This is a genomic window from Streptomyces sp. SudanB182_2057 (genome assembly GCF_964272715.1).
GTDB lineage: Bacteria > Actinomycetota > Actinomycetes > Streptomycetales > Streptomycetaceae > Streptomyces > Streptomyces rubradiris.
The window spans coordinates 57,199-114,869 of record NZ_OZ186798.1 but is presented as its reverse complement, the minus strand read 5'-3'; the positions used below and the strand labels follow the sequence as shown (position 1 = coordinate 114,869).

Below are 57,671 nucleotides of genomic sequence, written 5' to 3'. Positions count from 1 at the left end.
CACCGAAGGCGATGCGAGGAGAAGCCGCCACGGCAGTCAGGCGAACATCGACGCGATCCGTCGAGGCCGTCCGCTGGCCGGTGACCAGGACAGCCCGTTTGTCATTCCGCAGTCGGAACGGCGCTGGTTCGAGAGACCACGGATCACCAGGTGACCGGCAACGCCTGCAGGCTGCGGAAGACCAGTTCCGGCACGTAGGTGAGCTCGGACTCGTCGACGGCGAGGCGGAGTCCCGGATACCGTTTCACCACGGACCCGATCGCCACCCGCATCTCCCGGCGGGCCAGTATCGCGCCGAGGCAGAAGTGCGGCCCGTGTCCGAAGGCGAGGTGTGCTGCCGGTCCTTCGCGCGTGATGTCGAAGCGGCCGGGGTCCGGGTACACACCGGGGTCGCGGTTGGCCGCGACGATGACCGGCAACACCGCCTCGCCCGCCCCGAGTTCGACGCCCTCCAGCGCGACGGGCTCGGTAGTGACCCGGACCTCGGCCGAGGTGAAGAGCCTGCTGTAGCGCAGCAGTTCGTCGACCGCCGGTCCGATCAGGTCCGGCGACGACCGGAGCAGCGCGAGTTGGTCCGGGTGGCGCAACAGGGTCAGCAACGAGTTGCCCAACTGGTTGACGGTCGTCTCGTGGCCGGCGATCAGCAGACCCTCGAGGTTGGCCAGCAGCTCGGGTTCGGTGAGGTGGTCGCCCTCGTCGTTGGCGGCGACCATCGCCGAGATCAACCCGTTGTCCGGCCGCGCCCGCTTCTGTCGCACCAGGTCGGCGAGCCAGTCCTGCATCTCGCTCTGCGCGGCCCGTAGTTCCTCCGGAGTGATGTCCGTGACGAACAGCCGTCTGGTCCACCTGCGGATGGCCGGCGCCTCGGAGTAGGGCACGCCGAGCAGCTCGCAGATGACCATCAACGGCAGTGGAGCGCACAGCCCTGCCACAAGGTCCGCGGTGGGTGCGAGGCCGTCGAGCAAGGAGTCCACGATGGACTGCACGCGTGGCTCGAGCTGATCGACCATGCGTGGGCTGAACGCCTGCGACATCAGCTTGCGCAGGCGGGCGTGGCGCTCGCCGTCCTGGCTGGAGACCAGCAGCGGGTCGGCGGCGACGGACAGTTTCAGCGAGCCGCCCGGATGTGTGGCCGCCTCCCGGCTGAACCGGCTGTCGCTCAGAACCTGGCGCACCGCCTTGTAGGAGAGGGCGAGCCAGACGTCTGCCGTACCCATCGTCGCGAGGACGGCCGGAGCCTGTGCCAGCAGAGCCTCGGCTTCGGGCTCGTTGTCGAGGTGGTGTGGTGTGGTGAAGGGGAACGTGGCTTGCATCGCTGCCTCCTGATCCATGTCACCGGGGCCGGGCATCGAGTGCCGGGCGCGAACGGCCGGACCAGACGCACGGACCGGTGACAGCTGGGTTTCGTGCCGCCGGGGGCGGTGGCGCTTCGCGATCGTCTCGAAGTCGAGGGGGTCGAACGGTGTCGATGAGGTCGAACGGTTCAGTCGGAGCTGTGAACGGCACCGGTGGCCGGTTCGCTCGATCCGCGTGGTGATCGCCGTGCGGGGTTTCCGCGGGTGGCCGGATGACGGTCGAGGACGTTCTTGCGCGTGAGTGCGATGGGGGATTCTAGGGCGTTGTCACCGGCGGCGTCGACGGTGCCCATGAATCCGGCCCGGCCACGGCGGTGCAGGGCGTGCACGATCTCCCGCTGCCCCAGGGGCGGTTCACCGGCGGATTCACCGGAGGTCACCGCGACGGGACGGCCGTACGAATCGACGCGCCTCACGGGGGGGGATAAATCTCGCCACGATGCCTTTGTCAGGCTGGCATATGACATTGCGATGTGCTGCGTTTCAGACAGCCTTCCCTCGGCCTATGGCAATGGCGTGATGTTGCTGCCATGCTCGTCTGCGCAGCGAGGCGATCATCGCCTCGACCCCCCTACGCTCAGCGCACCAGTGCATCTTCCTCGAAGATCGCCAATGCTGTCGCTTTCGAGGTCCGCTCCACTGTTCCAGGCGCCCGAAGCGCTGTCGAGTCCGGGTTCGGGATACGACCGGGTCGCCGGGCTGCCCGCGCGTTCCATCATCCGGTCGCTCGCGCGGCCGGAGCCGCACCGTGGGGACTGCTACGGAAGCAGCCCGCCTTCCTTCATTCCCCGGCTCACGAGGTGTCGATGTGATGCGCTTCCCCTTGGATTCGGACGCTGATCGTGTCGCTGTCGTCGGCATGGCGGGCAGGTTGCCGAAAGCCCCGGACCCGGAGGCGTTCTGGCGGCTGCTGTGCGATGGGGCCGACGCGATCACCGCGCCGCCCGTGGGCCGGCAGGGCCTACGGCACGGTGGCTACCTGGACCGGGTGGACGGCTTCGACGCGGCGTTCTTCGGTGTGTCCCCCCGTGAGGCCGCAGGCATGGACCCGCAGCAGCGGCTCATGCTCGAACTCGCCTGGGAGGCACTGGAGGACGCCCGGATCGTGCCGGGCACGCTGACGGGCGGCCCGACGGGGGTGTTCGTCGGCTCCATGTGGGAGGACTACACGTCCCTGGCCTACCCCGGTCACATCACGCCGCACACGCTGACCGGCACCAACCGGGGCGTCATCGCGGGCCGCGTCTCGCACTTCCTCGGTGTGCGCGGACCGAGCATGACGGTCGACACGGCCCAGTCGTCGGCGCTGGTCGCGGTGCACCTGGCGGTCGAGAGCCTGCGCCGCGGCGAGTCGGTGCTCGCCCTGGCCGGAGGGGTGAACCTCAATCTGACCGCCGCCCGCGAGGAGGGAGCGGCGGAGTTCGGCGGCCTGTCCCCGGACGACCGCTGCTTCACCTTCGACGCCCGGGCCAACGGCTTCGTCCGCGGCGAGGGCGGCGCCTTCATCGTCCTGAAACCGCTGGACCGGGCCCTGGCCGACGGGGACCGCGTCTACGGTGTCATCCGGGGCAGCGCGGTCAACCACGACGGCGCGACCCAGAGCCTGACCGTGCCCAGCGCGCAGGCCCAGGAACAGGTCATCCGCGAGGCACTGGCCCGCGCCGGCGTCCGTCCCGCGGATGTGCAGTACGTGGAGCTGCACGGCACCGGCACCGCTGTCGGCGACCCCGTCGAGGCCGCCGCCCTCGCGGCGGCCTACCGCGATCCGGCCGGGTCAACAGACACGGAGGGCGACGCCGACAGCGCCCTGCGGGTCGGATCCGCCAAGACGAACGTCGGCCACCTGGAAGGCGCCGCGGGCATCGTCGGGCTCCTCAAGACCGTCCTCAGCGTGTACCACCGCGCACTGCCGCCGAGCCTGAACTACAAGACCCCCAACCCGGGCATCCCGCTCGACGCACTGGCGCTGCGGGTCCAAACCGCCCTGACCCCTTGGCCGCGGCCGGACGCGCCCCTGCTCGCCGGAGTGTCGTCGTTCGGCATGGGCGGCGCCAACGCGCACGTGATCGTCGAGCAGCCGCCCGCACCGGTCGCGCCGCCGGTCCGGCGGCCCGCCCCCGGGGGGCCGGCGCCGTGGATCGTCACAGCGCGAACCAAGCAGGCGCTGGGAGCGCAGGTCGAGCGTCTTCGCGAACACGTGCGTAGCCGCCCGGACCTGACCGGCGCCGAGGTCGCGCACGCGCTGGCCACCACCAGGACCCGCTTCGCGCACCGCGCGGTCCTGCTCGACTCCGCCCAGGTCGCCGCCGGCCGGGCCGGCACCCCGGGCCGTACCGTCTTCGTGTTCCCCGGCCAGGGCGCCCAGTGGGCCGGCATGGGCCGGGAGCTGTACGCCGCGTACCCCGTCTTCCGGGCCGCCATGGACGAGTGTGCCCAGGCCCTGGCCCCGTACACGGACTGGTCCCTGGCCGATGTCCTGGACGGCGCGCCGCTCGACCGCGTGGACGTCGTGCAGCCCGCCCTGTTCGCGGTGATGGTGTCCCTGGCGGCACTGTGGCGCTCCTTCGGTGTCGAGCCCGACGCGGTGGTTGGGCACTCGCAGGGCGAGATCGCCGCGGCCTGCGTCGCGGGCGCGCTGCCGCTGTCCGACGCGGCCCGGATCGTGGCACTGCGCAGCCGCGCGCTGGCGGCGCTGACCGGCCGGGGCGGCATGGTGTCCGTGGCCCTGTCCGCCGAGCGGGCCGAGGACTACGTGTCGCGGTGGGGCGGCGCGTTGACGGTCGCCGTGGTCAACGCCACCGGCTCGGTCGTGGTGTCCGGCGACACGCAGGCCCTGTCCGAACTGGTCGAGTCCTGCGCGGCGGACGGCGTCCGCGCACGCGTCGTCCCGGTGGACTACGCCTCCCATTCCGCGCACGTCGAGACGATCCGCGAGCGGCTGCGCACCGAACTGGGCGGTGTGCGGCCCCGGCAGGGCACCATCCCGTACTACTCCGCGGTCACCGGCGGCCTCCTCGACGACACCACGCAGCTCGACGCCGGCTACTGGTACCGCAACCTGCGCGAGCCGGTCCGCTTCGACCTGGCCACCGCCGCCCTGCTGGCGGACGGGCACGACGTCGTGGTCGAGGTCAGCCCGCACCCGGTGCTGCTGCCCGCCCTCGAACAGACCCTGGAACAGGCCCGCGAGCGGACCGGCGTGCCCGGCGTCGCCACCGGCACGCTGGGCCGTGACCGGGGCGGGCCGGACGTCTTCCTGACCGCGCTGTCCCGGCTGTTCGTGGCCGGCGTGCCGGTCGACTGGTCCCCGGCCGTCACCGAGGCCGCGCCGGTCGACCTGCCCACGTACGCCTTCCAGCGTCGCTCGTACTGGCTGCCCGACGCGACAGCCGGGCAGAGCGGCCGGACCCCGGCCGACCCGGGGACGCACGCGGCGGAGACCACCGCGCCCGGCCGGCCGGACGGCGGCCCGGAGATCCGCGGCACCGGGGCGGGCGGCACGGACACGGACGACCCCGAGCCGGGCGACACGGTCGACGCGGCCGCCCTGGTCACGGCGCAGATCGCGCTCGTGCTGGGCCACGAGGACCCCGCGGACATCGATCCCGCGCTCACCTTCAAGGACCTCGGCTTCGACTCGGTCACCGGGCTCGAACTGCGCAACCGCCTGGCCGGCGCCCTGGACCGGCACCTCCCCTCCGGTCTCGTCTACGACCACCCGACGCCCGCGGAGCTGATCGACTGGCTGCGCGGCCGGGGCCCCGGCGACCGGCCGGCCCCCGCCGCCCCGGCTCTCCACGACGACCCGGTCGTCATCGTGGGGATGGGCTGCCGCTTCCCCGGCGGGGTGGCCTCGCCGGACGACCTGTGGCGGCTCGTCGCTCAGGGCGTGGACGCGATCGGCGACTTCCCGGACGATCGCGGCTGGGACCTGGGCGGCCTGTACGACCCCGAACTGCGCGGCGCCGGCACCACGTACACCACCCGGGGCGGGTTCCTGGAGGCGGTGGCCGGCTTCGACGCTCCGTTCTTCGGCATCTCGCCCCGCGAGGCGCTCGCCATGGACCCGCAGCAGCGGCTCGTGCTGGAGACGGCCTGGGAGACCTTCGAGCACGCCGGGATCGACCCGGCCTCGCTGCGCGGCAGCCACACCGGCGTGTTCACCGGCGTCTGGTCGTCCGGCTACGCGACCGGGCCGGGCCTGCCGGAGGACCTGGAGGGCTACCTGTTCACCGGCGTCGCGACCAGCGTCACGTCCGGCCGGGTCGCCTACCACCTCGGGCTGCGCGGTCCGGCGCTGTCCGTGGACACCGCCTGCTCGTCGTCCCTGGTCGCCGTCCACCTGGCCGCCCAGGCCCTGCGCGCGGGCGAGTGCTCGCTGGCGCTCGCCGGCGGTGTCACGATCATGGCGACACCGCTGGGCTTCACCGAGTTCTCCCGCCAGCACGGCCTCGCGGTGGACGGCCGCAGCAAGCCCTTCGCCGCCGCGGCCGACGGCACCAGCTGGGCCGAGGGCACCGGCCTGGTGCTGCTGGAACGCCTGTCGGACGCCCGCCGCAACGGCCACCGGGTGCTGGCGGTCGTCGCGGGAAGCGCGGTCAACCAGGACGGCGCGTCCAACGGCCTGACCGCGCCCAACGGCCCCTCCCAGGAACGCGTCATCCGTCAGGCACTGGCGAACGCCGGACTGGAGCCGTCCGACGTGGACGCCGTCGAGGCCCACGGCACCGGCACCACCCTCGGCGACCCCATCGAGGCCCACGCCCTGCTGGCCGCCTACGGCCGGGACCGGGCGGAGCCGTTGTGGCTGGGGTCGGTGAAGTCGAACATCGGCCACACCCAGGCCGCCGCCGGCGTGGCGGGCCTGATCAAGATGGTCATGGCGATGCGGCACGGCGAACTGCCGCGCACCCTGCACGTCGACGCCCCCACCCCGCACGTCGACTGGGCCTCCGGTGGCGTCCGGCTGCTCACCGAGGCCCGGCCGTGGCCGGAGCGCGAGCACCTGCGCCGCGCCGGCGTCTCGGCCTTCGGCATCAGCGGCACCAACGCCCACCTGATCATCGAGCAGTCCCCCGACCCGGACCCCGGCCACCTTCCCGAACCCGCCGACCTGACCGCCCCCACCGCCTGGCTGCTGTCCGCGAAGACCGACGCCGCGCTGCGCGCCCAGGCCGAGCGGCTGCACGCGTACGCCACCGCCCACCCCGACGTCCCGGCCGCCGCGATCAGCCGCGCACTGGCCGCCCGCACCCGGTTCGCGCACCGGGCCGCGGTGGTCGGCACCGACCGGGACGACCTGCTGTCCGGCCTGGCCGCGCTCCCGCCGGGACTGCCGGACCGTACCGGCGGGACTGTGTTCGTCTTCCCCGGACAGGGCTCGCAGTGGGCGGGCATGGGCCGTGACCTGTACGAGCAGTCCGAGGTCTTCCGCGCCGGCATCGACGCCTGCGCCGCCGCCCTGGCCCCGTACACCGACTGGTCGCTGGTCGACGAACTGCGCCACGGCCCACTGGACCGCGTCGACGTGGTCCAGCCGGCCCTGTTCGCCGTCATGGTGGCGCTGGCCGACCTGTGGCGGTCCTACGGTGTACGCCCGGACGCCGTGGTCGGCCACTCCCAGGCGGAGATCGCGGCCGCCTACGTCGCCGGCGCGCTGTCGCTGCGGGACGCCGCCAAGGTCGTGGCGTTACGGTCCAGGGCACTGGCCGTCATCGCCGACCGGGGCGGCATGGTGTCCCTCGCGCTGTCCGCCGAGCAGGCCGCCGGCTACCTGGCCCGCTGGGGCGAGCGGCTGACCACCGCCGTGGTGAACGGGCCCGCGGCGGTCGTGGTGTCCGGCGGCCCCGACGTGCTGGACGAACTGCTGGCCGCCTGCGAGACCGACGGCATCCGCGCCCGCCGCCTGCCCGTCAACTACGCCGCCCACTCCGTCCAGGTCGAGGCGATCCGCGAGCAACTGCTCACCGAACTGGCGGACATCACGCCCCATTCGGCGGCGATCCCGTTCTACTCCACGGTCACCGGCGAGCCGGTCGACACCTCCGCACTCGACGCGGGCTACTGGTACCGCAACCTGCGCGAGCCCGTACGGTTCGACCTGGCCACCGCCCGGCTCACCGCCGACGGCCACGACCTGTTCCTGGAGGTCAGCCCGCACCCGGTGCTGGTGCCCGCGCTGGATGTCGCCGCCACCGGGACACTGCGCCGCGATCACGGCGGCCTTACCGAGTTCCTCGCCGCCGCGGGACGCCTCCACGCCGCCGGAGCCGACGTCGACTGGACCCCGGTCCTGCCCCGCACCGCACCCGGGGCGGACCTGCCCACGTACGCCTTCCAGCGCGAGCCCTACTGGGTGACCGCGACCCCGCCGGTGCCCTGCGACGACTGGCGGTACGAGGTGGCGTGGGCGCCGACGAGCGGCACCGCGGCCCCGGTGGACCCGGCTCGCTGGCTCGTTCTGGCCACGACCGGGCACCCGTGGGCCGAAGCCCTGCGCGAACGGGGCTTCGCGGTGGCCGACACCTGGGACGCGGCCGACACCCCGGACGCCCGGCCCCGGCCGGACGGTGTGCTGTCGCTGCTGGCGCTGGACGAGGAGCCGCACCCCGATCACCCGGTGCTCCCGGCGGGCCTGGTCCGCACCCTCGATCTGGTCCGCGCCCTGGACCCGGTGCGGACACCGGCCGTCCCGCTGTGGTGCGCGACCAGCGGCGCCGTGAGCACCTCGGGCACCGACCCGGTCACCAGCCCGGCCCAGGCCCTGGCATGGGGCACCGGCGCGTCCGCGGCGCTGGAGTTCCCGCACGCCTGGGGCGGCCTGGTCGACCTTCCCGCCGTGCCCGACGAGGACAGCGTGAACGCGCTGCTCGGCGTGCTCGCCGGCCCGGGCGAGGACCAGGTGGCGATCCGCGGCACCCGGCGCTTCGCCAAGCGGCTGCGCCACAAGGCCCCGTCGGGCCCGGCCGCGCGGCCCTGGCGGCCGCGGGGCACGGTGCTGGTCACCGGCGGCACCGGTGCGCTCGGCGGACACGTGGCCCGCCGCCTCGCGCGGCAGGGCGCGGAGCACATCGTGCTGGCCGCCCGCCGAGGCCCCGACGCACCCGGAGCGGCCGCCCTGCGTGACGAACTGGAGGCAGCCGGGGCCCGGGTGACGGTGGCGGCGTGCGACGTGGCCGACCGGGACGCCCTGCGGGACCTCGTCGAGCGCGTCGGCGACATCCGCGCTGTCTTCCACACCGCCGGCGTGATCAGGGCGACCAGGCTGGCCGACACGACAGCGGCGGAGTTCGCCGAGGTCGTCGCGGCCAAGGTCGCCGGGGCGGCGAACCTGGCGGAACTCCTGCCGGACCTCGACGCCTTCGTCCTGTTCTCCTCCACCGCGGGCGTGTGGGGCGACGGCCACGGTGCGGCCTACGCCGCCGGCAACGCCTTCCTCGACGCCCTGGCCGCACAGCACCGCGCCCAGGGCCGCGCCACGACCTCCGTCGCGTGGGGCATCTGGGCCGAGGGCGGGATGGCGGCCCTGGAGTCCGTGCAGCACCAGCGCACCCTGCTCGGCCTCGGCGAACTGGACCCGGGCCGGGCACTCGACGCGCTTCAGGACGTCCTCGACCACGACGAGGCCCTGGCGGTCGTCACCGAGACCGACTGGGCACAGTTCGCCCGCGCCTACACCCACGCGCGGCCGAGCAGGCTGCTGCGGGACCTGCCCGAATCCCACAGCCGGCCGCGGGCCCCCAGGCCCGCGCCCCCCGCCGGCGGCACCGACCTGCTGGAGCTGATCACCACCCACGTCGCCGGAGTGCTGGGACACGCCACCCCCGGGCGGCTCGACCCCCGGCAGGCGTTCAAGGACCTGGGTTTCGACTCGCTGACCGCGGTGGAACTGCGCAACCGCCTGACCGCCGCGCTCGGGGTGAGACTGCCCGCCACCCTCGTCTTCGACCACCCCACCCCGGCACGGCTGGCCGCCCACCTGTCCGGCGAGACGGGCGAGCGGAACGCGCCGCAGGCCCCGGCCGCGACGGACGAGCCGATCGCCGTCATCGGCATGGGCTGCCGCTACCCCGGAGGCGTCGACACCCCCGAGGACCTGTGGCGGCTGGTCGCGGACGGCGTGGACGCGGTCGGCGACTTCCCGGCCGACCGGGGATGGGACATCGACCGCCTCTACGACCCGACGGGAAGCCGCCCCCGCACGTCGAGCACGTCCCGGGGCGGCTTCCTCGGCGCCGCCGGCGACTTCGACGCGGCGTTCTTCGGGATATCCCCCCGCGAAGCGCTCGCCATGGACCCGCAGCAGCGCATCCTGCTGGAGACCGCGTGGGAGACCGTCGAGCACGCCGGTATCGACCCGACCGCGCTGGAGGGCACACCCACCGGCGTGTTCACCGGCATCTGGTCCACCGGTTACGCCACCGGGCCGGTCCCCGACGACCTGGAGGGCTACCAGGTCACCGGCACCGCGTCGAGCGTGGGGTCCGGCCGGCTGGCGTACCAGCTGGGCCTGCTCGGCCCGGCACTGTCCCTGGACACCGGCTGCTCGTCGTCCCTGGTGGCCTTGCACCTGGCCGCCCAGGCGCTGCGCTCGGGAGAATGCTCCCTCGCCCTGGTCGGCGGCGTCACCGTCAACGCGGCACCCACACTGTTCACCGAGATGTCCCGGCAGGGAGCGAGCGCGCCCGACGGCCGCAGCAAGTCCTTCGCCGCCGCGGCCGACGGGGCGGGCTGGGCGGAGGGCGCCGGCCTGCTGCTGGTGGAACGCCTGTCCGACGCCCGCCGTAACGGCCACGAGGTACTGGCCGTCGTCCGGGGCTCCGCCACCAACCAGGACGGCGCCTCCAACGGCCTGACCGCGCCCAACGGCCCCTCCCAGGAGCGGGTGATCCGTCAGGCCCTCGCCCAGGCCGGGCTGGAGCCGTCCGAGGTGGACGCGGTGGAGGCCCACGGCACCGGCACCACCCTCGGCGACCCCATCGAGGCCCAGGCGCTCCTGGCGACCTACGGCCGGGACCGGGCGGAGCCGTTGTGGCTGGGGTCGGTGAAGTCGAACATCGGGCACACCCAGGCGGCGGCGGGTGTGGCGGGTGTCATCAAGATGGTCATGGCGATGCGGCACGGCGAACTGCCGCGGACCCTCCACGTGGACGCCCCCACCCCGCACGTCGACTGGGAGTCCGGCGCGGTCCGCCTGCTCACCGAACCGGTCGCCTGGCCCGGGAGCGGGCGGCCACGACGGGCCGCCGTCTCCGCCTTCGGTATCAGCGGCACCAACGCCCACGTGATCCTCGAACAGCCCGCCGAGGCCGTCTGCGCCGCACCCTCCCCCCGGGGCCACGCGGACGACCAGGTCCTCTGGCCGCTGTCGGCCAGATCGGATGCGGCCTTGCGGGAGCAGGCGCGCCGGCTGGTCGCCTTCACCGCCGTGCATCCCGAGGTGAGTCCGGCGGCGGTCGGGGGCGCGCTGGCCGCCCGCACCGTGTTCGAGCACCGGGCGGTGGTGGTGGGCACCGCCGAAGCGCTGGACGTCCTGGCCGAGGGTGGCACGGTGCCGGGTCTGGTCACCGGGACGGTCCGCCCGTTGGGTCGGTCGGTGTTCGTGTTTCCGGGGCAGGGTGCGCAGTGGGCGGGGATGGGTGCGGAGTTGTACGGCTCGGAGCCGGTGTTCCGCGAGGCGATCGACGCGTGTGGTGCGGCGTTGGCGCCGTACACCGATTGGTCGTTGGTGGAGGTGCTGACCGGTGGTGGTGGGCTGGAGCGGGTGGACGTGGTGCAGCCCGCCCTGTTCGCGGTGATGGTGGCGCTGGCGGAGTTGTGGCGTGCTCATGGTGTGGAGCCGGATGCGGTGGTGGGGCATTCGCAGGGGGAGATCGCGGCGGCGTACGTGGCCGGCGCGTTGTCGTTGGAGGACGCAGCGAAGGTGGTCGCCCTGCGCAGCAGGGCCCTGGTCGCCCTGGCGGGCCAGGGCGGCATGGTCTCGGTCGCGCTGTCCGCGGACGACGCCGCCGGCTACTTGAGCCCCTGGGGCGACCGGATCACCGTCGCGGTGATCAACTCCCCCTCGACCGTCGTCGTGTCCGGCGAACCCCGGGCCCTGGACGAACTGCTGGCAGCCTGCGCCAGGGACGGCGTACGCGCCCGCGCCGTCCCCGTCGACTACGCGGCACACTCGGTCCAGGTCGAGGCCGTCCGCGAGCGCCTTCTGACCGACCTCTCGGACGTCCGGCCCCATTCGGCGGCGATCCCGTTCTACTCCACGGTCACCGGCGAGCCGGTCGACACCTCCGCACTCGACGCGGGCTACTGGTACCGCAACCTGCGCGAGCCCGTACGGTTCGACCTGGCCACCGCCCGGCTCACCGCCGACGGGCACGAGGTGTTCGTGGAAGTCAGCCCGCACCCGGTGCTGGTACAGGATCTGGACGGCGTGGCGACCGGCACTCTGCGCCGCGACCACGGCACCATCGGGGAATTCCACACCGCTCTGGCCCGCCTCCACGTCCAGGGCGTCGCCGTGACCTGGCCGCACGACCGCCCGCACGGCGTCAGCCTGCCGCGCTACGCCTTCCAGCGCAGCACCTACTGGCTCACCCCCGCGGCCGGCGACCACGGCACCGGGCACCCGCTGGCGGGCACCACCGTCGAACTGCCCGACGGGAGCACCGTGCACAGTGGCCGCGTCTCCACCCGCAGCCATCCCTGGCTGGCCGACCACGCTGTTGAAGGAACGATTCTGCTGCCGGGCACCGCCTTCCTCGAACTCGCCACCCTGGCCGGCGGGACCCTTGACGATCTCGTCCTGCACCAGCCCCTCGCGCTCTCGGACACACCGACGGACATCCAGGTCTCGGTCGGCGCCCCGGACGACGCCGGCCGCAGCCCGGTCACCGTGCACTCCAAGGGCGGCGACGGCTGGGTCCGCCACGCGTCCGGAACGCTCGGCGGCCAGGTGACGGCCGGACGCCTCGACTGGCCCGCGCGGAACGCCGAACTCGTGGACCCCGAAGGGTTCTACGCCTTCCTCGCCGGACTCGGCTACCAGTACGGACCCGCGTTCCGGGGTGTGCGGGAACTGTGGCAGGGCGAGGACGAACTGTACGCCGAGGTGTCCGTCCCCGACGGCGCCGGCTTCGGCATCCACCCCGCGCTCCTGGACGCCGCACTCCAGCCGCTGATCCTGCTCGGCCCCGACACCCGGGTCCGGCTGCCGTTCTCCTTCTCCGGCGTCACCGTGCACACCACCGGGGTGTCGTCCGCCCGGGTCCACCTGGCCCGCACGGGCACCGACACCTACCGCGCGACACTGACCGACCTGTCCGGCAACCCGGTCGCGGACATCACCGCGCTGACCGTCCGCCCGGCCGCCGAGCCCCGGGCCGCGGTGCTGCACACCCAGTGGGTGCCCCTCACCGCGAACACGCCGACCGAGGTGGTGCCGAGCCCGGTACTCACCGCGGACGCCGACGCGGACTCCGTGCACGCCCTCCTCCAGCGGGCCCGCGCGCTCATCCAGGACTTCCTGGCCGAGCAGCCGGAACGGACGGCCGCGCGCCTGGCCGTCCTGACCCGCGGCGTGGCCGGCGCGGCCGTACGCGGCCTGGTCCGCAGCGCCGCCGTCGAGCACCCCGGCCGGTTCGTCCTGGTCGACATGGGCGACGCGTCCGAGGAGGACGCGGTCCGCGCCGCCATGACGGCCGGCGGCGAACCCGAACTGGCCCTGCGCCCCGAAGGCGTCCTCGTGCCGAGGCAGGCCCGGTACGCGCCGGAACTGACCGCCCCCGACGGCGCGTACCGGCTCAGCGAGTCCGGCACCGGGCAACTGGACGACCTGGCCCTGCTGCCCTGGCACGAGGCCGCGCTGGAACCCGGCCAGGTACGGGTCGCCGTACGCGCGGCCGGCCTGAACTTCCGCGACGTGCTCATCACCCTCGGCATGTACCCGGACCGGCCCCCGTTGGGCGGCGAAGGGGCCGGCACCGTCCTGGAGGTCGGTCCCGGCGTCACGGCCTGGCGGCCCGGCGACCGCGTCATGGGAATGATGCCCGGCGCCTTCGGACCGCGCGCGGTCGCCGACCACCGGCTCCTCACGGCGATCCCCGACGGCTGGAGCTTCACCGAGGCGGCGTCGGTGCCCATCGCGTTCACCACCGCCTGGTACGCGCTGTTCGACCTCGGCGAACTGCGCCCCGGCGACCGGGTCCTCGTCCACTCCGGCGCCGGCGGAGTGGGCATGGCCGCCATCCGGCTGGCCCTGGGCAGCGGCGCGGAGGTCTTCGCCACCGCGAGTCCCGCCAAGTGGGACACCCTGCGGCGCCTCGGACTGGCGGACGACCACATCGGTTCGTCCCGCGACACCCGGTTCGCCGACCGGTTCCCGGCCATGGACGTCGTCCTCAACTCGCTCGCGGGAGAACTCACCGACGCCTCCCTGCGGCTGCTCGCCGGCGGCGGACGGTTCGTCGAGCTGGGCAAGACGGACGTCCGCTCGCCCGAGGGCCGGATCTACCGGGCCTTCGACCTCAACGACGTCGATCCCGAGCGGCAGGGCGACATCCTCTCCCGGGTCGTGGCGATGGTCGCCGACGGGACGCTGGAGCCGCTGCCGGTCACCGCCGCGGACCTCCGCCAGGCCGTCGCCTCCTTCCGGCTGATGAGCCAGGCCCGCCACATCGGCAAGATCGTCCTCACCGTCCCCCGGCCGATCGATCCCGACGGCACCGTGCTGGTCACCGGCGGCACAGGCACCCTCGGCCGGGCCGTCGCCAGGCACCTGGTGTCCCGCTACGGGGTACGGCACCTGCTGCTCGTCGGCCGCGGCGGTGGCGCGGTGCCGCACCTGGAAGCGCGAGGAGACGCCGACGTGCGGGTCGTGGCCTGTGACGTCGCGGACCGGGACGCGCTGGCGGCCGTACTGGACTCGATCCCGGCCGAGCATCCGCTCACCGCCGTCGTCCACGCGGCCGGCGTGCTCGACGACACCGTCGTGGAACGGCTGACCGCGGAGCAGCTCGACCGGGTGCTGCGTCCCAAGGTCGACGGCGCCTGGCACCTGCACGAGCTGACCCGCGAGGACCCTCTCGCGGCCTTCGTACTGTTCTCCGCGGCCGCGGGCGTCCTCGGCAACGCCGGTCAGGCCGGCTACGCGGCCGCGAACTCCTACCTCGACGCGTTCGCCGCACACCGGCAGACCCTCGGACTGCCCGCCGTGTCGATGGCCTGGGGCTACTGGGAGCAGGAGAGCGGCATGACCGCCCACCTCACCGTGGCCGACCGCCAACGCCTCGCCCGCAAGGGCATCCGTCCCCTCAGCACCGAACGCGCCCTCGCCATGTTCGACACCGCGCTGGCCGCCGGACGTCCCGCGCTGACCACGGCCAACCTCTCGATACCGCGGACCCTGCCGACGCCCAAGCCCCCCGCGTCGGACCTGCTGTCCCTGGTCGCCGCGCACACCGCCACCGTCCTCGGCCACTCCGACGCCGCCGCGATCACCCCCCGACTCGCCTTCCGCGACCTCGGCTTCGATTCCCTGACCTCCGTCGAACTGCGCAACCGCCTCGCCGGCGCCACCGGCCTGCGGCTGCCCGCGACCCTCGTCTTCGACCACCCCACCCCCGCCGACCTCGCCGACCACCTCACCGCCGAACTCTCCGGTGCGGGTGGGGGTGGGGTGCCGGTGGTGTCGTCGGTGTCGGTGGGTGGGGTGGGTGGTGGGGATGATCCGGTGGTGATCGTGGGTATGGGGTGCCGGTTGCCGGGTGGGGTGGGGTCGCCGGAGGAGTTGTGGGGTGTGGTGTCGGGTGGGGTGGATGGGATCGGGGGGTTTCCGTCGGATCGTGGGTGGGATGTCGAGGGGTTGTTCCATCCGGATGCGGGTCATGCGGGGACGTCGTATACGCGGTGGGGTGGGTTTTTGGAGGATGCGGCGGGGTTCGATGCCGATTTCTTCGGGATTTCGCCGCGTGAGGCGTTGGCGATGGATCCGCAGCAGCGGGTGTTGCTGGAGACGGCGTGGGAGACGTTGGAGGACGCGGGGATCGATCCGACGTCGTTGCGGGGCAGTCAGACGGGTGTGTTCACCGGCATCTGGTCCTCCGGCTACGTAGGCAGCCCCGACCAGGCACCACCCGACACCGAGGGCTACCTCGCCACCGGCATCTCGCCGAGCATCACCTCCGGCCGGGTCTCCTACCTGCTGGGCCTCCAGGGCCAGGCCGTGTCCGTCGACTCCGCCTGCTCCTCGTCACTGATGGCGATCCACCTCGCCGCGCAGGCACTGCGCTCGGGGGAGTGCACACTCGCCCTGGCCGGCGGGGTGACCGTGAGCGTCACCCCCCTGCAGTTCACGGAGTTCTCCCGCCAGCGTGCCCTGGCCCCTGACGGCCGATGCAAGCCCTTCTCGTCAACGGCTGACGGTACGGCGTGGGGTGAGGGCGCGGGTCTGGTGCTGCTGGAGCGGTTGTCGGACGCCCGGCGCAACGGTCACCGGGTGCTGGCGGTGGTGCGGGGTTCGGCGGTGAACCAGGACGGGGCGTCCAACGGGTTGACCGCGCCCAACGGCCTTTCCCAGGAGCGCGTCATCCGCCAGGCGCTGGCGAACGCCGGGCTGGAGCCGTCCGAGGTGGACGCGGTGGAGGCCCACGGTACGGGGACGACGCTCGGCGATCCCATCGAGGCGCGGGCACTCCTGGCGACCTACGGTCAGGGACGGGACCAGCCGTTGTGGCTGGGGTCGGTGAAGTCGAACATCGGGCACACGCAGGCCGCGGCGGGTGTGGCGGGTGTCATCAAGATGGTGATGGCGATGCGGCACGGTGAACTGCCGCCGACGCTGCACGTCCAGGAGCCCACGCCGCACGTCGAGTGGGACACCGGTGACGTCCGGCTGCTGACCGAGGCCCGTCCGTGGCCGGAGACGGGGCGCCCCCGCCGCGCGGGCATCTCGGCCTTCGGGGCCAGCGGCACCAACGCCCACGTCGTCATCGAACACTTCCCGGAAGAGACCCCCGAACAACACACCGGGGACGACTCCGCGGAGCCCACCGTGTGGCTGCTGTCCGGCACGACGGACGACGCCCTCCGCGCCCAGGCCCGACGGCTCGCGGACCACATCATGGCCCACCCCGGGCTCCGGCCGGCCGCGATCGGCCGGGCCCTCGCCACCACCCGCACCATGCTCGCCCATCGGGCGGCCCTGGTGGGCAGCACCCGAACCGACCTCATGGCGGAACTGGCCGCCCTCGCCGACGCAGACCCCAGCGTCATCACGGGGGTCGCCGGTTCGGTGAGACGGTCGGTGTTCGTGTTCCCGGGGCAGGGTGCGCAGTGGGTGGGGATGGGTGCGGAGTTGTACGGCTCGGAGCCGGTGTTCCGCGAGGCGGTCGACGCGTGTGGTGCGGCGTTGGCGCCGTACACGGACTGGTCGTTGGTGGAGGTGCTGACCGGTGGTGGTTCGTTGGAGCGGGTGGACGTGGTGCAGCCCGTCCTGTTCGCGGTGATGGTGGCGCTGGCGGAGTTGTGGCGTGCTCATGGTGTGGAGCCGGATGCGGTGGTGGGGCATTCGCAGGGGGAGATCGCGGCGGCGTACGTGGCGGGCGCGTTGTCGTTGGAGGACGCAGCGAAGGTGGTCGCCCTGCGCAGCAAGGCTCTGGTCGCGTTGGCGGATCAGGGCGGGATGGTGTCGGTCGGTCTCGGGCATGAGCGGGCGGTCGGTTTCGTGGCCCGTTGGGGCGGCCGGTTGACGGTGGCGGTGGTCAATGCCCCCGGTTCGGTCGTCGTGTCGGGTGATCTGGACGCGTTGGACGAACTGGTGGCGGCCTGTGAGGCCGACGGCATCCGCGCCCGCCGTCTGCCGGTGAACTACGCGGCCCACTCCGTCCAGGTCGAGGCGATCCGCGAGCAACTGCTCACCGACCTCACCGACATCACATCGCACCCGGCGCAGATCCCGTTCTGTTCGACGGTGACCGGCGAGGCGATCGACACCTCTGCCCTCGACGCCGGCTACTGGTACCGCAACCTCCGCGAACCCGTACGCTTCGACCTCGCCGTCGAGGCCCTGACGCAGGACCAACACGACGTGTTCGTGGAGGTCAGCCCGCACCCCGTACTGGTCCCGGTGATGGACGGCGTGGTGACCGGCACACTGCGCCGCGGCAGCGGCAGACAGGAATTCCACCTCGCCCTGGCGCGCCTGCACACGCAAGGTGTGACCGTCGACTGGACCCCGGTCTTCCCCGGCGAGCCCCGGCACGTCCCGCTGCCGACATACGCCTTCCAGCACCGGCCGTACTGGTTGAACCCCGCCGCCGCGAAGGGCGACGTGTCGGCGGCCGGACTGGACTCGACCGGGCACCCGCTGCTCGGGGCCGTCGTCGAACTGGCCGGGGACCAGAGCGTCCTGCTCACGGGGCGGCTCTCGACGGCCACCCGGCCATGGCTGGCCGACCACGTCGTCCTCGGCTCCGTGCTGCTGCCCGGCACCGTGTTCGTGGAACTCGCCCTGCACGCCGGACGACAGGCCGGCTCCGACGTCCTGGACGAACTGGTACTGGAAGCCCCCATGATCCTGCCGGACGACGGTTCCGTGCCGGTCCAGGTCGTCGTCGGCGCACCGGACGGGACGGGCCGGCGCCCCGTCACCGTGCACTCCCGGACGGACGGCACCTGGCTGCGGCACGCCACCGGCGTGCTCGCATCCGGCGGTCCCCACCCGTACGACACCGGCGAGACCTGGCAGCCGTCCGGCGAGCCCGTCGACCTGACCGACTTCTACGACACCCTCGCCGCCCAGGGCTACGAGTACGGGCCGGTGTTCGCGGGCGTACGCGAGATCCGGCGGCAGGGCGACGAACTCTACGCCGAGGTGGCGCTGCCCGCCGACACCCGCGACCGCTTCGGTCTCCACCCCGCGCTGCTCGACGCCGCACTCCAGCCGCTGACCCTGCTGGCGGCCGGTCGCCTGCCGTTCTCCTTCGCCGGGGTGTCGATGCGGGAAGCCGGCTCCACGGCCCGGGTCCGCCTCACACCCACCGGCCCCGACACCTTCCGGGTCGCGCTCGCCGACGAGTCCGGCCCGCTGGCGGTGATCGACGCACTGACCGTGCGTCACCGGCCGCCGGGCCTGCCGGTCGCCGGGACCCACCAGCTCTACCGCCTCGACTGGGTGCCCGTCGAGACCACCGGCGAGCCCCCGGCCGTCCACCACGTCACACCCCCGGCGGGAGACCCCGTGGCGGCCGCGCACACCGTCGCCGCCGAGACGCTGGGAGTGCTCCAGGACTTCCTGCGCGACGGGGACGGCCGGCTGGCCGTCGTGACCCGCGGGGCGGTCGGGCCGGACCCCGTCGACCTGCCGTCCAGCGTCGTCTGGGGCCTGGTCCGCGCGGCCCAGGCGGAACACCCCGACCGGTTCGTGCTCATCGACACCGACGACCGCGTCCTCGTCGCGGGGGACGAACCGCAGCTGGTCGTCCGCGGCGGCGCCGCCCATGCCGCCCGCCTGGTACGGGCCGAAGCGGCCCCGGCACCCGGCCCGCTCGACCCGAACGGCACCGTGCTGATCACCGGGGGCACCGGAACACTGGGCCGCCTCCTCGCCCGGCACCTGCGCGACCGGCACGGCATCCGGCACCTGCTCCTGCTCGGCAGGACCGCGGCGGAGGTGGACTTCGACGCCGAGGTGGTGGCCTGCGACGTGGCCGACCGGGACGCGCTGGCCGCCGTACTGGACTCGATCCCGGCCGCGCACCCGCTGACCGCGGTCGTGCACGCGGCCGGCGTGCTCGACGACGGCGTCGTCGAGTCCCTCACGCCCGCCCGGATCGACCAGGTGCTGCGGCCCAAGGCCGACGCCGCCTGGCACCTGCACGAACTGACGAAGGACCTCGGCCTGAGCGCGTTCGTGCTCTTCTCGTCCGCCGCCGGTGTGCTGGGCGGCCCGGGCCAGGCGAACTACGCTGCCGCGAACGCCTTCCTGGACGCCCTCGCCGTGCACCGGCGTGCCCGGGGTCTGCCGGGCGTGTCGCTGGCCTGGGGGCAATGGGCCGAGTCCAGTGGGCTGACCGAACACCTCACCGACACCGACCGCAAGCGCCTCGCCCGCGCCGGCGTGCTGCCGATGCCCACGGACCAGGCGCTGGCACTGTTCGACCTTTCCCTGGGCGCCGCCGATCCCGCACTGGTCCCCGCACACCTCGACCTGTCGGCGGCGTCCACCCGGCCCCTGCTCAGCCGCCTCACCCGGACCAGGCCCGCCCGGCGCACGGACCGGCCGGACCTGGGCAGGGAACTGGCGGCCCTGCCCGAGACCGAGCAGCACAACCGCGTCCTGGAAGTGGTCACCGGCCAGACGGCCGCGGTCCTCGGCCACACCGACACCGCCGCCGTCAGCGCCGAACGGGCCTTCAAGGACCTGGGCTTCGACTCGCTCACCGCGGTGGAACTGCGCAACCGCCTGTCCGCGGTCGCCGGCGTACGGCTGCCCGCGACCCTGACCTTCGACTACCCGACCCCCGACGCGCTGGCCGGCCACCTGCGGGACCTCCTGGTCGGCGCCCGGCGCCAGGCCCCTGCCTCACCCGTGCCGGCTGCGGTTCCGGTGTCGGGTGATCCGGTGGTGGTGGTGGGGCTGGGGGCCCGGTATCCGGGTGGGGTGGGATCGGCGCGGGAGTTGTGGGGTGTGGTGTCGGGCGGGGTCGATGCGGTGGGGGAGTTCCCGTCGGATCGCGGGTGGGATGTGGGTCGTCTTTATGATCCGGCCGGCGGTCCGGGAACCTCGTACACACGGTGGGGCGGCTTCCTCGACACCGCCGGCGGCTTCGACGCGGCGTTCTTCGGTATTTCGCCGCGTGAGGCGTTGGCGATGGATCCGCAGCAGCGGGTGTTGCTGGAGACGGTGTGGGAGACGTTGGAGGACGCGGGGATCGATCCGACGTCGTTGCGGGGCAGCCAGACAGGTGTCTTCACCGGCATCTGGTCCTCGGGCTACGGCGCCGGGGCACAGCCGCCCGACCTGGAGGGCTACCTCTCGACGGGCACGGCGACGAGTGTGACCTCCGGGCGGGTGTCGTACCTGCTGGGGCTGGAGGGTCCGGCGGTGTCGGTGGACACGGCGTGCTCGTCGTCGCTGGTGGCGATCCACCTGGCGGCGCAGGCGCTGCGGGCCGGGGAGTGCTCGCTGGCCCTGGCCGGTGGCGTGACGGTCATGGCGACGCCGGCGGGGTTTGTCGAGTTCTCGCGGCAGCGGGGGCTGGCGGCCGACGGGCGGGTGAAGGCGTTCGCCGAGGCGGCTGACGGTACCGCGTGGGGTGAGGGTGCGGGGCTGGTGCTGCTGGAGCGGTTGTCGGACGCCCGTCGCCATGGTCACCGGGTACTAGCGGTCGTCCGGGGCTCGGCGGTGAACCAGGACGGGGCGTCCAACGGGTTGACCGCGCCCAACGGCCCTTCGCAGGAGCGCGTCATCCGCCAGGCGCTGGTGAACGCCGGGCTGGAGCCGTCGGAGGTGGACGCGGTTGAGGCGCACGGCACCGGGACGACGCTCGGCGATCCCATCGAGGCGCAGGCTCTCCTGGCGACCTACGGCCGGGACCGGGTGGAGCCGTTGTGGCTGGGGTCGGTGAAGTCGAACATCGGGCACACGCAGGCGGCGGCGGGTGTGGCGGGTGTCATCAAGATGGTGATGGCGATGCGGCACGGGCAGCTGCCGCCGACGCTGCATGTGGATGCGCCGACCTCGCACGTCGACTGGGAGTCCGGGAACATCCGGCTGCTCACCGAGGGCCAGCCCTGGCCCGGCAACGGCCGGCCGCGTCGCGCGGGCATCTCGGCCTTCGGCATCAGCGGTACGAACGCGCACGTCATCCTGGAGGCACCGGCCGAGTCCCCGGCCGCTTCCGATAGCGAGACCCCTGCCGTCGTGCCGGTGCCGTGGCTGCTGTCGGCGAAGTCGGACGCGGCGCTGCGCGACCAGGCCCGCAGGCTGCGCGGGTTCCTCGCCGAGCACCCCGAGGTCACACCGGCAGAGGTGGCCGCCGATCTGGCCGCGCGGGCTCGGTTTCCGCACCGTGCCGTGCTGACGGACCCGGCCGGCCTGGACGCGCTGATCGACGGAAGACCCGGAATCGTCACGGGCACCGCCTCCCCGGGCAAGTCGGCGTTTGTGTTCTCTGGCCAGGGTGGTCAGTGGGTGGGGATGGGGCGGGGTTTGTACCGGGTGTTCCCGGTGTTCGCCAGGGTGTTGGACGAGGTGTGTGGGTTGTTGGGTGCCGGTGGAGGTGTTGTTCGAGGACGGGGAGGGGGTGTTGGGGGAGACGTTGTTCACGCAGGCCGGGGTGTTCGCGTTGGAGGTGGCGTTGTTCCGGTTGGTGGAGTGGCTGGGGGTGCGGCCGGATTTCGTGGTGGGGCATTCGGTGGGTGAGGTCGCGGCGGCTCATGTGGCGGGGGTTGTGGGGCTGGAGGATGCGTGTGTGCTGGTGGGGGCGCGGGGCCGGTTGATGCAGGGGCTGGCCGGTGGTGGGGCGATGGTGTCGGTGCGGGCGTCGGCGGAGGAGGTGACGGGGTCGCTGGTGCCGGGTGCTGAGCTGGCGGCGGTCAACGGCGTGGATGCGGTGGTGGTGTCGGGGGACGAGGCGGCGGTGGCCGCGGTGGGTGAGGTGTGGCGGGGTCGTGGGCGCCGGGTGCGGCGGCTGGTGGTCAGTCACGCGTTCCATTCGGCGCGGATGGATCCGGTGCTGGAGGAGCTGGGCCGGGTCGCGGCGGGTCTGTCGTTCGCTGAGCCGGTGATTCCGGTGGTGTCGACGGTGGCCGGACATCCGGTGGACATGGGGGAGCCCGGGTATTGGGCGCGGCAGGTGCGCGAACCGGTCCGGTTCGCCGACGCCATGGAATGGCTGGTGGGCCGGGGGGTTACGGGGTTTGTGGAGGTGGGTCCGCATCCGTTGCTGGTGGGTAATGGGTTGATGCGCCGTGGCGGGGATTCTCCGGAGCAGGTGCTGGCGGGGCTGGGCCGGTTGTGGGCGGACGGCGCCGCGCACTGGATGCCACCCACCACCACGTCGGCCAGAGCGGACGCGCGGGTGCCTTCGTATCCCTTCCAGCACCAGCACTACTGGCTCCAGCCCACCACCCCGGTGACGGCCGGTGACGGCCGGATCGACCACCCGCTGCTGCGGGACGCCATGGAACTCCCCGACGACAACGGCGTGGTGCTCACGGGACGACTCGCCACCGCCGCGCAGCCGTGGCTCACCGAACACGTCGTCTCGGGCTCGCCCCTGCTGCCCGCCGCGGCGTTCGTGGACCTGGCGCTCCGGGCCGGCGAACACGTCGGCTGCCCGGCGGTCGAGGACCTGACGCTGGAGACACCGCTGGTGGTCGCGGACGGCGTGCAGGTGTCCGTGACCGTCGGCCCCGAACGCGCGGGCCGGCACAGCGTCTCGATCCACTCGCGGACAGACGGCGAGTGGGTACGGCACGCCACCGGAACCCTGGGCGCCGTACCCGTCGTACCACGGGAGCCCTGGGCACGGCAGTGGCCGCCGCACGCCGAAGCCGTCGCCCTCGACGCCTTCTACGACGACCTGGCCGACGCCGGATTCGCCTACGGCACCGCCTTCCAAGGTCTGCGCGCGGCCTGGCGCGACGGCGACACCCTCTACGCGGAGGTGTCCGTACCCTCCGGCGACCCCCGGTTCGCCCTGCACCCCGCCCTGCTCGACGCCGCGATCCAGACCGTGACCGTCTCCGACGACCGGGCGAAGATGCCGTTCTCCTTCGCCGGGATCTCCTGGTGGCGCGGGGCCGAGCACGCCAGGGTCCGGCTGACCGTGACCGGTCAGGACACCTGCGCGATCGGCCTCGCCGACCAGTCGGGCGCCCCGGTCGCCGAGATCGCCTCGCTGACCCTGCGCCCGCCGGCCGGGGCCACCACGCAGGACGTGCTGTACCAGGTCGCGTGGCCGGTCCTGGAAGCGGCGACCACCGAAGTGGACATCCCGGTCCACCACGCCACCTCGCCCGTCGAGACCCTGCGGGTGCTCCAGGACTTCCTCACCACGGACACCCCGCGCATGGTGGTCGCCACGCGCAACGCCGTGCCGGTCCGGCCGGGCGAGGACGTCGACCCGCAGGCCGCCGCCGTCTGGGGCCTGGTCCGGTCGGCCGCCACCGAGCACCCCGGCCGGTTCGTACTGGTCGACGGCGACGACGGCGAGGTCCGGCTGGCCGGTGACGAACCCCAGCTCGCGCTCCGCGCCGGCGCCGTGCACGTCCCCCGCCTCGAACGGGCGCGGACCGCACCGCAGCCCTATCGGCTCAGCCCCGAGGGCACGGTGCTCGTCACCGGCGGCACCGGCACCCTGGGCGGCACGATCGCCCGCCACCTCGCCGTACGGCACGGCGTGCGGCACCTGCTGTTGGTCAGCCGGAGCGGCCCGGACGCCCCCGGAGCGGCCGAGCTGACCTCCGACCTGGCCGTGCTGGGCGCGACCGTCGTCATCGTGGCGTGCGACGTGTCCGACCGTGAGGCGGTGGCACGGCTGCTCGCCGAACACCCGGTCACCTCGGTGATCCACGCGGCGGGCGCGCTGGCCGACACCGTCGTGGAATCCCTCACCCCGGAGCAGTTCGCGCGCGTGTGGGGGCCGAAGGCCCTCGCGGCGCGGCACCTGCACGAACTGACCTCGGACCTGGAGGCTTTCGTGCTGTTTTCGTCGGCGGCCGGTGTGCTGGGCGGCGCGGGCCAGGCGAACTACGCGGCGGCGAACGCCTACCTCGACGGCCTCGCCGCCCACCGGCACACCCAGGGCGAGCCGGCCGTGTCGCTCGCCTGGGGCTACTGGGCGGAGGCCAGCGGCATGACCGGCGGTCTGACCGCCACCGACCGGCACCGCCTGGCCAGGGCGGGCGTACGGCCGCTGCCGACGACGGAAGCGCTGGCCCTGTTCGACGCCGCGCTGACCGCGGGCACCCCGACCCTCGTCCCCGTCGGGTTCGACCTGCCGGCGCTGCGCCGCGCCGGCGACCCGCCCGCCCTGCTGCGGGAGCTGGTACGGCCCCGGCGCAGGCAGCCCGCCGACCGCGTGTGGACGCCGGCCGACGTGCTGCGACTCGTCGTGGGCCAGGTCGCCCTGGTCCTGGGGCACGCGTCACCGGAGGCGGTCAACCCCGACCGGGCGTTCACCGACATCGGGTTCGACTCGCTCACCGCCGTCGAACTGCGCAACCATCTCGACGCGGACACCGGCCTGCGCCTGCCCGCCACGCTCGTCTTCGACCACCCGACACCGGCCCGCCTCGCCGCCTTCGTGCACACACGGCTGCACGGCACCGCACCCGACCCCCTGCTCGCCGAACTCGACCGGCTCAAGACCACCCTGGACGCGGCAGCCGCCGAGGCCGACTACGAGACCGTCGCGGCCCGCCTCGAAGCGCTTCTCGCGGCCTGGACCGCCAAACGCGCCGGCTCCGCGGCCGGTGTCGACGACGCGAGCGACGACGAACTGTTCAGCCTTCTGGACGATGCGCACCGCAGGACCGAGGTCATCCGCTCGGGCGAGTCCCGAAACGCTGAGGAGTAGCGATGTCCGACGAAGAGAAGCTCCGCACCTACCTCAAGCGCGCCACGGCCGACCTGGGAGTGCTCGGCAAGCGCCTCGCCGACATGGAGGAGGCCGCGCGCGAGCCGATCGCGATCATCGGCATGGGCTGCCGCTACCCGGGCGGCGTGGAGTCTCCGGACGGCCTGTGGCGGCTCGTCTCGGACGGTGCCGACGCGATCACCGAATTCCCGCCGGACCGTGGCTGGGACGTCGTCTACGACCCCGACCCGGACCGGCCGGGCACGACCTACAGCCGGTCGGGCGGCTTCCTCGCCGACGGCGCCGGCTTCGACGCCGGGTTCTTCGGCATCTCGCCGCGCGAGGCACTGGCGATGGACCCGCAGCAGCGGGTGCTGCTGGAGACCGCCTGGGAGACCTTCGAGCACGCCGGCATCGACCCGACCACGCTCGGCGGCAGCCGCACGGCCGTGTTCACCGGCCTGTGGTCCTCCGGCTACGGCAACCAGCCGCCGCCGGACCTCGAAGGATTCATCGCCACCGGAACAGCCACCAGCGCCACGTCCGGGCGGGTGTCGTACCTGCTGGGGCTGGAGGGCGCGGCGGTGTCGGTGGACACGGCGTGCTCGTCGTCGCTGGTGGCGATCCACCTGGCGGCGCAGGCGCTGCGGGCCGGGGAGTGCTCGCTGGCCCTGGCGGGCGGTGTGACGGTGATGGCCACACCGGCGGGGTTCGTCGAGTTCTCGCGGCAGCGGGGACTTGCGGCCGACGGTCGTATCAAGGCGTTCGCCGAAGCGGCTGACGGTACGGCCTGGGGCGAGGGCGCCGGCTTGCTGCTGCTGGAACGCCTGTCCGACGCCCGCCGCAACGGCCACCGGGTGCTGGCGGTGGTGCGGGGCTCGGCGGTGAACCAGGACGGCGCGTCGAACGGCCTCGCGGCGCCGAACGGTCCGTCCCAGGAACGCGTCGTCCGGCAGGCGCTGGCGAACGCCGGACTGTCGACGGCGGACGTGGACGCGGTGGAGGCCCACGGCACCGGCACCACCCTTGGCGACCCCATCGAGGCCCAGGCGCTCCTGGCGACCTACGGCCAGGGGCGGGACGAGCCGTTGTGGCTGGGGTCGGTGAAGTCGAACATCGGGCACACGCAGGCGGCGGCCGGTGTGGCGGGTGTGATCAAGATGGTCATGGCGATGCGGCACGGGCAACTGCCGTGCACCCTCCACGTGGACGCGCCGACCTCCCACGTCGACTGGTCGGCGGGCCGTGTCTCACTGCTGACCGAGGCCCGGCCGTGGCCGGAGACGGGGCGTCCCCGCCGTGCCGCCGTGTCGGCGTTCGGCATCAGCGGCACCAACGCGCATGTGGTGATCGAGGCGGCCGCCGAAGAGCCGGTCCGCGTTTCCCCGGGACCCGCGGGCGGGGTGGTGCCGTGGGTGTTGTCGGGGAAGTCGGATGCGGCGTTGCGGGAGCAGGCGCGCCGGCTGGGGGCGTTCCTGGCCGGGCATCCGGAAGCCGGCGCGGTCGCGGTGGGCCGGGCGTTGGCGGGGCGGTCGCGTTTCGAGCACCGCGCGGTGCTGAGCGGTGCGGAGGCGCTGGAGGCACTCGCGGAGGGCCGGTCGGCGCCGGGTCTGGTCACCGGGACCGTCCGCCCGTTGGGCCGGTCGGTGTTCGTGTTTCCGGGGCAGGGTGCGCAGTGGGCCGGTATGGGCGGGGAGTTGTACGGCTCGGAGCCGGTGTTCCGGGAGGCGATCGACGCGTGTGACGCGGCGCTGGCGCCGTACACCGACTGGTCGTTGGTGGAGGTGCTGACCGGCGGCGCCCCGCTGGAGCGCGTGGATGTGGTGCAGCCGGCCCTGTTCGCGGTGATGGTGGCGCTGGCGGAGCTGTGGCGCGCTCATGGTGTGGAACCTGACGCGGTCGTCGGGCATTCGCAGGGCGAGATCGCGGCGGCCTGTGTGACGGGCGCGTTGTCCCTGGAAGACGCCGCCAGGGTGGTGGCGTTGCGGAGCAGAGCGCTGGCGGTGCTGGCCGACCAGGGCGGGATGGTGTCGGTCGGTCTCAGGCACGAGCAGGCCGCCGAGTTCGCGGCCCGCTGGACCGGCCGGCTGACCGTGGCGGTGGTCAACTCAGCGGACAGCGTGGTGGTTTCCGGTGATCTGGACGCGCTGGACGAACTGCTGACGGCCTGCGAGGCCGGCGGCATCCGCGCCCGCCGCCTGCCAGTGAACTACGCCGCCCACTCCGCCCAAGTGGAGGCAATCCGCGAGCAGTTGCTCACCGACCTGGCCGGCATCACACCGCGTCCGGCGGCGATCCCGTTCTACTCCACGGTGACCGGCGAGGAGATCGACACCTCCGCCGTCGACGCCGCCTACTGGTACCGCAATCTCCGCGAACCCGTGCTGTTCGACCAGACCACCCGGCTGCTGCTCGACCACGGCCATGCCGTCTTCGTCGAGGTCAGTCCGCACCCGGTCCTGGTCTCCGCCGTCGAGGAGACCGGTCACCACCACGGCTCCGACCTCCTCGTCACCGGCACGCTCCGGCGCGACCAGGACGACTTCCTCACCCCGCTCGGCCGCCTGCACGTGCACGGTGTCCCGGTCGACTGGCGGTTCCCGGACGACACCGAGCCCGTCAGCCTGCCGACGTACGCCTTCCAGCGCCGGCCGTACTGGCTGCGGCCCGTCCCGGCGGCGTCGGGCGACCACCCCCTGCTCGGCACGTTCGTGGAACTGCCCGACGGCGCGGTGCTCAGCGGACGGATCTCGCTCGCCACCCACCCGTGGCTGGCCGACCACGCCGTGCGGGGCTCCGTCCTCCTGCCCGGCACCGCGTTCGCGGAAATGGCGGCCTACGCGGCTGGCCGGCTCGGCCACGCGGTCGAGGAGCTGGTGCTCGAAACGCCGCTCGTCCTCGACGACACCCCGGTGCACCTCCAGGTCGTCGTGGGCCCCGAGGACGACGGCCGCCGCCCGCTCACGGTGTACTCGCGTGCCGGCGAGGAGTGGGTGCGGCACGCCACCGGCACCCTGGGCGAGGAGCCGGTGCTGAGCGCCTGGGACTGGCCGTCGGCCGGTGAGCCCCTCGACATCGACGGGCTCTACGACTCGCTGGCCGTGCTCGGCTACGAGTACGGGCCGGCGTTCCAGGGTGTCACGGCGGCCCGGCGGGTCGGCGACACCGTCTACGCCGAGGTGGAGCTTCCCGCCGAGGAATCGTTTCCCCTCCACCCCGCGCTGCTCGACGCCGCACTGCACCCCATGGCGTTCCTCACCGACCGCACCGGCCTGCCGTTCGCGTTCACCGGAGTGGCGATACGACCCGCGGGCCGCCGGACGCTGCGCGTACGCCTGTCCGCCACCGGGCCGGACACGTACACCGTGGCCGTGGCCGATCCCGACGGCACCCCGGTCGCGGTCGTCACGTCGCTGACCGTCCGGGACGCCACCGCCGTCCCGGACAGCCTGTACACACTCGACTGGATCCCCCTCGCACCGGCGCCGACCGGCGGCGGCCCCGCCGACCTGGCCGTCTACGAGGTGCCCGGACCGGAGCCCGAGGCGGACACCGTCGAGGCGGCGTACGAGAGCGCACGGAGCGTACTCGCCGTGATCCAGGACCACTTGGCGGGCGAGCGGACGCGGCTGGCGGTCGTCACCCGCGACGCCGTCGCCGCCACGCCCGGTGACGTGGTCGGCCTCCACCACTCGATGGTCTGGGGCCTGGTCCGCGGCGCGCGGGCCGAGCACCCCGGCCGGTTCATCCTGGTCGACGCCGACCCGACCTGGGATCCCGCACTGATCGCCGGCACGGACGAGCCGGAACTGGCGGTACGCCAAGGGACGCTGCGCGTCCCCCGCCTGGTCCGCGTCGGCGCCAGCCTCACCCCGCCGGACGGACCCTGGCGACTGGAGGACACGGGCACCGGCAGCATCGACGACCTGGCGCTGGTACCCCGCCCGGAGCTCATGGAGCCGCTGGGGCGTGGGCAGGTCCGGATCGCCACGCGGGCGGCCGGGCTCAACTTCCGGGACGTGCTGATCGCCCTCGGCGTATACCCCGGCGCGGCCCTGATGGGCGGCGAAGGCGCGGGCGTCGTCCTCGAAACCGGCCCGGACACCCGGTTCCGGCCCGGCGACCGCGTCATGGGCCTGGTCCCCGGCGCCTTCGGCCCGGTCGCCGTCGCCGACCAGCGGCTGCTGGTCCGGATGCCCGACGACTGGTCGTTCGCCAGGGCCGCGTCCGTACCCGTGGTGTTCCTGACCGCGTGGTACGGCCTGCGCGACCTGGGCGGCCTGAAGGCCGGCGACCGGGTCCTGATCCACGCCGGCACCGGCGGCGTCGGCATGGCGGCGATCCAGCTGGCCCGGCGGCTCGGGGCGGAGGTCTTCGCCACCGCCGGTCCGGCCAAATGGCACATCCTGCGCGCCCTGGGGCTGGACGAGGACCACATCGCCTCGTCACGCACCCTGGAGTTCGAGCGGAAGTTCCCGCCCATGGACGTGGTCCTGGACTCGCTGTCCGGCGAGTTCGTCGACGCCTCCCTGCGGCTGCTCGCACCCGGCGGCCGGTTCGTGGAGATGGGCAAGACCGACATCCGCGACGCCGCCGACCATCCCGACATCGTCTACCGGGCGTTCGACATCGCCGACGCGGGGCCGGAACGGCTCGGCGAGATCCTGGACGCCGTCGTACGGGCCTTCGCCGACGGCGAGTTCACACCGCTGCCCATCGACGTGCGTGGGGTCCGGGACGCGGTCGACGTGTTCCGGTTCATGAGCCGGGCCGCTCACATCGGGAAGGTCGTCCTGACTGTTCCCGCGGATCTCGACGCGGCCGGTACGGTGCTGATCACGGGTGGTACGGGGGTGCTGGGGGGCCGTGTGGCCCGGCATCTGGTGGCCGAGCGGGGTGTGCGGCACGTGCTGCTGGTCAGCCGGAGCGGTGGCGGGGCGGCGTTGCGCGGGGAACTGTCCGGGCTGGGCGCGGAGGTGACCGTGGCCGCCTGTGACGTGGCCGACCGGGACGCGCTGGCGGCCGTACTGGACTCGGTCCCGGCCGAGCATCCGCTGACCGCGGTCGTCCACGCCGCCGGTGTGCTCGACGACGCCCTGGTCGAGAACCTGACCCCTGAACGCCTCGCCGCGGTCTGGGAGCCCAAGGCGCGGGCGGCGTGGAACCTGCACGAACTCACCCTCGGACGGGACCTGACGGCGTTCGTCCTCTTCTCCTCGGCGGCCGGGACGCTCGGCAGCCCCGGACAGGCCAACTACGCCGCGGCCAACACCTTCCTCGACGCCCTCGCCGTGCACCGGCGCGCCCTCGGACTGCCGGCGACCTCGCTGGCCTGGGGCTACTGGGCCGAGCCGAGCGGCATGACCGGGCACCTGACCGGCGCCGACCAGGACCGGCTGACGCGAGCCGGGGTCGTGCCGCTGGCCACCGACCACGCCCTGTCGCTGTTCGACGCGGCCCTGGCAACGGACCGGGCCGCGCCGGCGCCGGTACGCCTCGACCTGTCCGTGCTGGCGGGCGCCCCGGAGGTCCCGGCGGCCCTCAAGGACCTCGTCTCCCGCAAGGCGGCCCGGCGCCCGGCGCGGCACGGCGCGATCGCCGACCGACTGCGGTCACTGCCGGAGGCCGAACGGCTGCGAGCCGCACTCGACCTGGTCACCGCCCACACCGCCGCCGTGCTCGGTCACCGCGAACCGGGGGCCGTACGGGACCGGCAGCCGTTCAAGGACCTCGGCTTCGATTCCCTGACCTCCGTCGAACTGCGCAACCGGCTCAACACCGCGACCGGCCTGCGCCTGCCCGCCACCGTCGCCTTCGACCACCCCACCCCGCGGCAACTCGCCGAACACCTGCTGAGCTCGATCCTCGGCGGGGGTGGGGTGCCGGTGGTGTCGTCGGTGTCGGTGGGTGGGGTGGGTGGTGGGGATGATCCGGTGGTGATCGTGGGTATGGGGTGCCGGTTGCCGGGTGGGGTGGGGTCGCCGGAGGAGTTGTGGGGTGTGGTGTCGGGTGGGGTGGATGGGATCGGGGGGTTTCCGTCGGATCGTGGGTGGGATGTCGAGGGGTTGTTCCATCCGGATGCGGGTCATGCGGGGACGTCGTATACGCGGTGGGGTGGGTTTTTGGAGGATGCGGCGGGGTTCGATGCCGATTTCTTCGGGATTTCGCCGCGTGAGGCGTTGGCGATGGATCCGCAGCAGCGGGTGTTGCTGGAGACGGCGTGGGAGACGTTGGAGGACGCGGGGATCGATCCGACGTCGTTGCGGGGCAGTCAGACGGGTGTGTTCACCGGCATCTGGTCCTCCGGCTACGGCGACCAGGCACCCGCCGACGCCGAGGGCTATCTCGGTACGGGCGCCGCGACCAGCGTGACCTCCGGACGGATCGCCTACCTGCTGGGACTGGAGGGCGCGGCGGTCTCGCTGGACACCGCCTGCTCGTCCTCGCTGGTGGCGATCCACCTGGCCGCGCAGGCACTGCGCTCGGGGGAGTGCTCGCTGGCCCTGGCCGGCGGGGTGACCGTGATGGCGACCCCGCTGGGGTTCACGGAGTTCTCCCGCCAGCGCGGCCTGGCTCCCGACGGCAGGGTGAAGGCGTTCGCCGAGGCGGCTGACGGTACGGCGTGGGGTGAGGGTTCGGGTCTGGTGCTGCTGGAGCGGTTGTCGGACGCCCGGCGCAACGGTCACCGGGTGCTGGCGGTCGTCCGGGGCTCGGCGGTGAACCAGGACGGCACCTCGAACGGCCTCGGGGCGCCGAATGGTCCGTCGCAGGAGCGGGTGATCCGTCAGGCGCTGGCGAACGCCGGGCTGGAGCCGTCGGAGGTGGACGCGGTTGAGGCGCACGGCACCGGGACGACGCTCGGCGATCCCATCGAGGCGCAGGCTCTCCTGGCGACCTATGGCCGGGACCGGGTGGAGCCGTTGTGGCTGGGGTCGGTGAAGTCGAACATCGGGCACACGCAGGCGGCGGCGGGTGTGGCGGGTGTGATCAAGATGGTGATGGCGATGCGGCACGGGCAGCTGCCGCCGACGCTGCATGTGGATGCGCCGACCTCGCACGTCGACTGGGAGTCCGGGAACATCCGGCTGCTCACCGAGGGCCAGCCCTGGCCCGGCAACGGCCGGCCGCGTCGCGCGGGCATCTCGGCGTTCGGCATCAGCGGTACGAACGCGCATGTGGTGATCGAGGCGGCAGCCGAGGAACCGGCCGGGGTTTCGGTGGGGCCTGCGGGCGGAGCGGTGCCGTGGGTGTTGTCGGCCAGGTCGGACGCGGCGTTGCGGGAGCAGGCGCGCCGGCTGGTCGCCTTCACCGCCGTGCATCCCGAGGTGAGTCCGGAGGCGGTCGGGGGCGCGCTGGCCGCCCGCGCCGTGTTCGAGCACCGCGCGGTGCTGAGCGGTGTGGAGGCGTTGGAGGCGCTGGCGGGGGGCCGGTCGGCGCCGGGTCTGGTCACCGGGGTCGCCCGTCCGTTGGGCCGGTCGGTGTTCGTGTTTCCGGGGCAGGGTGCGCAGTGGGTGGGGATGGGTGGGGGGTTGTACGGCTCGGAGCCGGTGTTCCGGGAGGCGGTCGACGCGTGTGGTGCGGCGTTGGCGCCGTACACGGACTGGTCGTTGGTGGAGGTGCTGACCGGTGGTGGTTCGTTGGAGCGGGTGGACGTGGTGCAGCCCGTCCTGTTCGCGGTGATGGTGGCGCTGGCGGAGTTGTGGCGTGCTCATGGTGTGGAGCCGGATGCGGTGGTGGGGCATTCGCAGGGGGAGATCGCGGCGGCGTACGTGGCGGGGGCGTTGTCGTTGGAGGACGCAGCGAAGGTGGTCGCCCTGCGCAGCAAGGCTCTGGTCGCGTTGGCGGGCCAGGGCGGGATGGTGTCGGTCGGTCTCGGGCATGAGCGGGCGGTCGGTTTCGTGGCCCGTTGGGGCGGCCGGTTGACGGTGGCGGTGGTCAATGCCCCCGGTTCGGTCGTCGTGTCGGGTGATCTGGACGCGTTGGACGAACTGGTGGCGGCCTGTGAGGCCGACGGCATCCGCGCCCGCCGTCTGCCGGTGAACTACGCGGCCCACTCCGTCCAGGTCGAGGCGATCCGCGCGCAACTACTCACCGACCTTGCCGAGATCGAGCCGAGGACCACGGACGTCCCCTTCTACTCCACCGTCACCGCCGAACCCGTCGACACCTCCGCCCTCGACGCAGGTTACTGGTACCGCAACCTTCGCGAACCCGTGCTGTTCGAGCAGGCCACCCGGCTGCTGCTGGCCTCGGGCGACGCCCCCGTCTTCGTCGAGATCAGCCCGCACCCGGTGCTCACGCCCGCGCTGGAGGAGCACGAGGCGGGTGTGGTGACCGGGACACTGCGCCGCGACCACGGCACCCCGGCCGAGTTCCTGACCGCCGTGGCGAGGCTGTTCGTCGCCGGCGTGCCGGTGCGGTGGCCGTTCCCTCAAGGGGAGCCCGTGGCGCTGCCCACCTACCCCTTCCAGCGGACGCGGTTCTGGCTCGCGGGAGGCGCGGGAGACGTGTCCGCGGCCGGGCTCGACTCGGTGGACCACCCGCTGCTCGGCGCCGCTGTCGAGGTGGGCGAGCAGCGGGTCCTGACGGGCCGGCTCTCCCTGGCCACCCACCCCTGGCTCGCGGACCACTCCGTACTGGGGACGGTGCTGCTGCCCGCGACGGCGTTCGTGGAACTGGTGGTGCACGCGGCCGGGGCGGCGGTGGAGGAACTGGTCCTGGAGGCGCCGCTGGTGCTGCCCGCGGACGGCGCGGTGGATGTGCAGGTCGTCGTGGGCGAACCGGACGAGGCCGGCCGCCGCACGGTCGATGTCCGGTCCCGCACGGACGGCTGGGTGCGGCACGCCACCGCCACGGTGAGCGGGAAACCCGTGGTCGGGCAGGAGCTGACGCAATGGCCGCCGGCCGGCGCGGAACCGGTCACCGGGCTCTACGACACGCTCGCCGCTGCGGGCTACGAGTACGGGCCGGCCTTCCAGGCCGTGCAGTCGGTGTGGCGCCGCGGCGGCGAGGTGTTCGCCGAGGTCACCGTGGCGGACGCGGCCCGGTTCTCCGTCCATCCGGCCCTGCTGGACGCCGCCCTGCAACCGCTGGCGCTGCTGGCCGGCACGGAAGGCGGCGTGCGGCTGCCGTTCTCGCTGGGCGGGATCGCGGTCCACCGCACCGGCGTGACCTCCGCGCGCGTGCGGCTGACGACGGTGCGCCCCGGCACCTACGCCGTCCAGCTGGCGGACCGGTCCGGCGAGCCCGTGGCGACCATCGAGGCGCTGACCACCCGTCCGATGGCCGAACGCGGCCCGCTGTACGCCCTCGACTGGATTCCGCTGACCCCGGGCGAAGGCGCGCTCGGCGACGCCTTCGTCTCGCCCGGCTCGGTCACCGAGGCGCTGGTGGCCGTCCAGGAGTTCCTGGCCGGCCCCGGCGAACGGCTGGTGGTGCGCACGAGGGCAGCGGTCGCCGTCGTTCCCGGTGACGGGGTGAGCGATCCGGAAGCCTCGGCCGTATGGGGCCTGGTCCGGTCCGCGCAGTCCGAGCACCCCGGCCGGTTCGTGCTCGTGGACGCCGACGAGCTGCCCGACGGTCTGTCGGTCGGCGACGAGGACCAGGTGGCGGTGCGCAAGGGGGGCGTCTACGTGCCCCGGCTCGTGCGCCGCGCACCGGAGGCGTTCGACGGACGGCTGACGCAGGCGGGCTCGGGCAGCCTGGACGACCTCGCCTTCCTGCCGTACGAGCAGTCACCGCTCGGGCCCCGGGAGGTGCGCGTCGCCGTGCGGGCGGCCGGCCTGAACTTCCGGGACGTGCTGATCGCCCTCGGCGTCTACCCGGACCCGGTGCTGCTCGGCAGCGAGGGCGCGGGCGTCGTCACCGGGGTCGGCGCCGACGTCAGCGGGCTGCGGCCGGGCGACCGGGTCGCCGGACTGCTGCCCGGCGCGTTCGGCCGGGTGGCCGTCGCCGACCACAGGGTGCTGGTGCGCATCCCCGACGAGTGGACGTTCACCCAGGCCGCCACCGTGCCGATCGCGTTCATGACCGCGTGGTACGGCCTGCGCGATCTGGGCGGGCTGAAGGCCGGTGACCGGGTGCTGATCCACGCCGGGGCCGGCGGCGTCGGCATGGCGGCGGTCCAGCTCGCACGGCTCTGGGGCGCGGACGTCCACGCGACCGCCGGCCCCAGCAAGTGGGATGCCCTGCGCACCCTCGGGCTGGACGAGGACCACATCGCCTCGTCCCGGACGCTGGAGTTCGCCGACCGGTTCGGACCCTTCGACGTGGTGCTGAACTCGCTGTCCGGCGAGTTCCTGGACGCCTCCCTGCGACTGCTCGCGCCCGGCGGGCGATTCGTGGAGATGGGCAAGGCCGACATCCGGCCCGGCGTGATGGCCTTCGACCTGGCCGACGCGGGACCGGAGCGACTGGGGCAGATCCTGGCCGAGGCCGTCCGGCTGCTCGGCGCGGGCGAGCTGCGCCTGCCGCCGCTCACCACCTGGGACGTCCGCCGCGCGCGGGACGCCTTCCGGTTCATGAGCCGGGCCGCTCACATCGGGAAGGTCGTCCTGACTGTTCCCGCGGATCTCGACGCGGCCGGTACGGTGCTGATCACGGGTGGTACGGGGGTGCTGGGGGGCCGTGTGGCCCGGCATCTGGTGGCCGAGCGGGGTGTGCGGCACGTGCTGCTGGTCAGCCGGAGCGGTGGCGGGGCGGCGTTGCGCGGGGAACTGTCCGGGCTGGGCGCGGAGGTGACCGTGGCCGCCTGCGACGTGGCCGACCGGGACGCGCTGGCGGCCGTACTGGACTCGGTCCCGGCCGAGCATCCGCTGACCGCGGTCGTCCACGCCGCCGGTGTGCTCGACGACGCCCTGGTCGAGAACCTGACCCCTGAACGCCTCGCCGCGGTCTGGGAGCCCAAGGCGCGGGCGGCGTGGAACCTGCACGAACTCACCCTCGGACGGGACCTGACGGCGTTCGTCCTCTTCTCCTCGGCGGCCGGGACGCTGGGCGCGGCGGGGCAGGCGAACTACGCGGCGGCGAACGCCTACCTCGACGGCCTGGCCGCCTACCGGCGTGCCCAGGGCCTGCCCGGGGTGTCGCTGGCCTGGGGCCAGTGGGCCGAGGTCAGCGGACTGACCGGGCGGATGTCCGAGGCCGACGGCGAACGCCTCGCCCGCGCGGGGCTGCTGCCGATGCCGACCGATCACGCACTCGGGCTGTTCGACGGGGGCCTGGACACCGCGGAACCAGCGGTGGTCGCGGCCCGGCTCAAGGTGTCCGCACTGGGCGACCGGCCGGTGCTGCGCGCACTGACACGCGCCCGCAAACCGGTGCGGACCACGGGACTGGTGGGCGAGCTGGGCTCGCTCCCCGAGGCCCGGCAACGCGAGATCCTGCTCGACCTGGTCCGCACCCACGCCTCGGCAGTGCTGGGCCGCAGCGACGAGATGGGTGGCGACCTGGCCTTCAAGGACCTGGGCTTCGATTCGCTGACCGGCGTGGAGTTGCGCAACCGGTTGTCCACGGCGGTCGGGACCAGGCTGCCGGCGACGATGATCTTCGACCATCCGACTCCGGTCCGGCTGGCCGAGTACCTGCGTGAGGTGGTTCTCGGCAAGGAGCGCCGGACGATCGCCTCCGCGTCGGCTCCGCTCGCGGTGTCGGGTGATCCGGTGGTGGTGGTGGGGTTGGGGGCCCGGTATCCGGGTGGGGTGGGATCGGCGGAGGAGTTGTGGGGTGTGGTGTCGGGTGGGGTGGACGCGGTGGGGGAGTTCCCGTCGGATCGCGGGTGGGATGTGGGTCGTCTTTATGATCCGGCTGGTGGTCCGGGGACGTCGTACACGCGGTCGGGCGGTTTCCTGGCGGATGCGGGTGGCTTCGATGCCGCGTTCTTCGGTATTTCGCCGCGTGAGGCGTTGGCGATGGATCCGCAGCAGCGGGTGTTGCTGGAGACGGTGTGGGAGACGTTGGAGGACGCGGGGATCGATCCGACGTCGTTGCGGGGCAGTCAGACGGGCGTCTTCACCGGCATCTGGTCCTCGGGCTACGCGGGCGGAGTGGACCAGATCTCGCGCGACGCCGACGGCTATGTGGCCACCGGCACGGCGACGAGCGTGACCTCCGGGCGGGTGTCGTATCTGCTGGGTTTGGAGGGTCCGGCGGTGTCGGTGGACACGGCGTGCTCGTCGTCGCTGGTCGCGATCCACCTGGCGGCGCAGGCGCTGCGGGCGGGGGAGTGCTCGCTGGCCCTGGCCGGCGGTGTGACGGTCATGGCGACACCCGCCGCCTTCATCGACTTCTCCCGCCAGCGGGGGCTCGCGGCCGATGGGCGGGTGAAGGCGTTCGCCGAGGCGGCTGACGGTACGGCGTGGGGTGAGGGCGCGGGGCTGGTGCTGCTGGAGCGGTTGTCGGACGCCCGGCGCAACGGTCACCGGGTACTAGCGGTCGTCCGGGGCTCGGCGGTCAATCAGGACGGGGCGTCCAATGGGCTGACGGCACCCAATGGCCCTTCCCAGGAACGCGTCATACGTCAGGCGTTGGCGAGTGCCGGGCTGGAGCCGTCGGAGGTGGACGCGGTGGAGGCGCACGGCACCGGCACCACTCTCGGTGACCCTATTGAGGCGCAGGCGTTGCTGGCGACGTACGGCCAGGGGCGGGTGGAGCCGTTGTGGCTGGGGTCGGTGAAGTCGAACATCGGGCACACGCAGGCGGCGGCGGGTGTGGCGGGTGTGGTCAAGATGGTGATGGCGATGCGGCACGGGCAGCTGCCGGCGACGCTGCATGTGGATGCGCCGACCTCGCACGTCGACTGGTCGGCGGGCCAAGTCTCGCTGCTGACCGAGGGCCGGCCGTGGCCGGAGACGGGGCGTCCCCGCCGTGCCGGTGTGTCGGCGTTCGGCATCAGCGGTACGAACGCGCACGTGATCCTGGAGGCACCGGCCCCGGCCCCGGTCCCTGCCGAGGAGACGTCCTCCACGCCCGCCCCCGCGGCCGCGGTGCCGCTGCCGTGGCTGCTGTCGGCCAAGTCCGAGCAGGCGCTCCGGGCCCAGGTCCGCAGACTCCAGGCGTACGCGGCCAAGGCCCCCGACGTGGACGGAATCGGCGCCGCGCTCGCCGCGCGGACCCGGTTCGCGCACCGGGCCATGGTGACCGGACCGGACGCGCTGGCGGCCCTTGCGCGCGGGGAGGCACATCCCGGGCTGGTGACCGGCCAGGCCCGGGACTCGGGCAGGTCGGCGTTCGTGTTCTCTGGTCAGGGTGGTCAGTGGGTGGGGATGGGGCGGGGTTTGTATCGGGTGTTTCCGGTGTTCGCCAGGGTGTTGGACGAGGTGTGTGGGTTGTTGGGGGTGCCGGTGGAGGTGTTGTTCGAGGACGGGGAGGGGGTGTTGGGGCAGACGTCGTTCACGCAGCGTGGGGTGTTCGCGTTGGAGGTGGCGTTGTTCCGGTTGGTGGAGTGGCTGGGGGTGCGGCCGGATTTCGTGGTGGGGCATTCGGTGGGTGAGGTGGCGGCGGCTCATGTGGCGGGGGTGTTGGGGTTGGAGGATGCGTGTGTGCTGGTGGGGGCGCGGGGTCGGTTGATGCAGGGGTTGTCTGGTGGTGGGGCGATGGTGTCGGTGCGGGCGTCGGTGGAGGAGGTGGTGGGGTCGTTGGTGGCGGGTGCCGAGGTGGCGGCGGTGAACGGGGTGGATGCGGTGGTGGTGTCGGGGGATGAGGCGGCGGTGGTGGCGGTGGGTGAGGTGTGGCGGGGTCGTGGGCGTGAGGTTGGGCGGTTGGCGGTCAGTCACGCGTTCCATTCGGCGCGGATGGATCCGGTGCTGGAGGAGCTGGGCCGGGTGGCGGGGGGTTTGTCGTTCGGTGAGCCGGTGATTCCGGTGGTGTCCACGGTGGCTGGCTGTCCGGTGGATATGGGGGAGGCTGGGTATTGGGTGCGGCAGGTGCGGGAGCCGGTGCGGTTCGCCGATGCGGTGGAGTGGCTGGTGGGCCGGGGGGTTACGGGGTTTGTGGAGGTGGGTCCGCATCCGTTGCTGGTGAGTAATGGGTTGATGCGGCGTGGTGGTGATTCTGCGGAGCGGTTGTTCGTGGGGTTGGGCCGGTTGTGGGCGGACGGGGCCACGCGGTGGATGCCACCCTCCACCACGCCGGCGGGGGTATCGGGCGCGCGGGTGCCCTCGTATCCCTTCCAGCACGAGCGCTACTGGCTCCAGCCCACCACCCCGTCGGAGGGCCTCGACACGCCCGACCACCCGCTGCTGCGGTCCCTGGTGAAGCTCCCCGACGGGCAGGGCGTGGTGCTGACCGGGAAGCTCTCGGCGTCCGTCCACCCATGGCTGGCCGAGCACACCGTGCTCGGTTCGACGCTGCTGCCCGCGATGGCGTTCGTGGACATGGCCGTCCACGCCGGCGAGCACACGGCCAGCCCCGTACTGTCCGAGCTGGTCCTCGAGGCGCCGCTCGTGCTGTCCGAGCGCGACGACGCGCACGTGCAGGTCACCGTGGGCGCGCCCGACGACACCGGACGCAGGCCCGTCACCGTCCACTCCCGCACCTCCGCCGAGCCCGACGAGTGGACCCGCCACGCGACCGGCGTGCTCGATCCGCCGGCGGACCGGGCGACACGGGCCGACCGGGCGGACGTACCCGGGGCGGACGGCAGCGAGGCCGCGCCGATCGACATCGGCTCCCTCTACGACCGGCTCGCCGAAGCCGGCTACGACTACGGGCCGACCTTCCAGGGCCTCACCGGCGTCCGGCGGCACGGCGAGGACCTGCACGCCGAGGTGAGCTTCCCGGCGGACCCCGCGCAGCTCACCGGCTACCGCGTCCACCCCGCGCTCCTGGACGCCGCCATACAGCCGCTGACCCTGCTCGCCGGCCTCACCGGCCTCGCGGCCGAGGACGGCGAGGCCGGCGGTAACCCGGCGCGGCTGCCCTTCTCGTTCTCCGGTGTGTCGGTCACCGGGTCGGCCGCGACGGTCCGCGTGGTGCTGCACCCGACCGGGCCGGACACCTGCGCGGTGCGGATCACCGACACCGCCGGGACGCCGGTCGTGAGCATCGACGAGATCGTCCTGCGGCCCGTCGAAGCGGCGGGTCCCGGTGCCGGGCGCCGGTCGAACGCGCTGTTCGCCGTCGACTGGGCCCCGTTGGCGGCACCGGACGGCCCGGACACCGACACGGTCCTCCACGAGGTCGCCGGCGAGGGCGAACCGGTCGCGGCCGCCCACGCGGTGACCCGGGAACTGCTCGGCAGGGTCCGGGAGTACCTCGCCGCCGACACGTCGGCCCGGCTCGTGGTCCTCACCGGCGACGACCTGGCCTCGGCCGCCGCCCGCGGCTTCCTGCGTAGCGCGCACAGCGAGAACCCCGGGCGGATCCTGACCGTCCGGCACGACGGCACGGCCGCTTCACGACGGGCGATCCCCGCCGCGGTGCGCGCCGCCGTGAGCGACGGCGAGCCGGAGATCCGGCTGCGCGACGGAGCCGCCCTCGTACCGAGACTGGTGAGGGCCGCCCCGGCCCGGCCGGCCGGGCCCCTGAACGGCGCGCCCCTGGACGGCACCGTGCTGATCACCGGCGGCACCGGCACCCTCGGTGTCCTGGTCGCCCGGCACATGGTCGCGCGGCACGGCGCCCCGCACGTGGTGCTCGCCGGCCGCCGCGGCGTCGAGCCGCCCGGGCTCCGCGAGGAACTGGGTGCCGCCCTCACCGTGGTCGCCTGCGACGCCGGTGACCGCGGTGCACTGAGGGATCTCGTCGCCTCGATCCCCGACCTGCGGGTCGTCGTGCACGCCGCCGGGGTCGTCGACGACGCCGTGGTGGAAAGGATGACACCGGAGCAGATCGACACGGCGCTGCGCCCGAAAGCCGATGCCGCGTGGCACCTGCACGAGGCCACCGAACACCTGGACCTGCGGGCGTTCGTGCTGTTCTCCTCCGCGTCCGGGGTGTTCGGCGCTCCCGGGCAGGCCAACTACGCGGCCGCGAACGCGTTCCTCGACGCACTCGCCGAGCACCGGCACGCGCGCGGTCTGCCGGTCACCTCCCTGGCCTGGGGCCAGTGGGCCGAGTCCAGCGGCATCACCGGCAACCTGACCGAAGCCGACCACCGCCGGCTGGCGAGGACCGGGATGCTGCCGCTGGTCACCGAGCAGGCCCTCGACCTGTTCGACACCGCCCTGGCCGGCGAACGCCCGGCACTGGTGCCGGTCCGTCTCGACCTCGCGGCGATCGACGCCCCGCCCGCGCTGCTGCGCGGACTGGCCCGGCCGCGGCGCGCGCCGGCCCCGGCGACCGGCCCCGGCGACCTGCGGGCCAGGCTCGACGCCCTGCCCGAGCCCGAACAGCGCGCCCTGCTGCTCGACCTGGTCGTCACGCACAGCGCGAGCATCCTCGGGATGGCACCCGGCGGGATCGACGACCCGCGACAACTGTTCCGCGACCACGGCGTCGACTCGCTGACCGCCATCGAACTGCGCAACCGGCTCAACGCGGCCACCCAACTCCAGCTCCCGGCGACCCTCGTCTTCGACTTCCCGACACCCGAACAGCTCGTCAACCACCTCTACGGGCAGCTGTGCTCCCCGGAGAACCGGGTCGCCGGGCCGATGGAGCGCCTGCTGCGCAAGGCCCTCGACGTCGGTCGCGCGCAGGACGGCCTCGACCTGCTGGCCACGGCGTCCCGGCTGAGCCCGGCCACCGACGCGCCCAAGGCCGAGGCGGTCGCCCTCGCGGCCGGCTTCCTCCAGCCGTCGCTGGTCTGCCTGCCGTCCGCGCTGGCGTCCGGCGGCATCGAGGAGTACGGGCGGTTCGCCGCGGCGCTGGAGGCCGCCCGCGACGTCACGGCCGTCACCCTGCCGGGCTTCGCCGGCGACCCGCTGCCCGCCGACGCCGACGTCCTGGTCCAGGCACTCGCCGAGGCCGCGTCGGCCGTCGCCGCACCGGTGCTGGTCGGCCGTTCGGTGGGGGCGTGGCTGGCGCTGGCGACCGCCGGGGAACTGGAACGGCGGGGGGCCCGGCCCAGCGCCGTGGTGCTGATCGACGGCTACCCCGACGACCTGCCGGGTGTGCTCACCGGCATGCTCGACGCCGGCCACCAGGTCCAGCCGGTCGACGACGACCGGCTGGTCGCCATGGGCCGTTACCTCGATCTGGCCGGCACCCCCGAGCCCGTCAACGCACCGGTGCTGCTGGTGGGCACCGGGAAGCGGTCGTGGCCCCGGCTGTCCACCACCGCGCAGGAAGTGCTCACCCTCTCCGGCGACCACTTCACCGTACTGGAGGAGCACTCCGCGGCCACGGCGCTGGCCATCAGCACGTGGCTCCTCGACTTCAGCGGATACGGAGCCGGTTTGTCCGCGCTCAGGGGAAAGGACGATGCATGATCTGGGACAACGTCTACATCGGCGGAACGGGGCGCTATCTGCCGCCCCGCACGCCCGCGACGCGGGCCGTGCCGGACACCGAGACCATGCGGCGGCTGCTCGCGCTGTCGGACTTCGTGTCGTTCACCCGCTCCGACGACGTCACCGAGCACGCGATGGCCGTGCACGCGGCGATCGGAGCCCTGCGCGAGTCCGGCCTCAGCGGCGCCGACATCTCCATGGCCGCCTACGCCCAGATGGACCACCAGGACCACATGGCGTCCTCCTGCCACCTCCAGCGCGTCCTCGGCCTCGGCCACGCCCTCGTCTACGAGGTCGAGGCGACCAGCAACGGCGGCTCGGCCGCGCTGCAGTCCGCCGCCGCGCACCTGGTGGCCGACCCGGCCGCGACCGCGACCCTGGTCACGGCCACCGCCCGGTTCCTGCCGCCGCGGTGGGAACGCTGGCAGCCCACCATCGGCATCTTCCTGGCCGACGGCGCGGTCGCGGCCGTGCTCGACCGCGAGGGCGGCCGGGCCCGGCTGGTCGCCACCGCCAACAGCTCCGCGACCCAGATGGAGGTCCTCGCCACCCCGACGATCCCGGACCCAGAGGGCCACCGCAACCGTACGCCGATCGAGGTCACGGGCCTGGCCCCGTATCTGACGCTGATGAGCGGCGCACTGGTCACCGCGGTCGAGCAGGCCGCCAAGGAGGCCGGCGTCGCCGTCGCCGACATCACCAGGTTCGTCGTCACCGGTCTGGGCCTGGCCCAACTGGAGGTCGTCGTGCTGGAGCCGCTCGGCATCGACCTGGGCCGCACCACCTGGCCGATGCTGCGCGAGCTCGGGCACGTCGGGCCGTGCGACCAACTGCTCGGCATCGACCACCTGCTGCACGACGAGACCCTCAAGCCCGGCGACACCATCATGTCGATCGGCCTCGGCATGGGCTCGCGGTTCACCGCGTCCCTGCTGGAGGTCACCGAGCCGCCCAAGCCCCGTACGACCACCACCTTCACCGAACCGGTGCGCGCGCAGGCCCCGCCCGCCGACGCGTATGTCATCGACCCCTCGGGCGGCGACATCTTCGGCGAGGCCGCTGCCCTGCGCGAACGCGGCCCGGCCACGCCCGTCGAACTGCCCGGTGGCGTGTCGGCCTGGGCCGTCACCGGGCACGACCTGGCGAAGAAGCTGCTGCTCGACCCGAGGGTCTCCAAGGACGCGAACAAGCACTGGCCCATGTGGCACGACGGCGACATCCCGCCGGACTGGCCGCTGATCATGTGGGTCGCGATGCAGAACATGTTCACCGCCTACGGCTCCGACCACACCAGGCTGCGCAGCCTGGTGGCCAAGGCGTTCACCCCGCGCCGTATCGAAGCGACGCGGCCGCGCGTCGAAGAGATCACGGCCGGCCTGATCGCCGACCTGGCCGCGGTGCCGCCGGGGCAGGCGGTCGACCTGCGCGCACGGTTCGCGTTCCCGCTGCCGATCCAGGTCATCACCGGCTTGTTCGGGGTGACCGCGCAGACGGGTGCGGACCTGCGGCGGCTGGTGGACGCGGTGTTCAGCCTCGACGCGGACCCGGCGGGCGTGCAGGCCGCCTCCGGCGAGCTGTACATGCTGCTCAAGGACCTCGTGGCCGCCAAACGACGCGACCCCGGCGACGACATGACCAGCGACCTGATCGCCGCGCGGGAAGCCGACGGCACACGACTGTCCGAGCGGGAACTGCTGGACACCCTGCTGCTGACCATCTCCGCCGGCTTCGAGACGACGGTCAACCTGCTCGACCACGCCGTCCACGCGCTGGCCACGCACCCGGCCCAGCTCGCCCTGGTCCGGTCCGGGACCAGCACGTGGGAGGACGTGGTGGACGAGACCCTGCGCTGGCAGGCGCCGGTGCCGAACCTGCCGCTGCGGTACGCCGTGGAGGACATCTCCGTGGACGGCGTGCGGATCCGCAAGGGCGAGGCGATCCTGCTGTCCTACGGCGCGGCCGGGCGCGATCCGGGGCAGCACGGGGCCGACGCGGAGGACTTCTCCGTCACCCGGCCGTCGCGGGCCGACCACCTCACCTTCGGGCACGGCGTGCACTACTGCCTCGGCAGCCCCCTGGCCAAGCTGGAGGCGACGACGGCGCTGTCCGCGCTGTTCTCCCGGTTCCCCCGGCTGAAGCTGGCCGTCCCGTCGTCCCAACTCGAGCCGCTGGGTTCCTTCTTCACCAACGGGCACAAGACTCTGCCGGTCATCCTGGAGGAGGGCTGATGGCCCATTTCGCCTTCGTGAGCGCGCCCGCGTCCGGGCATGTGAACCCGACCCTGCCGCTGGTCGAAGAGATGGTCCGGCGCGGTCACCGGGTCAGCTACGCCACGGGACCGGCCACCATGGACGGCCCCGTCGCCGCCGGGGCGGCGCCGGTGACCCTGCCCTCGCGACTGCCACCCGACATGGCGGCGCGGAGCGAGTTCACGGCGGAACAACTCGCCGTGACGATGGAGTACTACCTCGACGACGCGCGTGCCTCCTTCCCCGTCCTGGCCGAGCACTTCTCGGCCGACCCGCCGGACGCCGTGTGCTACGACTCGGTGACCTTCACCGGGAGGATGCTGGCGAACCTGCTCGGGGTGCGGGAGATCTCCCTGGTGCCGACCTTCGCGGAGAACGAGTCCTTCTCGGCGGCGCAGGTGTACCTACCGGCCGACTTCGACCACACCAACCCCCGGCTGGTGGCCGCGACCCAGGACATGGGGAAGTTCGCGCAGGGCCACACCTTCCTCGAGGACCCGAACCTGATGTTCGGCCACGTGGCCCCGACGACCCTGGTGTTCATCCCCCGGGAGTTCCAGATGGCGGGGGAGACCTTCGACGGGCGCTTCCACTTCGTCGGGCCGTCGCTGAGCAGCCGGCGGACCGCCGAGGAGTGGAGCCCCCGGTCGCGCGCTCCGGTACTGCTGATATCGCTGGGAACCGTCTTCAACGACCGGCCCCGGTTCTACCGGACCTGCATCGAGGCGTTCGGGGACAGCGACTGGCAGGTCGTCATGGCGGTGGGCGGACTGGACCGGGAGACCTTGGGCGCGGTCCCGGCGAACGTCGAGGTGCACGCGCACGTGCCGCAGGTGGCGGTGCTGCGACACACCGAGGTGTTCCTGAGCCATGCCGGGATGAACTCGGTGATGGAGTCTCTCTACCACGGGGTGCCCTTCGTGGCGGTGCCGCAGATCCCGGAACAGCGGGCGGTGGCCCGGCGGGCGGAGGAACTCCGGGTCGGCAGGACGCTCGCCGAGCCGACCGTGCGGGGCCTGCGCGAAGCCGTCCAGGACGTCCGGGCCTGCCGCCCCCGGGCGGCGGCTCTGAGCCGGATCGTGCGCGGGGCGGGCGGCGCGTCGAAGGGGGCGGACGTCCTGGAGAAGCTGCTGACGCGGTAGCGGCCGGACTCCACCGGGCAGCCCGCATCCGCACCCCGCCCGGTGGAGCCCGTCCCCGCGCACGGCCTCGTACGGTGTGCTCGGGTCGGGCCGTCAATCGCGGGAGGGCCGCTTTCAGGTACTGATGCCGGCCCCGGGCATGCTCTCGCCACGGCTGGTGGGTAGCGCCCCCCGGGCGGACCTTCACCTCACCAACGATGTGCCGGACGGCGTGACCCGACGGGCGCGGTCCTTTGTCGGCACGCACGGCGTCAGGGTGGGCGTCCGCACCGTCGAGGACCTCAGGCAGTGATGGCTCGAGCGGGACATCCCGGCAACGGTGATCGATCGAATGGCGGCCTACCAAGACCGACGGGGCGGTCTGCTCCTGCCGCCCGCACCGCAGTACGACGGAGGCCCCAAGTACCTCGATTCGAACGCGCCCGAAGCAGACTCCGCCGGGTGGTGGTTCGAAGCCGGGATGCAGCGGTCAGCAGTTCCCTGCTCATTCATGATCAGGCCGTCCGGTGAGCTCGGTATCCACACGCAGAGGCGGGCGCCCCTCCACGCGACCATCGAGGGCTGGGTGCAATCGCTCGCCTTGGCTCACCACGTGTCCATGCGGGCACACAGATCACCGAACTCGTCGGCGACGACGTCGACGGCATCGACCTGGACGGCTACGTGCCGGCGCGCGAGGTGAGGGGCGCGGCGGACACCTGGTGGAGGGGGCCCGACTCGCTGACTGTCGGTGTGCGGCACCTGCCACGCCGACGACGTCGCCCGCGAGGAAGCCACCGCCGGAGCCGCCCGCCTCCAGGCCGCCGCACCCCCGGAGCCGGAGGACGACCAGGAGCCGGGCCGTGGCCGCGGCTGGTTCCGCCGGCGGATCTGACCGCACGAGCCCGCTGTGCGGCCGGCAGCCGCCAGGCCGCACAGCGGGACCGGTCCCGAGGTCACCGCACCACTGGACGGGACGGATGGGCCCATCCGACGTGGACAGCCCACCGGGGGTCCCACACAGGGCCGTATGAGACGCAGCCGGGAAGAGACCGCATCCCAGGATCTGCCGGGTGACCTGTGGCACGCCCTGTCCCAGCTCCAGCACACCCACCCCGACGCTGTGGGCCGCGTCGGGTCACTCGCCCGCCCGGTCGGATGGCTGTCCTTCGCCGCGGCCGCCGACACCGTCCTCGCGGCCCGCGTGCAGTTGTCCGGCGCGGAGACGATGCAGGAGCTGAAAAGAGACGCTCCGTGCGATCACCGGGGGCATGCACGCCCACTTCACCGGTCCCGGCGTCGCGCTGGAGGTCACGCTCGGCAGACGGCAGGAACTCCCGATCCACCAGGCGCACACCGCCGGCCTCACCCGGCTCCTCCGCCACGCGGCCGGCACCATCGGTGCCCGCAGCACGCCGGGAGGCGGCCGCTGCTTCCACTGCGGCGGGACCGGGCACGCCCGGCCCTTGTGGGAGCCGGCTGCAGGGCAGGCGTGAGCGACACGCAAGAAGAACGCCCGCGCCCGGGGCCGTCCTTTCTGGACGGCGTGGGGCGCGGGTGGGGGAGGGCCCCGAAGGCTTACGCCGGTAGGGGCGCACGCTCCGGGCGCGGCGCCGCAAGCGGAGAACGGCGGCCTTCCTCCACGGCGCGCAGCTGCTCCCGGTCGACGTTCGGGTGCGCGGCGTGGATCGCGTCGACGGAGGCGGTGGTGTAGTTGCGGTGGGGCAATTGCGGGGGCGCGGCTGATGTCGGTTGCGGGGCCAGCGGCTGAGGTCAGGCTGTGGTGCAGGTCCTGCCGCTGAGGGTGAAGGTGGTCGGGGCAGTGTTCGTGGCGCCCCTGTTGGCGATGAAACCGAGAGTGACGGAACCGCCGGCGGTGATGGTGTCGGTGTAGGAGGCGGGGATCACGCTCACGGAGCCGCCTGTCTGGGTGGGGATGCCGCCCCACATGTTGTTGATGGTCTGGCCGTTGGTGAAGGTGAAGCCGAGCTTCCAGTTGCTGACAGCGGCGGCGCCGGTGTTGCGGATGGTGATCTCGCTCTGGAAGCCGCTTCCCCAGTCCCCCACCAAGCGGTAGCCGACGGAGCAGGTGCCCGCCGGGGCGCCGGTGGTGGTAACGGTAACGGTGGCCGAGCGGGTGGAGCGGTTGCCGGCCGCGTCCTTGGCGTAAACGGCGAAGGTGTAGGCCGTGTTGCCGGACAGCCCTGTGACCATGGCCCGGTTGGACGCGGAGTCGGCCACCCGCGTCTCGGTGCCGCCGGTGACACGGACGACGTCGTAGCCGGTGACACCCACGTCGTCCGTGGAGGCCGCCCAGCTCAAGGTCACGGAGGTGGCCGTCACCTCGGAGGCGGTGGGAGTCCCCGGAGCGGTGGGCGCAGCGGTGTCACCGCCGGGTTCACCGGGGCTCTGGCTGAGCAGGTGCGCTTTGAACCCCTCACCGTAGGTGCTGGTCGGTGTGCCGTTCCAGTCCTCGATGAGCACACTGCCACCGCTGCAGCCCCAAGGGTTCCAGGTCCAGGCCGTGTACCCGACCTTGTTGGCGTCCGCCCAGGCCATCACCTGGTCGATGTAGTCATGGGCGCAGGTGTTCTGACCGATCTCGCCGGCCTGGACCGGCACCTGGGCGGCGACCGCTCCGATGTTGCTGTCCCAGCACGCGGTGGTCACGCAGCCGTTGAAGTTGTAGGAGTGCCATGAGGCCATCAGATTGCCGGTGGGGTCGGCCGGCTTGAATTCCAGCCACCGACTCAGGTTGTTCGTCCACTCCAGACCGCCCGACATGATCACGTTGGTGGCACCGGTGGCGCGTACCGCGTTGACGAGGGTCTGCATGCCGGCGACGGGGTAGGTGATCCCGGCGCAGGTGCCGCCGTCACGCAGACAGGTCCATGCGGCCGTGGCGTCGGACCAGTTGTTGGCCGCGTCCGGGTACGGCTCGTTGAACAGGTCGAAGACGACCGCTCCGTTCCCCTTGAACATCGTGGCCACCTCGGACCAGAACGTGGGGGCGTAGCGCGCGTCCGGCATCGGCTTCTGACAGGTGGCCGCGACGTCCGGGCAGCCTCCGCCGGGGCCGGTGTACTCGCCCCAAGTCCAGTGCAGGTCGAGGATCACGTTGATGCCGTTGGACACCAGGAGGTCCGCGTAGGACTTGACCGCCTGCTGGTACGCCGCCGCGCTGGGCGCTGTCGGAGGTAGGTTCCCGGTGCCCAGCCAGCACTCCTCGTTCAGCGGGATCCGGACAGTGTTGATCTTCCATGCCTTCACCGCGTCGACGGCCGCCTGGTCCGTCGGCCCGTCGAATATCTCCTTGCCCTGGACACAGCCGAACTCCCCGCCGGACCGGTTGACGCCCAGTGGGCGGAACGTGGAATCGGACCCGGTGACCAGGCGGTTGCCCGACACGTGCAGTGCCGGCGCCGCTGCGACCGCCGATGCCCTGCCGTCTGCGGCGGACTGACCGGCCGCCGGCGAGGCGACCGCCGAGGCCGGGCCGCCGAATCCGGCCACCGAACCCGCCATAAGCACTCCGGCAACGCCGAAAGCCCGAAGGGCTCTTCGCATGCTCATCGCACTCTCCCTCAACGCACGTATATGACCGATCACTCCATATGGCACCGCCCGGCGAGAGACCGGCCTCAAAGCGGGTTCCACAGTGGGCAATGCGCCTCTACCTGGCTGGATGACCTTCGATACTGCGCACAAGCTGATCCGACGACCGTGGGAGCGCTCCCATAGGTAGTGAGCCTAGATGCGCCGGGCAACCGCACGGAAGCTCTCTGCAGCACTTGTTTCTGACGTCGAACCGCGAGGCTTCGGAAGCGAGCAGGGGAGGGGGTCTACGGCTGCGTCCGCGTGCGCGAGAAAGGATTCACCCGCCCGGGCACGGACACCCTCACAAAGCGCTCCGTCCGGACCCCGCGTCCCGGAAGGCTTTCCGCATGCGCGAGGACATGGACGAGGACCTGGCCCTGACGTCGTAGGCCACCGCACAGCGGCGTGGGGACCGGGCCCTCCAGTGCGACGCGACCGCCGTGTCCACGGCGCCGGACGGCACCCGCGCGTACGCCCTGCTCGACGGCGTCGGCGACACCCCAGCCGTCCACTCCTGGACCAGCACCGCCGCCCTGCGCCTGGCCCGCGCCGCCGCCGAGAGCGCGCGTGAGCACGTGCTAGTCGGCCCGTGTGCGCGGTGGTGGACCGCAAACCCGAGCGGGCCCCTTGGCTGGTAGGCCCGCGTAAGCCGCCGAAGGAACCCGACTGCCCTGATCGAATGATTGATGAGGGGGACTTCCGGATCGGTGACGTGCTGTCGGTTGCTTGCCCCTTCACGGTTACCCGGGTCGTGCAGGGTGTCACGTGTAAGTGCGATTGCCGTGGCGGGATATCGACACCGAGAACGAGTTCGCGCGCTGGAACGGGGTCGTCGCCCTCGGCGTGAAAAGCGGCGGGAGCCTCTCGCCTGAGGTGGAGGCCGAGCTCTTTCGAACGGCCCCCCGCCCGAACAGCTGAAGGCGGGAGACGTCTGCCGGGTCGGCGTGCCGCCCACCGTCGTGCACGTGACGGACGTTGAACACCACGCTCCCCGCTGGAGACGGCCTGGCTGCCACATCCCACCCAGACCGTGACCGTGCTGCCCCGAGGTCTGTCCTATCGCGAGTTCCCGGACGAGAGCCATCTCGATGGCTCGGGGTACACCATCCACCCGGGCGATGGGATTCCCTTCACCTTCGTACTGTTGATGCGCCCATACGCGTTCCTCCAGGTGGGCGACGAGGTCGCCGATGCCGTCGGCCGGGTATGGCGGTCCGGCGGGCCCTGGGACTGGACCGCCTTCGACGGGGAGTCGGCTGGCGCGGGCCCTGCGTGGCCACTTGTCCTGCTCACCCGAGCAGGAACGCCGTGCTCCGTCGAGGACGCCGAGGCGGTGGCTGCGAGTACGGCGAAGGGTTCGCACCAGGAGACGATCCGGGACTGGATGGCACTCACCGAGGCCTCGTCCACACCCTGACCCATCCGGACGCCTGCCGCATCTCTGCCGTGTCTGAGCGAGGACCTGGCCCCCCGGGCCAACTATCGTGCACGGTCACATCAAGCATTCCGGTCCCGGTGCGCACCGCACCACCGCAGTCCTGGAGGTGCGGCTACCTGGTGGTGCGGTGCGCCGGGTGCGCCTCCATCGCCTGCTTCTCCGAGCAGCCCAGGACCAGCCGTTTCACGGCGAGGGGCAGCTCGGTGGTGGTCGCTGTCCCGTATGCGTGCGGCAGAGGTTCGGCGGCTGGCGGTGCCAGGTTGGGTCAGTTGAAGGCCGCGGCCACGGCGTCCGAGAGCTGGTTCAGTATGTCCCGCGAGAGTTGCACCGAGCCGGTGAACGAGAGGAAGCCGTGAATGGCTCCCTCGACCGGGAGGTGCTGGACCGGTACGCCGGCGTTGGCCAGCTTGCGGGCGTAGTAGTCGCCCTGGTCGCGCAGCGGGTCGTTCTCGGCGGTGACGATGACGGCGGGAGCAAGTCCGGCCAGTTCGCCGCAGCGCGCCGGTGAGACCCGCGGGTCGGCGCCCTGGTCCGGGGTGCTGAGGTAGGCGCCCCAGAACCACTCGAGATAGGAACGGGAGAGGACCGGACCCGTCACGTTCTCGTACATTGAAGGGCTGTCGTCGAACCGGTCGACCGCCGGGTAGGCGAGCACCTGGAGCGTGATGCGAGGCCCCCCGCGGCGCAGAGAGTCCTGTGCGAGAACCGCGGCAAGGTTGCCGCCGGCGCTCTCGCCGAACACGGCGATGCGCTCTCCGTCGCCCCCGAAGCCCGCGGCGTTGCCCGCGACCCAGGTCAGCGCAGCATAGGCGTCGTCGACTGCGGCCGGGAAGCGGTGTTCGGGTGCCAGCCGGTAGTCGACGGAGACCACGATCGTGCCGGAGCGGCTGGTCACGATGCGGGCCATGTTGTCCTGGGTGTCCAGATCGCCGAAAACCCACCCGCCGCCGTGGAAGAAGAGCGTCACGGGCAGCGGCCCGGCATCCGGCTCGGTGAAAGGCCGGTAGATACGGACGGGTATATCGCGGCCTTCGGCAGTGGCCGTGGTGTCCCGGACCTCGGCGACCGGTACGGGAGCGCCGGCCAGGGCGCCGAAGGCACGCCCGAACGCGCGGTTCTCCGCCACCGTCAGGGTGTGGGGAGCCGGTCCGCCTTCTGCGGCCACTCCCTTGAGCAGAATCTCGATCTGGGGGTCGAGGAGCATGGCACTCACCTGTCTGAAGAGACGGCCACCCGGCATGGAATGACCTTTCCAGGATCATCGGTAGGGCATGATTGGAATGTCAATTCCAACTTGACTAGTGTGGGCATATGAGCACACCAGCGAAGACCGGAGAGCCGAAGAGACAGCGGCTCACCAAGGGGGGCCGCAAGACCCGCGATCGCATCATCGAAGCCGCTGCGGAGCTGATGTTCCACCGCGGCGCGGGGGGCACGAGCATCCCGGACATCCAGGCGGCCGCCGGGGTCAGCGCGTCGCAGATCTACCACTACTTCGGCGACAAGCAAGGTTTGGTCCTGGCGGTCATCGACCACCAAACGGACACCCAGCTCGCCCAGCAGCGTCCGCTGCTGGACAACCTGGACAGCATCGAGGCCCTGCGCGAATGGTGCGACAGGGCAGGGAGCCGACAGGACGCAAGAGGATGCGAAGGCGGCTGCGAGATCGGCTCGCTCGCCAGCGAACTCGCCGACGGCGACCAGTCGGCACGGACCAGACTCGTCTCCGCCTTCGACCGGTGGGAAGGCCCCATCAGGTCGGGACTCGCACGCATGCAGGCACGGGGCGAGCTGAGCGAGCGCGCCGATACCGCCGCGCTCGCCACCGCTCTGCTGGCCGCCATCCAGGGCGGCATGCTGTTGTCCCAGGTCCGTCGGTCGAGCACCGCCTACCGGCAGGCCGTGTCAGCGGTGATCGACCACATCGAGAGCCTCCTCGTCCGGTAGCGGCTTGGGGGCGTCAGCTCACCACTGACACCTTTCGACCTGCTGATACAGAGTTCCGGGAACAGGAACTCATCGTCGGGCCGCCCCGCTGATCGCGGCGGCCTCGGCAGCAGCCATGCCGTCCGGCATGGGCCGACGCCTCGCCGAACCGCTGGAGTGTCGCTCAGCGGGTCCTGAGTCCGTCGACGACGACGTCCAGCATTCGGTTCAGCTGGGGGCGCTGCTCGGGTGTGCCGGCCACGGAGAGCAAACCGGCGAGGATGCCGCCCACCTCGACCGGGTCGATGTCGCTGCGCAGTTCTCCTGCTGTGGCGCCGGCCTCGAGGACCATCGCCAGGACCTGCTGGACCTCGTCGCAGACCGGTCCGGTGCCGAAGCGGCCGGAAGCGCTCATGGCGACCAGGGCCTCGCAGATGCCGCGTCGTTCACCGGCCCAGTCGGCGAATCGGAGCATCCACGCGTGGAGGGCCTGCGCGGGCGGCTTGGTGGCCAGCAGGGTGCGCGCGTCTTCGCGCAAGGGCCGGATCTGGTCCCGGTAGACCTCTTCGACCAGATCCTCTCGGGTGGGGAAGTGCCGGTACAGGGTGGCGTTCCCCACTCCCGCGCGTTTGGCGATCGCGTCCAGCGAGATCGCGCGTCCGGACGCGAAGGCTTCGGCGGCCGTGGCGATCAACTGCTCGCGGTTGCGCTGCGCGTCGGCGCGCAGGGTGCTGCGTGGAGGTGTCATGACCCTCGCGATCGTGAGTGTCGGATGAGATTCGAGAGCGATTCGGGGATGTCCCCGTTTCAGTGTACGGTGAGGAAAACGGGGAGGTCCCCGATTGCGGGTGGTCTCGCCCATCGCTTCAGCGACGAAAGGTTTGCCATGCCTACAGCGGTCATCACCGGGGGACGACCGGGATCGGCAGAGCGACGGCCGAGCTGCTGCACGCCCGCAGCTACCAGGTCGCGGTCACCGGACAGAATCCCGAGTCCCTCGCGCGGGCGCAGTCCGAGCTCCCCGACGACGTGCTCGTCGTCCGATCCGACGGGCGCGTGCTCTCCGACATCGACGCCCTGATGTCGGCGGTGTCGGCGCGCTTCGGATCGCTGGACCTGCTCTTCCTCAACGCCGGGATCTTCCGTCCGGCACCGGTAGCCGAGGTGACGGAGGAGTCGTTCGACGAGCACGCCGACCTCAACTTCAAGGGCCAGTACTTCACCCTTCAAAAGGCCCTTCCCCTCATGAACGACGGCGGCTCGATCGTGCTGACCGTCGGCATCGGATCCCGTCGCGGCACTCCTGGCGCCACAGTGGGGCGGCGACACGCGGCGCGCTGCTGGCCATGCTGCCCTCGCTCGCGCTCGAACTAGCCCCGCGCAGGATTCGCGTCAACGCCGTGAGCCCCGGGGTCACCGACACCCCGCTGCTCAACAAGCTGGGGGTGCCCGAGAGCGGCCGGGACGCCATGCGCTCGAAGATCTCCTTCGAGCTCTTCGGATCCAGCCAGGAGGTCGCGGAAGCAGTCGCCTTCCTGGCCTCGGACGCCGCCGGCTACATCACCGGCCAGGACATCACCGTGGCCGGCGGCTACGGGCTCGGCGCCTGAAACCCGAGCGATCCGCCCACCAATCCGCACCTCTCGAACGCCACGAACCGCACCTCACAGGAGAACACGATGGCACTCACTCTCGACACCTATCGGCTGCTGGGCCGTTCCGGACTCCGGGTCTCACCGCTGGCGCTGGGCACGGCGACCTTCGGCACCGAGTGGGGCTGGGGCGCCGAACGCGACGAGGCACGCAAGCTCTTCGACCGCTACACCGCGCTCGGCGGAAACTTCTTCGACACCGCCAGCACCTACACCAACGGCAGCTCCGAGCGGCTGCTCGGCGAATTCGCCCGCACCAACCGCGACAAGATGGTGCTGGCGACCAAGTACTCGACGCTGCGTCAGCCCGGTGACCCGAATTCCGGGGGCACCCACCGCAAGAGCATGCTGGTGTCGGTGGAAGCCAGTCTGCGGCAGCTGAACACCGACTACATCGATCTCCTCTACGTCAACGTATGGGACTTCAGGACGCCGGTGGAGGAAATCCTGCGGGGCCTGGACGACCTGGTGAGGCAGGGCAAGGTGCTGTACGTGGCGATCTCCAGCGCCCCGGCCTGGCAGGTGTCGCGCATGCAGGCGATCGCCGACCTGCGCGGCTGGTCTCCACTGGTCGCACTGCAGACCGAGTACAGCCTGATCGAGCGCACCGCGGAGCGTGACCTGATCCCGATGGCACGCGAGATGGGACTCGGCGTGGTCCCCTTCTCCCCGTTGGGCGGCGGGGTGCTCACCGGCAAGTACAGCCGGGAGGACCAGAACCCGGCGGGCTCCGGCGCCGGCGAAACCGCCAGCAACCGCAAGAGCCTCAACGTGGCTCTGGGATGGGTCACCGACCGCAACCTTGCCATTGCCGATGCGGTGAAGGAGGTGGCCTCCGAGCTGGGCCGCACACCCGCCCAAGTCGCACTGGCCTGGACCCTGAACGCCCCAGGCGTGACGGCACCCATCATCGGCGCCCGCACCATCGCGCAGCTGGAGGACAACCTAGGTGCCCTGCACGTCGACCTCACTCCTTCCCAGCTGGCCCGCCTCGACAAGGTCAGCGCCATCGACCTCGGCAATCCGCACGACCTGCTCGCCAGCGATCACATCCGCACGGTCACCACAGGCGACATGAAGATCGAGACCCTTGGCTGATGCGCTTCATGAACAGCGATATCCACATATGTCGACACGTCTTCGATGATGGAACGGAGCAACCCCGGCATGGGTGAGTACAGCGGCAAGAATGCGGTGATCACGGGTGGCAGCAGCGGCATGGGGCTCGCACTGGCGGAGCTGCTGGTGCAAGGCGGAGCCCGCGTGGTGATCACCGGCCGTTCTCAGGCCAAGCTCGACGCGGCACGCGAGCGGCTCGGCGAGAACGCCGTGGCCGTCCGGGCGGATGTGGCTTCACTGTCCCACCTGGAAATGCTCGTCGGCCGTGTAAAGAGCGAACTTGGCTCGATCGAGGCTTTGTTCGTCAACGCCGGCATCTCAGCCCTCACGCCCCTGGAGTCGACGACCGAGAACGTGTACGACGAGCTGTTCGCGATCAATGTCAAGGGCGCCTTCTTCACTGTGCAGAAGCTCGCTCCGCTGCTGAGCGCGAACGCCGGCATCGTCCTCACCACCTCGATCGCGAACGTCATCGGCATGGTGGACACCAGCGTCTATGCGGCCGGCAAGGCGGCGCTGCGCTCGATGGCCCGCACCTTCTCCCGCGAGCTGCTTCCGCGGGGAATCCGTGTCAATGCGATCAGTCCGGGTCCCATCGACTCGGGGATCCTGGAAACGATGAACTTGTCGAAAGAGGCCGCCGACCAGTTCAGGGCGGAACGGACCGCGAGCAACCCCATGAAGCGCTACGGCACCGTCGAAGAGTTCGCAAAGGCGGCCGCATTCCTCGCCTTCGATGCCACGTACACCACCGGCATCGAGCTGGCCGTGGATGGCGGCGAAACCCAGCTCTGAGCTCGTCCGCCGTCCCACGGGCGCAAGGCCCGCCACCACGGCGGTTTCAGGCGAGCGCTGCAACCCGTGGTCGTGTCGATCAGGCCGCGGGCAGTTCATGCAAAACGCTCGGCTGGGGTTTCCCAGCCGAGCGTTTTGCGTGGGCGGCCATCAAGTTCGCCGGCGACGGCGTCAAGATGCTCGACCAGGAGGTTGTCGCGGCCCACGAAGAGACGTGAACCTTCTCCCGTGAAGTGGACACCTGTTTATGCCGTTATGCGACGAGAGTGCTGGTGACCGAAACGTTGTTCGTAGGCGATCGGAGCCCCAGCTCCTCACCCCAGGACCGCCGCCGGTCCGCCCTCGGGGCGCGGCCTGGGCACGGCGTCCCGGGCGGTCAAGTGCAAGTCGAGGCGTCTGTTCAGGTCCAGCTCGAACCGGAGCTCCAACGGCTTCGGGCACTCTAGCCGTGGCTGGCATGGCAAGGCTTCGGTGGTGTCGAAAGCATCTGTTCCAGAGGGTCTCAGATCCAGGTGGGCACGTGCCCCTTGGTGTAGCGGGCGCCGAAGCCGCCGTGGGGGAGGATCTCGCCGATGGCCTTGAGGTCGGTGTCGGTGAGGGTGAGGTCGGCGGCGCCGACGTTTTCCTGGATACGCTTCGGGCTGCGGGTGCCGGGGATGGGCACGATGTGCTCGCCCCGGGTCAGGAGCCAGGCCAGGGCGAGCTGGGAGACGGTGGCACCCTTGGTCGCCGCGAACTCGGCGAGCCGGTCGACGGCTTCGATGTTCTTCTCGAAGTTGCCCGGTTGCCAGCGCGGGTCGACGTTGCGGATGTCCGTGGCTTCGTACTGGCCGGAGGGCTTGGCGGTGCCGGTGATGAACCCGCGGCCGAGGGGGGAGTAGGCGACGAAGCCGATGCCGAGTTGGTCCAGGGTGGCAAAGAGCTGCTCGGCGTCCCGTTCGAACAGGGAATACTCGGTCTGCAGGACGGAGACCGGCTGCACGGCGTGCGCCCTACGGATCGTCTCGGGCCCGGCCTCGCTGAGACCGAAGTACTTCACCTTGCCCGCGTCGATCAGCTCTTTGACGGTGCCTGCGACCTCCTCGATGGGCACCTCGGGGTCGACCCGGTGCTGATAGAAGACATCGATGTGATCCACGCCGAGGTAGCGCAGGCTGTTGTCGGCGACCTTGCGGATGGTGCCGGGCCGGCTGTTGAGGGGGCCGCCGATCTGCTCGGGCGGTACCGACATGTCGACGCCGAACTTGGTGGCCAGGACCACGTCGTCGCGGAAGTCCCTGACCGCCTTGCCGACCAGGATCTCGTTCGATCCGGTACCCCAGCCGTACATCTCGGCGGTGTCGAAGAAGGTGACGCCCAGGTCGTACGCGCGGCGGAGGGCGGCGACGCCGGCCTCCGCGTCGGTGGGTCCGTAGGCCATCGTCAGGCCCATCGCGCCGTAGCCGATCGC

General features: G+C 72.4%; 19 protein-coding genes and 1 pseudogene (1 of these 20 running past the window's edge). 14 read left to right on the top strand and 6 right to left on the bottom strand.

The window, feature by feature from the left end; genetic code table 11:
* Positions 1–143: 143 nt before the first annotated feature.
* Together ACSURM_RS00390 and ACSURM_RS00385 are read right to left on the bottom strand one after the other, a co-directional pair.
* On the bottom strand, positions 144–1,313 hold the full coding sequence (locus ACSURM_RS00390) for a cytochrome P450 family protein (RefSeq protein ID WP_436952288.1): 1,170 nt from the start codon (positions 1,311–1,313) through the stop codon (positions 144–146).
* A 170-nt stretch (positions 1,314–1,483) separates the two neighbouring features.
* Positions 1,484–1,771, bottom strand: coding sequence for a hypothetical protein (locus ACSURM_RS00385; protein ID WP_436952286.1), 288 nt, complete (start codon positions 1,769–1,771; stop codon positions 1,484–1,486).
* Between the two features lie 443 nt (positions 1,772–2,214).
* Here ACSURM_RS00385 and ACSURM_RS00380 point away from each other — a divergent pair, with 443 nt between their 5' ends.
* From ACSURM_RS00380 to ACSURM_RS00350, 7 genes and pseudogenes are all read left to right on the top strand, one after another.
* Positions 2,215–21,774 carry an SDR family NAD(P)-dependent oxidoreductase gene (locus ACSURM_RS00380; protein ID WP_436952284.1) on the top strand — a complete coding sequence of 6,520 codons (19,560 nt, stop codon included), beginning with the start codon at positions 2,215–2,217 and terminating at the stop codon, positions 21,772–21,774.
* Positions 21,689–24,934: pseudogene (locus ACSURM_RS00375) on the top strand (SDR family NAD(P)-dependent oxidoreductase); the annotation flags it as partial. The gene ACSURM_RS00380 and the pseudogene ACSURM_RS00375, both read left to right, overlap by 86 nt.
* A gap of 2 nt (positions 24,935–24,936) precedes the next feature.
* Positions 24,937–42,303 carry an SDR family NAD(P)-dependent oxidoreductase gene (locus ACSURM_RS00370; RefSeq protein ID WP_436952282.1) on the top strand — a complete coding sequence of 5,789 codons (17,367 nt, stop codon included), beginning with the start codon at positions 24,937–24,939 and terminating at the stop codon, positions 42,301–42,303.
* A complete protein-coding gene (locus ACSURM_RS00365) occupies positions 42,300–44,552 on the top strand; it encodes a cytochrome P450 (RefSeq protein ID WP_436952280.1) in 2,253 nt (750 codons plus the stop codon). The genes ACSURM_RS00370 and ACSURM_RS00365 overlap by 4 nt, the downstream gene beginning before the upstream one ends.
* Complete coding sequence (locus tag ACSURM_RS00360) at positions 44,552–45,715, top strand: macrolide family glycosyltransferase (protein ID WP_436952278.1); 1,164 nt, start codon at positions 44,552–44,554, stop codon at positions 45,713–45,715. The genes ACSURM_RS00365 and ACSURM_RS00360 overlap by 1 nt, the downstream gene beginning before the upstream one ends.
* A gap of 730 nt (positions 45,716–46,445) precedes the next feature.
* Positions 46,446–46,589 carry a hypothetical protein gene (locus ACSURM_RS00355; RefSeq protein ID WP_436952276.1) on the top strand — a complete coding sequence of 48 codons (144 nt, stop codon included), beginning with the start codon at positions 46,446–46,448 and terminating at the stop codon, positions 46,587–46,589.
* A 376-nt stretch (positions 46,590–46,965) separates the two neighbouring features.
* Positions 46,966–47,190 carry a hypothetical protein gene (locus tag ACSURM_RS00350; protein WP_436952274.1) on the top strand — a complete coding sequence of 75 codons (225 nt, stop codon included), beginning with the start codon at positions 46,966–46,968 and terminating at the stop codon, positions 47,188–47,190.
* Between the two features lie 277 nt (positions 47,191–47,467).
* On the opposite strand, the gene ACSURM_RS00345 is transcribed toward ACSURM_RS00350, so the two are convergent.
* Positions 47,468–49,219 carry a cellulase family glycosylhydrolase gene (locus ACSURM_RS00345; protein ID WP_436952272.1) on the bottom strand — a complete coding sequence of 584 codons (1,752 nt, stop codon included), beginning with the start codon at positions 49,217–49,219 and terminating at the stop codon, positions 47,468–47,470.
* Between the two features lie 512 nt (positions 49,220–49,731).
* Between ACSURM_RS00345 and ACSURM_RS00340 the strand changes: the two genes are divergently transcribed.
* Positions 49,732–49,929: a hypothetical protein gene (locus tag ACSURM_RS00340; RefSeq protein ID WP_436952270.1), complete on the top strand. Its 198-nt coding sequence runs from the start codon at positions 49,732–49,734 to the stop codon at positions 49,927–49,929.
* A 392-nt stretch (positions 49,930–50,321) separates the two neighbouring features.
* Positions 50,322–50,708, top strand: coding sequence for a hypothetical protein (locus ACSURM_RS00335; RefSeq protein ID WP_436952268.1), 387 nt, complete (start codon positions 50,322–50,324; stop codon positions 50,706–50,708).
* 286 nt (positions 50,709–50,994) lie between these two features.
* Here the strand turns inward: ACSURM_RS00335 and ACSURM_RS00330 are convergent, their stop codons facing one another.
* Positions 50,995–51,933: an alpha/beta hydrolase gene (locus ACSURM_RS00330; protein ID WP_436952266.1), complete on the bottom strand. Its 939-nt coding sequence runs from the start codon at positions 51,931–51,933 to the stop codon at positions 50,995–50,997.
* A gap of 107 nt (positions 51,934–52,040) precedes the next feature.
* Between ACSURM_RS00330 and ACSURM_RS00325 the strand changes: the two genes are divergently transcribed.
* Positions 52,041–52,676: a TetR/AcrR family transcriptional regulator gene (locus ACSURM_RS00325; protein ID WP_436952264.1), complete on the top strand. Its 636-nt coding sequence runs from the start codon at positions 52,041–52,043 to the stop codon at positions 52,674–52,676.
* A 163-nt stretch (positions 52,677–52,839) separates the two neighbouring features.
* On the opposite strand, the gene ACSURM_RS00320 is transcribed toward ACSURM_RS00325, so the two are convergent.
* Positions 52,840–53,403: a TetR/AcrR family transcriptional regulator gene (locus ACSURM_RS00320; protein ID WP_289970177.1), complete on the bottom strand. Its 564-nt coding sequence runs from the start codon at positions 53,401–53,403 to the stop codon at positions 52,840–52,842.
* 62 nt (positions 53,404–53,465) lie between these two features.
* Here ACSURM_RS00320 and ACSURM_RS00315 point away from each other — a divergent pair, with 62 nt between their 5' ends.
* The 4 genes from ACSURM_RS00315 (at position 53,466) to ACSURM_RS00300 (ending at position 56,221) form a co-directional block, all read left to right on the top strand.
* Complete coding sequence (locus ACSURM_RS00315) at positions 53,466–54,029, top strand: SDR family oxidoreductase (RefSeq protein WP_436952262.1); 564 nt, start codon at positions 53,466–53,468, stop codon at positions 54,027–54,029.
* Positions 54,002–54,265: an SDR family NAD(P)-dependent oxidoreductase gene (locus ACSURM_RS00310; RefSeq protein ID WP_436952260.1), complete on the top strand. Its 264-nt coding sequence runs from the start codon at positions 54,002–54,004 to the stop codon at positions 54,263–54,265. Before ACSURM_RS00315 ends, ACSURM_RS00310 begins: the two co-directional genes overlap by 28 nt.
* Before the next feature lie 69 nt (positions 54,266–54,334).
* Positions 54,335–55,405, top strand: coding sequence for an aldo/keto reductase (locus tag ACSURM_RS00305; protein ID WP_436952258.1), 1,071 nt, complete (start codon positions 54,335–54,337; stop codon positions 55,403–55,405).
* A 69-nt stretch (positions 55,406–55,474) separates the two neighbouring features.
* Complete coding sequence (locus tag ACSURM_RS00300; protein WP_436952256.1) at positions 55,475–56,221, top strand: SDR family oxidoreductase; 747 nt, start codon at positions 55,475–55,477, stop codon at positions 56,219–56,221.
* A gap of 502 nt (positions 56,222–56,723) precedes the next feature.
* Here ACSURM_RS00300 and ACSURM_RS00295 read toward each other — a convergent pair.
* Positions 56,724–57,671, bottom strand: the 3' portion of a protein-coding gene (locus ACSURM_RS00295; RefSeq protein ID WP_436952254.1) for an aldo/keto reductase. 42 nt of this gene lie beyond the right edge of the window; 948 of the gene's 990 nt are visible here — the last part of the coding sequence; its start codon lies beyond the right edge, outside the window; the stop codon is at positions 56,724–56,726.

What these genes read in the sequence shown, in the direction of transcription:
- ACSURM_RS00320 (WP_289970177.1), bottom strand. Translation starts at nt 53,403, where the DNA reads ATGACACCTCCACGCAGCACCCTGCGCGCCGACGCGCAGCGCAACCGC.
- ACSURM_RS00325 (WP_436952264.1), top strand. Translation starts at nt 52,041, where the DNA reads ATGAGCACACCAGCGAAGACCGGAGAGCCGAAGAGACAGCGGCTCACC.
- ACSURM_RS00345 (WP_436952272.1), bottom strand. Translation starts at nt 49,219, where the DNA reads ATGGCGGGTTCGGTGGCCGGATTCGGCGGCCCGGCCTCGGCGGTCGCC.
- ACSURM_RS00360 (WP_436952278.1), top strand. Translation starts at nt 44,552, where the DNA reads ATGGCCCATTTCGCCTTCGTGAGCGCGCCCGCGTCCGGGCATGTGAAC.
- ACSURM_RS00390 (WP_436952288.1), bottom strand. Translation starts at nt 1,313, where the DNA reads ATGCAAGCCACGTTCCCCTTCACCACACCACACCACCTCGACAACGAG.
- ACSURM_RS00350 (WP_436952274.1), top strand. Translation starts at nt 46,966, where the DNA reads ATGCACGCCCACTTCACCGGTCCCGGCGTCGCGCTGGAGGTCACGCTC.
- ACSURM_RS00330 (WP_436952266.1), bottom strand. Translation starts at nt 51,933, where the DNA reads ATGCTCCTCGACCCCCAGATCGAGATTCTGCTCAAGGGAGTGGCCGCA.
- ACSURM_RS00310 (WP_436952260.1), top strand. Translation starts at nt 54,002, where the DNA reads ATGCTGCCCTCGCTCGCGCTCGAACTAGCCCCGCGCAGGATTCGCGTC.
- ACSURM_RS00380 (WP_436952284.1), top strand. Translation starts at nt 2,215, where the DNA reads ATGGCGGGCAGGTTGCCGAAAGCCCCGGACCCGGAGGCGTTCTGGCGG.
- ACSURM_RS00305 (WP_436952258.1), top strand. Translation starts at nt 54,335, where the DNA reads ATGGCACTCACTCTCGACACCTATCGGCTGCTGGGCCGTTCCGGACTC.
- ACSURM_RS00370 (WP_436952282.1), top strand. Translation starts at nt 24,937, where the DNA reads ATGTCCGACGAAGAGAAGCTCCGCACCTACCTCAAGCGCGCCACGGCC.
- ACSURM_RS00365 (WP_436952280.1), top strand. Translation starts at nt 42,300, where the DNA reads ATGATCTGGGACAACGTCTACATCGGCGGAACGGGGCGCTATCTGCCG.
- ACSURM_RS00300 (WP_436952256.1), top strand. Translation starts at nt 55,475, where the DNA reads ATGGGTGAGTACAGCGGCAAGAATGCGGTGATCACGGGTGGCAGCAGC.